General features: G+C 55.4%; 51 protein-coding genes and 2 tRNA genes (2 of these 53 running past the window's edge). 14 read left to right on the top strand and 39 right to left on the bottom strand.

What is annotated here, in order from left to right; all coding sequences use genetic code 11:
- From dxs to IE156_RS09020, 5 genes are all read right to left on the bottom strand, one after another.
- Positions 1–1,464 carry the 5' portion of a 1-deoxy-D-xylulose-5-phosphate synthase gene (gene dxs / locus IE156_RS09040; RefSeq protein ID WP_189392168.1) on the bottom strand. The gene continues 402 nt to the left of window position 1, outside the view, so only the first 1,464 of its 1,866 coding nucleotides appear in the window; it begins with the start codon at positions 1,462–1,464; its stop codon lies off the left edge, out of view.
- 115 nt (positions 1,465–1,579) lie between these two features.
- Positions 1,580–2,488 (bottom strand): polyprenyl synthetase family protein, encoded by a 909-nt coding sequence (locus IE156_RS09035; RefSeq protein WP_189392167.1) that lies wholly within the window; start codon positions 2,486–2,488, stop codon positions 1,580–1,582.
- Between the two features lies 1 nt (position 2,489).
- Positions 2,490–2,756, bottom strand: a complete 267-nt coding sequence (gene xseB / locus IE156_RS09030; RefSeq protein ID WP_189392166.1) for an exodeoxyribonuclease VII small subunit — start codon at positions 2,754–2,756, stop codon at positions 2,490–2,492.
- A gap of 170 nt (positions 2,757–2,926) precedes the next feature.
- A complete protein-coding gene (locus IE156_RS09025) occupies positions 2,927–3,817 on the bottom strand; it encodes a sulfurtransferase (protein ID WP_189392165.1) in 891 nt (296 codons plus the stop codon).
- A complete protein-coding gene (locus IE156_RS09020; RefSeq protein WP_229841144.1) occupies positions 3,771–4,679 on the bottom strand; it encodes a DMT family transporter in 909 nt (302 codons plus the stop codon). Before IE156_RS09020 ends, IE156_RS09025 begins: the two co-directional genes overlap by 47 nt.
- A 245-nt stretch (positions 4,680–4,924) precedes the next feature.
- Here IE156_RS09020 and htpX point away from each other — a divergent pair, with 245 nt between their 5' ends.
- Positions 4,925–5,806, top strand: a complete 882-nt coding sequence (htpX, locus tag IE156_RS09015; protein ID WP_189392164.1) for a protease HtpX — start codon at positions 4,925–4,927, stop codon at positions 5,804–5,806.
- A gap of 99 nt (positions 5,807–5,905) precedes the next feature.
- On the opposite strand, the gene IE156_RS18395 is transcribed toward htpX, so the two are convergent.
- The 6 genes from IE156_RS18395 to aceE all read right to left on the bottom strand — a co-directional run bounded on the left by IE156_RS18395 (position 5,906) and on the right by aceE (position 10,117).
- Positions 5,906–6,073: a hypothetical protein gene (locus IE156_RS18395; protein ID WP_229841142.1), complete on the bottom strand. Its 168-nt coding sequence runs from the start codon at positions 6,071–6,073 to the stop codon at positions 5,906–5,908.
- A 5-nt stretch (positions 6,074–6,078) separates the two neighbouring features.
- Positions 6,079–6,285 (bottom strand): hypothetical protein, encoded by a 207-nt coding sequence (locus IE156_RS18390; protein WP_229841141.1) that lies wholly within the window; start codon positions 6,283–6,285, stop codon positions 6,079–6,081.
- A gap of 27 nt (positions 6,286–6,312) precedes the next feature.
- Positions 6,313–6,771 (bottom strand): GNAT family N-acetyltransferase, encoded by a 459-nt coding sequence (locus tag IE156_RS09005; RefSeq protein WP_189392163.1) that lies wholly within the window; start codon positions 6,769–6,771, stop codon positions 6,313–6,315.
- 60 nt (positions 6,772–6,831) lie between these two features.
- Positions 6,832–7,056, bottom strand: coding sequence for a hypothetical protein (locus tag IE156_RS09000; protein ID WP_189392162.1), 225 nt, complete (start codon positions 7,054–7,056; stop codon positions 6,832–6,834).
- 34 nt (positions 7,057–7,090) lie between these two features.
- Positions 7,091–7,255: a hypothetical protein gene (locus tag IE156_RS08995; protein ID WP_189392161.1), complete on the bottom strand. Its 165-nt coding sequence runs from the start codon at positions 7,253–7,255 to the stop codon at positions 7,091–7,093.
- A 189-nt stretch (positions 7,256–7,444) separates the two neighbouring features.
- Positions 7,445–10,117: a pyruvate dehydrogenase (acetyl-transferring), homodimeric type gene (gene aceE / locus IE156_RS08990; protein WP_189392160.1), complete on the bottom strand. Its 2,673-nt coding sequence runs from the start codon at positions 10,115–10,117 to the stop codon at positions 7,445–7,447.
- A 173-nt stretch (positions 10,118–10,290) separates the two neighbouring features.
- Between aceE and IE156_RS08985 the strand changes: the two genes are divergently transcribed.
- A complete protein-coding gene (locus IE156_RS08985) occupies positions 10,291–10,740 on the top strand; it encodes a MarR family winged helix-turn-helix transcriptional regulator (RefSeq protein ID WP_189392159.1) in 450 nt (149 codons plus the stop codon).
- A 60-nt stretch (positions 10,741–10,800) separates the two neighbouring features.
- The gene (locus tag IE156_RS08980) at positions 10,801–12,465 is read left to right on the top strand and encodes a Na/Pi cotransporter family protein (protein ID WP_189392158.1); all 1,665 of its coding nucleotides are present in this window, start codon (positions 10,801–10,803) and stop codon (positions 12,463–12,465) included.
- Positions 12,466–12,578: 113 nt separating this feature from the next.
- Here IE156_RS08980 and polA read toward each other — a convergent pair whose 3' ends face one another.
- On the bottom strand, positions 12,579–15,296 hold the full coding sequence (gene polA / locus IE156_RS08975; RefSeq protein ID WP_189392157.1) for a DNA polymerase I: 2,718 nt from the start codon (positions 15,294–15,296) through the stop codon (positions 12,579–12,581).
- Between polA and IE156_RS08970 the strand changes: the two genes are divergently transcribed.
- The 4 genes from IE156_RS08970 to hisM all read left to right on the top strand — a co-directional run bounded on the left by IE156_RS08970 (position 15,295) and on the right by hisM (position 18,264).
- Positions 15,295–15,963, top strand: a complete 669-nt coding sequence (locus tag IE156_RS08970) for an LOG family protein (RefSeq protein ID WP_189392156.1) — start codon at positions 15,295–15,297, stop codon at positions 15,961–15,963. The genes polA and IE156_RS08970 overlap by 2 nt on opposite strands.
- A 102-nt stretch (positions 15,964–16,065) precedes the next feature.
- Positions 16,066–16,857, top strand: coding sequence for an ABC transporter substrate-binding protein (locus IE156_RS08965; protein WP_189392155.1), 792 nt, complete (start codon positions 16,066–16,068; stop codon positions 16,855–16,857).
- A gap of 16 nt (positions 16,858–16,873) precedes the next feature.
- Complete coding sequence (locus IE156_RS08960; RefSeq protein ID WP_189392154.1) at positions 16,874–17,563, top strand: ABC transporter permease; 690 nt, start codon at positions 16,874–16,876, stop codon at positions 17,561–17,563.
- Complete coding sequence (hisM, locus tag IE156_RS08955; protein WP_189392153.1) at positions 17,563–18,264, top strand: histidine ABC transporter permease HisM; 702 nt, start codon at positions 17,563–17,565, stop codon at positions 18,262–18,264. The genes IE156_RS08960 and hisM overlap by 1 nt, the downstream gene beginning before the upstream one ends.
- 73 nt (positions 18,265–18,337) lie before the next feature.
- Here the strand turns inward: hisM and IE156_RS08950 are convergent, their stop codons facing one another.
- The 10 genes from IE156_RS08950 to scpB form a co-directional block, all read right to left on the bottom strand.
- Positions 18,338–18,796, bottom strand: a complete 459-nt coding sequence (locus IE156_RS08950; protein ID WP_189392152.1) for a DUF1641 domain-containing protein — start codon at positions 18,794–18,796, stop codon at positions 18,338–18,340.
- Between the two features lie 14 nt (positions 18,797–18,810).
- Positions 18,811–20,001, bottom strand: a complete 1,191-nt coding sequence (locus IE156_RS08945; protein ID WP_189392151.1) for an NAD(P)/FAD-dependent oxidoreductase — start codon at positions 19,999–20,001, stop codon at positions 18,811–18,813.
- Between the two features lie 361 nt (positions 20,002–20,362).
- Positions 20,363–22,180, bottom strand: a complete 1,818-nt coding sequence (gene typA, locus IE156_RS08940) for a translational GTPase TypA (protein WP_189392150.1) — start codon at positions 22,178–22,180, stop codon at positions 20,363–20,365.
- A gap of 3 nt (positions 22,181–22,183) precedes the next feature.
- Positions 22,184–22,936: a tRNA pseudouridine(55) synthase TruB gene (gene truB, locus IE156_RS08935; RefSeq protein WP_189392149.1), complete on the bottom strand. Its 753-nt coding sequence runs from the start codon at positions 22,934–22,936 to the stop codon at positions 22,184–22,186.
- Between the two features lie 33 nt (positions 22,937–22,969).
- Positions 22,970–23,383 carry a 30S ribosome-binding factor RbfA gene (gene rbfA / locus IE156_RS08930; protein ID WP_189392148.1) on the bottom strand — a complete coding sequence of 138 codons (414 nt, stop codon included), beginning with the start codon at positions 23,381–23,383 and terminating at the stop codon, positions 22,970–22,972.
- A gap of 3 nt (positions 23,384–23,386) precedes the next feature.
- Positions 23,387–26,416, bottom strand: coding sequence for a translation initiation factor IF-2 (infB, locus tag IE156_RS08925; protein WP_189392147.1), 3,030 nt, complete (start codon positions 26,414–26,416; stop codon positions 23,387–23,389).
- Between the two features lie 67 nt (positions 26,417–26,483).
- Complete coding sequence (nusA, locus tag IE156_RS08920; protein ID WP_189392146.1) at positions 26,484–27,968, bottom strand: transcription termination factor NusA; 1,485 nt, start codon at positions 27,966–27,968, stop codon at positions 26,484–26,486.
- A complete protein-coding gene (rimP, locus tag IE156_RS08915) occupies positions 27,965–28,456 on the bottom strand; it encodes a ribosome maturation factor RimP (protein WP_189392145.1) in 492 nt (163 codons plus the stop codon). The genes nusA and rimP overlap by 4 nt, the downstream gene beginning before the upstream one ends.
- A gap of 324 nt (positions 28,457–28,780) precedes the next feature.
- On the bottom strand, positions 28,781–30,637 hold the full coding sequence (rluB, locus tag IE156_RS08910; protein ID WP_189392144.1) for a 23S rRNA pseudouridine(2605) synthase RluB: 1,857 nt from the start codon (positions 30,635–30,637) through the stop codon (positions 28,781–28,783).
- A gap of 2 nt (positions 30,638–30,639) precedes the next feature.
- A complete protein-coding gene (gene scpB, locus IE156_RS08905) occupies positions 30,640–31,590 on the bottom strand; it encodes an SMC-Scp complex subunit ScpB (RefSeq protein WP_189392143.1) in 951 nt (316 codons plus the stop codon).
- Positions 31,591–31,662: 72 nt separating this feature from the next.
- Here scpB and IE156_RS08900 point away from each other — a divergent pair.
- Positions 31,663–31,739 (top strand) — tRNA-Met (locus IE156_RS08900).
- Between the two features lie 834 nt (positions 31,740–32,573).
- Positions 32,574–32,650: transfer RNA gene (locus IE156_RS08895), tRNA-Met, on the top strand.
- A 257-nt stretch (positions 32,651–32,907) separates the two neighbouring features.
- On the opposite strand, the gene IE156_RS08890 is transcribed toward IE156_RS08895, so the two are convergent.
- Positions 32,908–33,870 carry a hypothetical protein gene (locus tag IE156_RS08890; RefSeq protein ID WP_189392142.1) on the bottom strand — a complete coding sequence of 321 codons (963 nt, stop codon included), beginning with the start codon at positions 33,868–33,870 and terminating at the stop codon, positions 32,908–32,910.
- Positions 33,871–34,009: 139 nt separating this feature from the next.
- On the opposite strand from IE156_RS08890, the gene IE156_RS08885 reads away from it, so the two are divergent.
- A complete protein-coding gene (locus IE156_RS08885; RefSeq protein ID WP_189392141.1) occupies positions 34,010–35,152 on the top strand; it encodes a GNAT family N-acetyltransferase in 1,143 nt (380 codons plus the stop codon).
- Between the two features lie 4 nt (positions 35,153–35,156).
- Here the strand turns inward: IE156_RS08885 and phaR are convergent, their stop codons facing one another.
- The 5 genes from phaR to IE156_RS08860 form a co-directional block, all read right to left on the bottom strand.
- The gene (gene phaR / locus IE156_RS08880) at positions 35,157–35,699 is read right to left on the bottom strand and encodes a polyhydroxyalkanoate synthesis repressor PhaR (protein WP_189392140.1); all 543 of its coding nucleotides are present in this window, start codon (positions 35,697–35,699) and stop codon (positions 35,157–35,159) included.
- A 59-nt stretch (positions 35,700–35,758) separates the two neighbouring features.
- The gene (gene phbB, locus IE156_RS08875) at positions 35,759–36,496 is read right to left on the bottom strand and encodes an acetoacetyl-CoA reductase (protein WP_189392139.1); all 738 of its coding nucleotides are present in this window, start codon (positions 36,494–36,496) and stop codon (positions 35,759–35,761) included.
- 126 nt (positions 36,497–36,622) lie between these two features.
- Complete coding sequence (locus IE156_RS08870; protein WP_189392138.1) at positions 36,623–38,254, bottom strand: PHA/PHB synthase family protein; 1,632 nt, start codon at positions 38,252–38,254, stop codon at positions 36,623–36,625.
- Between the two features lie 142 nt (positions 38,255–38,396).
- Positions 38,397–39,164 carry a peptidoglycan editing factor PgeF gene (pgeF, locus tag IE156_RS08865; protein WP_189392137.1) on the bottom strand — a complete coding sequence of 256 codons (768 nt, stop codon included), beginning with the start codon at positions 39,162–39,164 and terminating at the stop codon, positions 38,397–38,399.
- Positions 39,146–40,111 (bottom strand): RluA family pseudouridine synthase, encoded by a 966-nt coding sequence (locus IE156_RS08860; protein ID WP_189392136.1) that lies wholly within the window; start codon positions 40,109–40,111, stop codon positions 39,146–39,148. The genes pgeF and IE156_RS08860 overlap by 19 nt, the downstream gene beginning before the upstream one ends.
- Before the next feature lie 95 nt (positions 40,112–40,206).
- Here IE156_RS08860 and IE156_RS08855 point away from each other — a divergent pair, with 95 nt between their 5' ends.
- A complete protein-coding gene (locus IE156_RS08855) occupies positions 40,207–41,004 on the top strand; it encodes an outer membrane protein assembly factor BamD (RefSeq protein ID WP_189392266.1) in 798 nt (265 codons plus the stop codon).
- 281 nt (positions 41,005–41,285) lie between these two features.
- Here the strand turns inward: IE156_RS08855 and IE156_RS08850 are convergent, their stop codons facing one another.
- The 8 genes from IE156_RS08850 to yoaA all read right to left on the bottom strand — a co-directional run bounded on the left by IE156_RS08850 (position 41,286) and on the right by yoaA (position 50,638).
- Positions 41,286–41,966, bottom strand: a complete 681-nt coding sequence (locus IE156_RS08850; RefSeq protein ID WP_189392135.1) for a TetR/AcrR family transcriptional regulator — start codon at positions 41,964–41,966, stop codon at positions 41,286–41,288.
- A 50-nt stretch (positions 41,967–42,016) separates the two neighbouring features.
- Positions 42,017–43,312: a TRAP transporter large permease gene (locus tag IE156_RS08845; protein WP_189392134.1), complete on the bottom strand. Its 1,296-nt coding sequence runs from the start codon at positions 43,310–43,312 to the stop codon at positions 42,017–42,019.
- 2 nt (positions 43,313–43,314) lie between these two features.
- Positions 43,315–43,821 (bottom strand): TRAP transporter small permease, encoded by a 507-nt coding sequence (locus tag IE156_RS08840; RefSeq protein WP_189392133.1) that lies wholly within the window; start codon positions 43,819–43,821, stop codon positions 43,315–43,317.
- Positions 43,822–43,841: 20 nt separating this feature from the next.
- Positions 43,842–44,834: a TRAP transporter substrate-binding protein DctP gene (gene dctP, locus IE156_RS08835; protein WP_189392132.1), complete on the bottom strand. Its 993-nt coding sequence runs from the start codon at positions 44,832–44,834 to the stop codon at positions 43,842–43,844.
- A gap of 48 nt (positions 44,835–44,882) precedes the next feature.
- Complete coding sequence (locus IE156_RS08830) at positions 44,883–46,208, bottom strand: NAD(P)/FAD-dependent oxidoreductase (RefSeq protein ID WP_189392131.1); 1,326 nt, start codon at positions 46,206–46,208, stop codon at positions 44,883–44,885.
- Positions 46,205–46,570 carry a EutQ-related cupin domain-containing protein gene (locus IE156_RS08825; RefSeq protein WP_229841139.1) on the bottom strand — a complete coding sequence of 122 codons (366 nt, stop codon included), beginning with the start codon at positions 46,568–46,570 and terminating at the stop codon, positions 46,205–46,207. The genes IE156_RS08830 and IE156_RS08825 overlap by 4 nt, the downstream gene beginning before the upstream one ends.
- A gap of 264 nt (positions 46,571–46,834) precedes the next feature.
- The gene (locus IE156_RS08820) at positions 46,835–48,316 is read right to left on the bottom strand and encodes a SulP family inorganic anion transporter (protein ID WP_189392264.1); all 1,482 of its coding nucleotides are present in this window, start codon (positions 48,314–48,316) and stop codon (positions 46,835–46,837) included.
- A gap of 276 nt (positions 48,317–48,592) precedes the next feature.
- Positions 48,593–50,638, bottom strand: coding sequence for a DNA repair helicase YoaA (gene yoaA, locus IE156_RS08815; RefSeq protein ID WP_189392130.1), 2,046 nt, complete (start codon positions 50,636–50,638; stop codon positions 48,593–48,595).
- Between the two features lie 160 nt (positions 50,639–50,798).
- On the opposite strand from yoaA, the gene IE156_RS08810 reads away from it, so the two are divergent.
- From IE156_RS08810 to IE156_RS08800, 3 genes are all read left to right on the top strand, one after another.
- Positions 50,799–53,147 carry a Tex family protein gene (locus IE156_RS08810; RefSeq protein ID WP_189392129.1) on the top strand — a complete coding sequence of 783 codons (2,349 nt, stop codon included), beginning with the start codon at positions 50,799–50,801 and terminating at the stop codon, positions 53,145–53,147.
- Between the two features lie 3 nt (positions 53,148–53,150).
- Complete coding sequence (locus IE156_RS08805) at positions 53,151–53,663, top strand: hypothetical protein (protein WP_189392128.1); 513 nt, start codon at positions 53,151–53,153, stop codon at positions 53,661–53,663.
- 242 nt (positions 53,664–53,905) lie between these two features.
- Positions 53,906–54,538, top strand: coding sequence for a CatB-related O-acetyltransferase (locus IE156_RS08800; RefSeq protein WP_189392127.1), 633 nt, complete (start codon positions 53,906–53,908; stop codon positions 54,536–54,538).
- Between the two features lie 357 nt (positions 54,539–54,895).
- Here IE156_RS08800 and IE156_RS08795 read toward each other — a convergent pair whose 3' ends face one another.
- The 3 genes from IE156_RS08795 to lpdA all read right to left on the bottom strand — a co-directional run.
- Positions 54,896–56,218, bottom strand: a complete 1,323-nt coding sequence (locus IE156_RS08795; protein WP_189392126.1) for a tryptophan--tRNA ligase — start codon at positions 56,216–56,218, stop codon at positions 54,896–54,898.
- A gap of 75 nt (positions 56,219–56,293) precedes the next feature.
- Positions 56,294–57,385 (bottom strand): cell division protein ZapE, encoded by a 1,092-nt coding sequence (zapE, locus tag IE156_RS08790; protein ID WP_189392125.1) that lies wholly within the window; start codon positions 57,383–57,385, stop codon positions 56,294–56,296.
- A gap of 221 nt (positions 57,386–57,606) precedes the next feature.
- A protein-coding gene (gene lpdA / locus IE156_RS08785) for a dihydrolipoyl dehydrogenase (RefSeq protein WP_189392124.1) crosses the window boundary here: on the bottom strand, positions 57,607–57,671 show its end. 1,363 nt of this gene lie beyond the right edge of the window; 65 of the gene's 1,428 nt are visible here — the last part of the coding sequence; its start codon lies beyond the right edge, outside the window; the stop codon is at positions 57,607–57,609.

Below are 57,671 nucleotides of genomic sequence, written 5' to 3'. Positions count from 1 at the left end.
TACCGTATTTAGTGCCTGATCAACCGCCGCGCCCACCCCAGCTCCACGCGGGTAGCGTACCGAGCTGGGTCCTGGGTGCTGATAGCAACAGGTCAGCAGCAAATGGGTTTCGTTTTCGTCCGACGGCGTGGCCACCACCATATTGGGAATGCAGCGCAAAAAGGCAATATCGTAATTACCAGCGTGAGTTGCCCCATCCGCACCCACCACACCCGCGCGATCCAGCGCAAAGGTGACATCCAGATTTTGCAGGGCTACATCGTGAATCAACTGATCGTAGCCGCGCTGCAAGAAGGTGGAATATATGGCGACGACGGGCTTTTGCCCTTCACAGGCCAAGCCACCGGCAAATGTCACCGCGTGCTGTTCAGCAATACCCACATCAAAGTAACGACGGGGAAACTGCTGCTCGAACTCCACCATGCCGCTACCTTCACGCATGGCGGGGGTAATACCGTACAAGCGTTGGTCCTGCTTCGCCATGTCGCATAGCCATTGGCCAAAGATCTGCGTAAAGGTAGGACGCGGCTTGGTCGTGGGAGTCACTAAACCCACAGACGGATCGAACTTGCCAGGGCCGTGATAGAGCACCGGATCAGCTTCAGCCAACTTGTAACCCTGCCCTTTACGGGTAACCACATGCAGGAACTGCAAACCACCCAACTCGCGCAGATTGCTCAAGGTAGAGACCAGGGCATCCAGGTCGTGGCCGTCGATCGGGCCCACGTAATTAAAGCCCAGCTCCTCGAATAAGGTGGCTGGAGTCAGAATCCCCTTGGCATGGCCCTCAAACTTGCGTGCCAAATCCAGAACGGGGGGCACATGCTGCAAAACAGCCCGGCCCACATTCTTGGCGGTGGCATAAAAACGGCCTGACATCAGACGAGCCAGATAATGATTCAGCGCGCCCACCGGGGGGGAGATCGACATATCGTTATCGTTCAGCACCACCAGCACATTCACATCGGGGGTAACACCGGCATTGTTCAGCGCCTCAAAGGCCATCCCGGCGGTCATGGCACCGTCGCCAATGACCGCAATATGCTGACGTTCGATGCCTGCATTGCGCGAGGCCACGGCCATGCCCAATACGGCAGAAATCGATGTCGAGGAATGAGCGGTGCCGAAATCGTCGTATTCGGATTCGGAACGCTTGGGGAAACCGGAAATTCCATCCTGCTGGCGCAAGCCACCCATCCGGTCGCGACGGCCAGTCAGGATTTTATGCGGATAGGACTGATGGCCCACATCCCACACGATACGGTCGTGGGGGGTCTCGAACACATAGTGCAAGGCCGTGGTCAGCTCAACCGTGCCCAGATTGGACGACAAGTGCCCACCGGTTTTGGATACGGATTGCAGAACAAACTCGCGCAGTTGTCGTGCCAGCTCGGGAAGATCGCGTTGATCAAGCTGGCGCAAGTCGGCGGGAGACTGGATCTGCTCTAGGGAAACAGTTGTCATACTAAAAGACGTCTATCCGGGCAAATAAGTGAAACGACTGTCAAAAAACAATCGCCAATCGGCTATTGTAAAACGCTTCGCGGCCAGTGCCAAAATTGCACTGGCCTAGCGTTGCTTAATGATTGCGGCCGACGATGTAGTCCGCCAACTGCGTCAAGCGTGCTGCCGCAGGCCCCAAGGGGCGCAAGGCCAGCTGAGCCTGCTCATTCAGAGCCCCCAACAACTCGCGCGAACCCTCCATCCCGAGGATGGACACATAGGTCGGTTTATTGTCGGCTGCGTCTTTACCAGCAGTCTTGCCCAACGTGGCAGTGTCCGCGGTCACGTCCAAAATATCGTCCACGACCTGGAAAGCCAGACCAACAGCCTGGGCATACTCTTCCAGACCATTGCGTACAGTGGACGAGGCTCCAGCCACGATACCACCCAGCAACACGCTGGCCTCCAGCATGGCTCCAGTTTTCATGCTGTGCATCTCTTGCAACTGATCACGATCCAGCGCAATGCCCACGCTTTCGCAATCAATTGCCTGACCACCTGCCATTCCTGCACTACCGGCTGCCTGAGCCAGCTGCGTGATGGCCTGCACAATCAGCGCAGGCGCAATCGGCATGTGTGCCAAGAGTTCAAACGCCAATGGCTGCAAAGCATCGCCCGCCAACATGGCGCAGGCTTCATCAAACTGAACATGGGTGGTTGGGCGACCACGACGCAATTTGTCGTCGTCCATGCAGGGCAGGTCGTCGTGAACCAGCGAGTAGGCGTGGATCAACTCCACCGCAGCGGCTGCTAGTTCCAGCGCTTTCAATTGCGCTGCGGCCATCGGCTTGCCTTGCAAGGCCGCTTCACCAGCGGCATATACCAAGGCCGCGCGTACTCGCTTGCCACCGCCCAACACGGAATAGCGCATGGCTTCGTGCAAGCGGGCTGGCTCCTGGCTGGCGGGGGGCAATAACTGATCCAATGCGGTCTCAGTCTGCTCAACCCGTGCCTGAAGCCACTCAGAAAAACTGGTAGAACTCATCTTAACTCTCTCCCTCTGCCTCATCCCCCGACAAGGGGCGCAACAGATTGCCTTGCAATACGCTGACTTGTTCTTGCGCAAGATCTAGTTTGCGCTGGCATAACTGGGCTAATTCGACGCCCTGCTCATAGGCCTGTAAAGCCTGCTCCAGCGGCAATGCCCCGCTTTCCATGCGGGCGACCAGCGCTTCCAGTTGCGCCAGTGCGGACTCGAAATCCTGCTGGTCGGGCGCCTGGGCGCTTTGATTATCTTCGCGAGATTTAACCATAACTATTCCTGATCAATAAGGGCAGTCCGGACTACCTGACGCCCGATTGGAAGTGGCATTGTACGGGAGCCTGCGCCAGACCGTAGCGTACAAACAGGATGGAGAGTCAGTACCGATAAAAAAGCCGCCCTGGGGCGGCTTGTTCAGCACCACAAGAACAGACTGCGCAGCTAGCTGCGTGCAACCGGCCTGCTGGCATCACTGACCCACTCGCTCCAAGATCCGGGATAGATGCTGGAGCCGGACAAACCGGCTAGCTCCATGGCAAAAAGATTGTGACAAGCTGTAATACCGGAGCCACATTGATGCACCACTTGCTCAGCCGGCGTCTTGCCCAGCACGCTAATAAACTCCTGACGCAATTGTTCGGCAGATTTAAAGCGCCCCTGCTCGCCCAGATTATTCAGATGCGAGCGATTCAGTGCGTCGGGGATATGACCGGCAACCGGGTCCATAGGTTCCACATCGCCGCGGTAGCGTTCTGCCGCACGGGCATCCAAAACGGTAAACACCGGAGTGGTCAGGTTTTTCAATATCTGCTCGGTTTTCACGGTAGGCATGGCAGGCTGCGCAGGCACGCTCAGGTCAGTTGTGGCTTGAACCGCTTGTGCTGGCCCGCTATCTTCTGGGCCTTCAAGACCCTGCCAGGCCTGCCAGCCACCATCCAGAATGGCAACCTGCGGGTGACCCAGCCAGCGCAGCATCCACCACATATGGCTGGCGAACAGAGAAGCTTGGGCGTCGTAAACCACGACCTGCATGCCGTCACGCAAACCCTGTTTCTGCAGCAGTTGGGCCAGATCCTGACGGCTGGGCAAAGGATGGCGGCCATTCAGACCGGTCTTGGGCGCGGCCAGATCGGCCTCGTGGTCCAGAAACACGGCACCAGGAATATGGCCCTGCTCGTAGGCACGGCGCCCTGCCTGATGGTCTGCCAAATCGTGGCGCACATCCAGAATCAGCCAATCCGCATTACCCAGATTGGCTTTGACTTGTTCTGCGCTAACTAGAAATTCAAACACGTTCTGCCTCCTTGACGGGAGCCTGCTGTGCCGCCGCATTCTTGCCTCGCAAGATACGATCCTCGCTATAAGTACGCCAGGCCGACAACAAACCGGACCCAATAATCAATGCCATGCCTGCCCAGGCCAGCCAGTCAGGTACATCGCCCCAGAAAGCAATACCAATCAGGGCGGCGAAAATAATGGTCGTGTATTGCAAGGCTGCGGTCAACAGGGCCGAGCCCAATCCAAAGGCCCGTGTCATGGTCAGTTGGCCAAACAAGCCGGACAGCCCCACACCCAGCAGAGCCAGCCAGGCGCGCCAGCTAAGCTCGCGCCAGCCTTCCCAGAACAAACCCAGCAAGCTGGAACACACGACAAAACAGGAAAACAACAGAACCGTGCGCCACTCAGGTTCACCCGAGCGTCCCAATGCACGTACCTGCATCATGGCCACCGCACTTAAAGCCCCGGCGCTTAAACCCAGCATGGCCGCCCACCATTGGTCTGGCGTAATACTGGGCTGCAACACGCCGATTACCCCCAGAAAGCCCAACAGAACAGCGATCAGGCGTACGGGGTCACGCTGCGTGCCACCCCAGGCCAGCATCCAGAACGCAATAAATAAGGGAGCCGTATAGTTCAGACTGACGGCAGTCGATAAAGGCAGATTGGCCAGGGCTACAAAGCCCAGCCACATGGAGCTGACGCCAGAGACGTTACGTCGAATATGTAGCTTCCAGCTTTGGGGAGCCAGCCTTAGTCCCCGACTTTTGGCCCAGAACACCAAAAGTAATACCGAGGGGACGCCACGGAACAAAACGATTTGCGCCATCGACGCCCCCGAGTCGGCGGACACTTTGACACAGGCCCCCATAATGGCAAACATGGCGCAGGCTACCAGCATCCATAATGACTGCATGTGATCTAACCAAATTCTGTATAAGGGAAAGCTATTACTATACTCCCCCACCTTGTAAAAATGGCCTGCCAACCCCATATCCAGACCACTTACACAACAGCATTTACACACAGCAGGAAACTAACCTTCCCGCAAGCTGACTAAAAGCTGAATTTTTTATTTACGCGCCTGGAATCAAGGCTAAAATTTGCGCAGATCGTGGCCACACGATCACGATTTTTTCTGTCATACCGGAATCTGCATTCATGAAACGAATTGTCCTTTTCTTAATAACCAACTTGGCCGTCATGCTGGTGCTGAGCGCCTCCATGAATATTTTGGGTGTGGGACGTTACCTGAACGCACAAGGTCTGGACCTGACCCAATTGCTTATTTTCTCGGCGCTGGTTGGTTTTACGGGTGCCATCATCTCCTTGCTGATGAGCAAGTGGATGGCCAAACGTAGCGTGAACGCGCGCGTTATTGACCCTAATGCTCCTGGCAATGCAGAGGAGGCCTGGTTGGTGGATACGGTTCACCAATTGGCTGACCGCGCCGGTATTGGCCGCCCTGAAGTGGCCATTTACGATGGCGAACCAAATGCCTTTGCAACGGGAGCCTTCAAAAACGACGCCCTGGTAGCCGTGTCTACGGGTTTGCTGCGCGGCATGAGCGAAGAAGAGGTCATGGCGGTACTGGGCCACGAAGTCGCCCACATTGCCAATGGCGATATGGTTACCCTGACCCTGATCCAGGGCGTGGTGAACACCTTTGTGATCTTCCTGGCCCGTCTGGCCGGTTACTTTGTGGACCGAGTTCTGCTGCGTAATGAGCGTGATGTGGGCATGGGCTACTACGCCTCGGTCTTTATTTTTGAACTGGTCTTTGGCGTGCTGGCCTCCATCATCGTGGCCTGGTTCTCGCGCCAACGTGAATACCGTGCCGATGCAGGCTCTGCCCAGTTGCTGGGTTCGCGCCAACCCATGATCCATGCGCTGGCCCGTCTGGGCGGCATGGCTCCCGGCGAGTTGCCCAAGAACTTCGAAGCCTCCGGTATTTCGGGTGGCCGCGCCATTAGCGCCATCTTCGCTTCTCACCCACCCATCGCTGCCCGCATTCAGGCTTTGCAAAGCGCCCAGTCGGTCTAAACCCGACAGGCTGCGTAAACAAGCAGCAAGCCTTAAAATAAAACACCCCAACAGCCATTGTGCTATGGGGTGTTTTTTTATGGATAAGAGACCGCCAGCTCAGCGCACAGGCTGCCGAACAATCATCCGACGTCGAGCGGAAGCTGCCTTGCTCCAGTCATCCAGATAGATCTCGTGGTAGACCCCCAGGGGTTCCAAGCCTTCTTTGGGCAAGTACTGGGTGTAGAGCTGATGCAACAAGGCAGACAGATCGGCATTGGACCCCACGTGCATTACCTGCACACACTTGCCTTCCTCGCCGTAGACAGGATCTTGATCGCCGCCCCCACACTTAAGGGTTTTGGCAGACCTTTGCCATCCAGAATGGCAAAAGGCAAAGTCGGTACATCCAGCACCCGGAAATGATGCTGCAAGGGAGCATAGAGCGCCGTTAAGGCGGCCTTGTCCTGGCTTAAATCAATCATGTTCTGGTAAGACATAGTGAGTTTTTTAAAAGGGCTCCAGCTTCAGCTTGCAAAGTGATATTCCAGGATATCGTCACCAAACTCGTCCCGCTGGCCGCTATCAGTCCAACCCAAGTGGCGATAAAAACCATATGAGCGCACCTGCGGATCGCTATTGCAAGCCAGGAACAAACGGCTGAAACCCCGGTTGCGCAAGTCTTGCACCATCTGATCCAGCAAACGACGGCCCAGCCCCAGGCTTTCATAGTCGGGCAAGAGTGCCAGCACCATGATCTCGCCGCTTTCACTATCGCCAAAGCAATAGCCCGCCATCTGCCCGTCCACCAGAGCGATATAACCAGGGCAGCTATCATCTTCAATACCCGCGCCCCAGCTTTCAGCCGTGATACCCAACTCGGCCAAGTCCTGCTCCGAAAAAGCATTCTCGCGGGTCAGGCCACGAATACGCAGACATTCACGGGCATCATCAGCGACTGCCGCACGCAAGACTATCTTGCTCATTCCATACTCCAAAAAATAGCGACCGGCTGTTTGGCACATGCTTATCGCTTATCAACATTATTAAGGGTTCCTCAGACCTGCCTGAATCAACCACTGCGCCATATCCGCCACGACTTGCGGCATAGCCGAGCGGCCATCAGGCTGGTTCATGCCGTGATCCAGGTTCAAGATTTGCTGCCACCAGTCGCTGCCATGATCACTCATGCAGGTATCCACACCGCTACGCGCCTGTTGCAAAAGCCCACCCAGGCCCTCCAGCATGGCCTGCTTATCCGCGGCAGGCATCTCTTCGAGCGCCGCACTCTAGAGCACATCATCCTCAAACCAGCGTCCACCGCCATTGAAGCTGATCGCTGCCTTCAGGCGAGCTTGCGCCATCGCCACGAGCCAGCTCATAAGCTGGGTGATGAGCCTGAGCCAGACCGCCCATGCCCAACAAGACACAAAAGCCCGTCAGGCGGGCCAGAGAGCTTACATAATTCATGCCAGCACTGTGGCACAGAATGATGAAGATTTGATGGAGAAAGGAAGCTGGCAGCCCTATCAAAAAAGGGTGCCAGCCTGCAGATGAGCGGGCTGAACGGGGGGAGACATCAGGCCATCCGTCATCAGCAGGCTGGCGTCCCGCCACCGAGCGCCACTTGCGCTAAAGTGGCGCTAGGCTTGGCAAGACTCAAGGCTTCATGGGGTTAGTCTTTTCAGGATTGATTTGGTAGCGCTGCAAGGCGTCACTAAGCAGAGAACGCGGCACAGAACCCTCGTCAGCCAGAAGCTTTAAAGCTGACACTACGATAAAGTGCCGGTCAACCTCGAAGAACTCCCGCAAAGAAGCACGGGTGTCGGAACGCCCAAAACCATCGGTTCCCAAAGCCAGCAAACGACGCTCTGGCAGGAAGGATCGGATTTGCTCGCCCACAATCTTCATATAGTCCGTTGCCACCACCAGCGGACCAGCATGCCCTGCCAGACAAGACTGCACATAAGGGATACGAGGCTCGCTTTCGGGATGCAAAGTGTTCCAGCGTTCGGTATCCAGTCCATCCCGACGCAACTCGTTCAAGCTGGGGGCGCTCCACACGTCGCTGGCCACCCCAAAATCGTCTTGCAGCAATTGGGCGGCCGCCATCACTTCCATCAAGATCGAGCCACTGCCCATCAACTGCACACGTGGGGTCTTAGCTTTTTGTTCCGGCCCGGCCTGCAACAGATACAGCCCTTTAATAATCCCCTGCTCTACGCCTTCCGGCATCTCGGGATGCGGGTAGTTTTCGTTGAGCACGGTTATGTAATAGAACACATCCTCCTGATCCTGATACATGCAGCGAATACCATCTTGCATGATGACAGCCAGCTCATAAGAGAAAGTCGGATCATAGGACCGGCAACTAGGCACCACGCTGGAGAGCACATGACTATGGCCGTCATCGTGCTGCAACCCTTCCCCCATCAAGGTCGTGCGGCCAGAAGTCGCACCAAACAGAAAGCCCCTTGTGCGCGCATCAGCCGCCGCCCAGATAAAGTCCCCTACCCGCTGAAAACCAAACATGGAGTAGAAGATAAAGAGCGGAATCGTAGGAATGCCATGATTGCTGTACGAGGTTCCGGCCGCAATCCAGGACGAGATCGCTCCCGACTCATTCAGCCCTTCCTGCAAAATCTGCCCATCCTTGGCCTCTTTGTAATAGCTCAGTTGGCCCGCATCTTGTGGCGTGTATAGCTGCCCTAAATAAGAGTGAATACCAATCTGACGGAACAAACCTTCCATCCCGAAGGTGCGCGACTCATCCGGCACAATGGGCACAATCAATTTGCCCAGCACCGGATCTTTCAGCAAGGTGCTCAAGATACGCACAAACGCCATGGTGGTAGACAGACCACGTTCACCCGTCCCTTTAAGCTGTGCAGAAAAAGCATCCAGCGTCGGAACAGTCAGGGCAGGGACTGAAGTTCGGCGTGACGGCACAAACCCGCCCAGGGCCGCGCGTCGTTGTTGCAGATACATCGCTTCCGGGCTCCCCGGCTCGGGACGCAGATACGGCAACTCTTCCAATTGCTCGTCCGAGACCGGCAACTGGAAACGATCCCGAAACGCACGCACGGCATCGGCGCTCATTTTCTTGAGCTGGTGATTAATGTTCTGCCCTTCACCGGCCTCGCCCATACCGAAGCCTTTGACGGTTTTCACCAGAATGGCCGTCGGCCCGCTCTGATTGCTGGCAGCTTGTGCGTACGCGGCATACACCTTGTCGGGATCATGACCACCACGGGACAAGGCCCAGATATCGTCATCCGACAAATCAGCCACCAGCTCCAACAGCTCAGGATACTTGCCAAAGAAGTGCTCACGCACATAGGCGCCGTTCTGCGACTTGAAGGTCTGGTAATCACCATCGACACATTCCATCATGCGTTTACGCAGCAGGCCCGTTGTATCTTTGGCCAGCAAGGCATCCCAGCCTGCACCCCAAATCACCTTGATAACCTTCCAGCCTGCCGCCCGGAACGTGGACTCCAGTTCCTGAATCACTTTACTATTGCCGCGCACGGGTCCATCCAGGCGCTGCAAATTGCAGTTGACCACGAAGATCAGGTTATCCAGCTTTTCACGCCCCCCCACTGCAATGGCAGACAAGGATTCGGCCTGATCCATTTCGCCATCGCCCAGGAAGGCCCAGACTTTGCGGCCATCCATAGGCTTCAGACCCCGGAAGTCCAGGTAACGCATATAGCGAGCCTGATAAGCCGCCATCAAGGGCCCAAGCCCCATGGACACCGTGGGGAATTGCCAGAAGTCGGGCATTAAACGTGGGTGAGGGTACGACGGCAGACCACGACGACCCGCCTCTCGCCGGAAGTTGTCCATCTGCTCATCATCCAGACGCCCCTCTGCATAGGCTCGCCCATAAATACCAGGCGCGGAGTGTCCTTGTATATAGACCAGATCGCCGTCAAAGCTGTCTGTGCGACCGCGAAAGAAGTGATCAAAGCCCACGTCATACAGCACCGCCGCCGACTGATACGTTGCAATATGTCCGCCCACATTAGAGTGACGACCAGCACGCAACACCATGACCATGGCATTCCAGCGCACATAGGCGTTGAGCTTGCGCTCCAGCTCTTTGTTGCCGGGATAGGCGGCTTGCTGCTGCACAGCAATGGTGTTGACGTAAGGCGTGGTGACGCGGGTATGCAGATCACCATGGCGCAAGGCATCGAAACCCAATAACTGATCAATCAAATAATGAGCACGCGGACGGCCCTCGGCCGCCGTAACGGACTCCAGGGCATCCAGCCACTCGGTAGTTTCTTGCGGATCTACATCCACAAGGTGCAAAGCATGATTCATAACCATCTCCAGGTGGTACGAGCGGAGCCGCCAAGCAGCGTCCCTACGGCCACAAATACATAGGAAGGTAAGGCCCCACCTTCCCATACGATTGCAATTGCAACTATCTAATGACGCCATCTTATCCAGCTATAATTGCATTTGCAACTAAAAAATAATTGGGGGAATACGCGATGAGTCGACCAGAAGCTGATTTGTGGTTTTCCTTTGTGCGGGCACACCGCAGCATCCTGAAAGAAATAGAACGCCGGCTGGCCGCCGAGAAATTGCCACCCTACGCCTGGTATGACGTGCTCTGGGGATTGGAGACGGGACCGGAGGGCACGCGCCGCATGCATGAGCTGGCCGACCGGCTGGCGATTGAACGCTACAACCTGACGCGGCTGGTCGACAGGCTGGAAGCGCAGGGGCTGGTGCAACGCAGCCGTTCCTCTGAAGATGGTCGGGCAGCGTTTGCCAGCATTAGCGATCAAGGCCGTGATCTGCGCAAACAAATGTGGCAGGTATACCAAAGCACCGTGCAGGAACTGTTTCTGTCCGCCTTTTCCGAACAGGAGCAAAGTCAGTTTGCACAAAGACTGGATCAGGCCGCCCGCCAGGCGCGCCAATCCTCCAAGCCTTAAATGTGTCCAGCTGATACATCAGACTCACGCTTGTAAGATGCGCTGGGCTATTATTTACCTATGAAAGAAATCTTCGCACTTCTCGATTTCGGGGGTTATATCGCTTTGCTCTTGTGGGGTATCCACATGGTGCAAAGCGGTGTGCAACGCGCCTTTGGGGCAGAACTGGGTATTTGGATGGGCCATGCCCTGGGCCGCCCCAGACGCGCCTTTGTGGCGGGCGCGGCTATTACCGCCGCAATCCAAAGCAGTACCGCCACCGGGCTGATGATCACCAGTTTTGCAGCCACCGGCATGGTGGCCCTGGTTCCAGCCCTAGCCGCCATGCTGGGTGCCAATGTTGGCACAACACTGATTGTGCAATTGCTGTCTTTCAAAATGACGGCCCTGGCTCCTGCCCTGATTCTGCTGGGTGTCTGGCTGTTCCGTTCCCAAGAGCCGGGACGCCGTCGTGATCTGGGCCGGGTCTTTATTGGTCTGGGCCTCTTGCTGCTGTCTTTGCACGAATTGGTGGGATTGTTCTCGCCCATTCAAGACGCGCCCTTACTGCAAACCATTTTGGAAGCCCTGGCGGGCAGCCCCATGACAGGGATGCTGCTAGCCGCTTTACTGACCTGGGCTGCTCACTCCAGCGTAGCTATTGTGGTGCTGATCATTTCCCTGGCCAGCCACCAACATATGGACCCGCAATTAACCTATGCACTTGTACTGGGCGCTAACGTAGGTACAGCTATCAACCCTATTCTGGAAGGCGCCGGCGGCACCAAAGATCCAGCCAACAAACGTTTGCCCATTGGTAATTTGGGTACCCGTGTGTTCGGCTGTTTGGTCGGCATGATCGTCTTGCCCTGGATTCCAAGTTTGATGAGCTGGTTCACCGATGATCCGGCACGGGCGGTAGCTAACTTCCACACCTTCTTCAATCTGGCTGTGGCAGCGCTGTTCCTGCCCTTGCTCAAGCCCTATTCGCGCTTGTTAAGCCGTTATTTACCCCGACGGACCGACCCGGATGACCCAGGTCTGCCTTTGTATCTGGACCAATCTGCACTGGAAGTACCGGCCGTAGCTCTGGGTAATGCCGCACGTGAAGCCTTGCGCCTGTCCGATATGCTGCAGGAAATTCTGGATACTGCGCGCCAGAACATGCTGAACAGCAATGCACAAAGCATTAACCACGCACGCTATATCAGCAACGCCGTCAATCGTCTGGAACCTTTGATCACCACTTATCTGGCTCGTCTGGATCAGGAGAATCTGAGCAAAAAAGACACGCGACGCCTGAACGACATTCTGACTTTCTCCACCAACATCTCGCACGCTGCCACCATTAGCGTGAACGGCTTGCTAAGCCATACGGCCAAGCTGCGTAAACAGGGCTGGACACTGCAAACTGAAGAGCAGGCGGAAATTGGCAAGGTAATGGACCGGCTGATTCGCAACCAGCGTCAGGCAGCGGCCTTATTTGTAGCCGAGGACGTCAAAACGGCCCGTTTCCTGGCCTTTGAAAAAGACTTCTTCCGCGAACTGGAAGTGGCTGCGGCCGATCGCCATATTCGCAAAATCAAGGCGGGCCAGTTGGACTCCGCGGAACAAGGGTCGTTGTATCTGGAGATTTTGCGCGATGTGCGCACTATTAACTCGTATCTGGTCAGCGCAGCAGCCTATCCGATTCTGGCCAAGCACGACGAGCTGCTGCCCAACCGGGTGCGTTCCAACGAGGACTGAGAGGCCCACTAAAAAAGGGGCTTGAGAGTCCCTTCGCTAAGCTGATCCTGTCCCTATGCTCGAAAAAAAAGGCGACCGAATGGTCGCCTTTTCCTTGAGCTTTACGGGAGCCTTTAGTGAGCTTGTTCCCAGTTATCACCCACGCCAACCTCGGCGACCAGCGGCACATCCAGCTTGGCCACATCGCACATCAAACCGGGCAGGTTTTCACGCAAGACATCCAGCTCGTCCTCAGGTACATCAAATACCAGTTCATCGTGTACCTGCATCACCATCTGCGTGCGCAGGCCCTTTTCTTCTAACCAGCGTTGCACCGCCACCATCGCCATCTTGATCAGGTCGGCAGAAGTACCTTGCATAGGCGCATTAATCGCGGCACGTTCAGCACCGGCCATACGCGGCCCTTTCGCGCCCTTCAGTTCGGGCAGCCACAGACGGCGGCCAAACACCGTTTCGACATAGCCTTGCTCGTGCGCCTGGGCCTTGATACGAGTCATATAGCTGGCCACGCCAGGATAGCGAGCGAAGTAACGATCAATATAGGCACGGGCCGCATCACGAGTAATGCCAAGATTGCTGGCTAAACCAAATTCGCCCATACCGTAAATCAGGCCAAAGTTAATCGCCTTGGCAGCCCGGCGCTGGTCAGAACTGACGTCCTTGGCTTCAGTCCCGAAGATTTCAGCTGCAGTGGCTGTGTGCACGTCCCCGCCCTGCTCAAAGACCTGCTGCAAATTGGTATCGCCCGACACATGAGCCATCACCCGCAATTCAATCTGCGAATAGTCAGCAGACACGATCTTGCCCAGTTCAGACACAAAAGCAGCACGAACACGACGGCCTTCAGCCGTACGTACCGGAATATTCTGCAAGTTGGGATCAGAGGAGGCCAAACGACCGGTAATGACGGCAGCCTGCGCATAACGGGTATGCACGCGACCACTATCCGGATTCACCATTTTGGGCAGCTTGTCCGTGTAGGTAGACTTCAATTTGGCCAAGCCACGGTATTCCAGCAAAACCTGTGGCAAGGGGTAATCCTGTGCCAGACGGGTCAAGACATCTTCATCGGTAGACGGTGCACCGCTGGCGGTTTTACGCACAACAGGAATGCCCAGCTTACCGAACAGAATTTCGCCCACTTGCTTGGGGGAATTCATATTGAAGGGCTGGCCAGCCAATTCGTAGGCTTTGTTTTCCAGCTCCAGCATTTTCTGCCCCAGCTCGTGACTTTGGCGTGCCAGCGTAGGCACATCAATCTTGACGCCATTACGCTCCACAATGCTCAGGACATCCGAGGCCTGAATTTCCAGCAGATAAATGCGTTCCAGCCCTTCTTCCTGGGCGACCTGAGGGCGCAAGCACTGATGCAAGCGCAAGGTGTAGTCGGCATCTTCGCAGGCATATTGGGACGCAACCGGGATATCCACCTCGTCAAAACAAATCTGCTTGGCGCCCTTGCCACAAATATCTTCGTACGATGCCCCTTTCAGGCCCAGCCATTGCAAGGCCAGCTCTTCCATGCTGACACGCTTGTGCGACTGCAAGACATAGGCTTGCAACATGGTGTCTTCGCGTATGCCACGCAAACTGACCTTCTCGTTCAGCAAGACATGAGTGTCGTATTTTGCATTGTGCAAAACCTTGGCGGCATCCTTGTTTTCCAGCCAGGGACGCAAGGTTTCCAGCACCCAGCTCTTATCCAGCTGTTCCACATCCAGCGAGCCTCGGTGCGCAACCGGTACGTAAAAAGCCTGACCGGGTTTGACCGATACAGACAAACCCACCAGACGCGCCGTCAAGGGGTCCAAAGAAGTAGTTTCGGTATCCAGGGCCACCAGCTCTGCTTTTTCCAGTACAGCCAGCAAGGACTTGAGCTGCTCTTGCGTCGTGACAGTTTGGTAATCCAGCTCAGCGGGAGCGGCAGGCGTTTCAGGCTGCACACGGGCATCCTGGGCAGGTACACGGTCCGGATCATTGGTCAGCTCGCGCAACCAGTTGCGGAAACCATAGGTTTCGTAGATATCCTGCAATACGGCCTGGTCACGCGGTTCTGGCGTCAAAGAGGCAAAATCGCCCGTGAAACCCGGTACGTCGCAATCCAGCTTTACGGTGACCAGCTTGCGGGTCATTTCAAAATTGGAGCTGAAGTCGCGCAGATTCTGACCGGCCACGCCCTTGATTTTGTCGGCATGCTGCAACAGTTCATCCAGACTGCCGTACTCGCCCAGCCACTTGGCCGCTGTCTTGGGGCCCACCTTGGGCACGCCAGGGATATTGTCCGAGGTGTCGCCAATCAACATCAAATAATCAATGATCTGGTCTGGGCGTACGCCGTACTTGGTCGTGACGCCCTCTATATCCAGCTGCTCGTTGCTCATGGTGTTGACCAGTTGAACATGCTCATTGACCAGTTGGGCCAGATCCTTGTCCCCGGTAGACACAACCGTGTCGATGCCATTTTCTGCCGCCAGACGAGCCAAGGTGCCGATGATGTCATCGGCCTCGACACCAGGCTGGCAAATCAGATGCCAGCCCATGGCCCGGACCGCTTTATGAATAGGCTCTATTTGCACAGCCATATCCTCGGGCATGGAAGGCCGGTTAGCCTTGTATTGATCGTACAAATCGTCCCGGAAGGTGGGGCCTTTGGCATCAAAAACGCATACCATATAGTCCGCCTGATAATCCTGTAGCAAGCGGCGCAGCATATTGATGACCCCGTACAAGGCGCCTGTAGGCTGGCCTTGCGCGTTTCGCAGATCGGGCATCGCATGGTACGCTCGGTACAGATAGCTGGAACCATCAACGAGCAACAAGGTTTTTTTCATGTCTAACAATAAAATCGTCCGTTTACCGGCCTCTGAGCAGATTCCTACCATCATGAAGGAGCTGCAAACTGCGGTCGATACATTAAAAGAAATGGGTGCTGGCGTTAGCGTTTTTGGCAGCGCACGCATCAAACCTGGCCATCCTTATTACGAACTGGCCCAGGAACTGGGCCGTCGTCTGGCCGAAGCAGGCGTCACCCTGATTGCTGGCGGTGGCCCTGGCCTGATGGAAGCAGCCAATAAAGGCGCCTATGAAGCTGGCGGGCAAAGTGTTGGCCTGAATATACGCTTGCCCCACGAAACCACCAACAACCCTTATCAGACTCAAAGCCTGCAGTTTGAATACTTCTACTCGCGCAAGGCGACCTTTTTCATGCACAGCTGGGCTTACATTGCCCTGCCTGGCGGCTTCGGTACCCTGGACGAGCTGTTTGAAGTGATGACATTGGTCCAAACTGGCAAAGTCCCACCTGCACCCATTGTACTGATCGGCACTTCCTTTTGGTCCGGCCTGATTGACTGGATTGGTGAGCAATTGATGGAGCTGGGCCTGATTGGCCCCAAAGACCTGAATTTGCTGGTCCTGACCGACGATCTGGACGAGGTCATGGGCTACATCAACCAGTGCTGCGTCTTGCCTAGGGCGGAACCCGCATTGCCCCAGTAAGGCGTACGGGTTAAATTTGCAGTCTTTCTTCGGCCCTCCATCAGCAGGGCCGAATTTGTATTGAATGCCACAAGCTAGTCGATATTTGCCGGAGTTACCCACATGAACAAGCTACTTGCCCGCCTCCTGATGGTGGCTTTTTGTAGTGTCTTAGCACCTACTGCCCACGCGGCCGGCCCCGCCGAGATCCGCTTTGCCACTGAAGCAGGCTACCCGCCGTTTGAGTATCTGGACCCCAGCGGCGAGCTGCAAGGTTTTGACATCGATATCGGCAACGAGATCTGTAAGCGCCTGGAAACCAAGTGCGTCTGGATCGACCAGTCTTTTGACAGCTTGATTCCCGGTCTGCAGGCCCGCAAGTTCGACCTGGCCAACTCCACCATGACCGCCACTGAGGCACGCGCCAAGGTCATCGACTTTACCGAGCCCCTGTACATCGTGCCGGTTCGCCTGGCAGCCCGTAAAGGCAGTGGCCTGGAGCCGACCGTAGAATCCCTGAAAGGCAAACGTGTAGGTGTACAGCAAGGCACCACCATGGAAACCTATGCCCGCCAGAACTGGGCCAATAATGGCGTCACCATTGTGGCTTACCCCAGCTACACCGACGCCTTCAATGACTTGGCCGGTGGCCGTGTTGACGCGACCTTCCAGGAAGCCCAGAACGCCATCGAAGGCTTTTTGAGCAAACCTGCCGGTGCCGACTTTGAATTGACCGGCAGCACCGTGGACGACAGCCCCATACTGAACGAGCCCATCGCCATGGGTCTGCGCAAAGGCAATAAGAAACTCAAGAAAACCATTGATGAGGTTCTGCGCGAAATGAAAGCCGATGGCACCATGCAGACCTTTGCCGACAAGTACTTCCAAAAAGAAAACATTCGCATCGCGCCCTGACCTGGATATCTGAACCATGTTGCTTTACGGTTATGGGCCGCAGTTGCTGGCAGGTACCTGGGAAACCATCAAACTGGCGGTGCTCTCACTGCTGGTTTCCCTGGTGCTGGGCCTGGTGGCTGCCCTGATGAAACTGTCCCACACCTCGCTGCTACGCTGGGTGGGCGGTTTGTACACCACCTTGATCCGGGGCGTCCCGGATCTGGTCTTATTGATGTTGTTCTTTTTCAGCCTGCAGATCTGGCTGAACGAACTGACGGACTGGCTGGAATGGGACATGATCGAGATCGATCCCTTCGGTGCCGGTGTTGTCACGCTGGGTTTTATTTATGGCGCCTACTTTGCCGAGACCTTCCGCGGCGCCTTGATGGCCATTCCTAAAGGCCAGATGGAAGCGGGCAAAGCCTGTGGCTGGAGCGCCTGGCAAGTGCTGCACCGCATCCAGATTCCACAAATGATGCGCTATGCCCTGCCGGGACTGGGCAATAACTGGCAAATCCTGCTCAAATCCACCGCGCTGGTGTCCCTGATCGGCCTGAGCGATGTGGTCAAGATTGCGCAGAATGCCGGTAACGCGACTTTCAACTCCTTTTTGTTTGTGGGCATCACTGCCCTGATCTATCTGGGTCTGACCGCTGTCAGCAATATCGGGCTGGGCTATCTGGAACGACGCTATAACATCGGCGTGAAAGGAGCGCAGTTCTAATGGATGTATTGAACGAATTCTGGCGCGCCTACCTGTACCAAAGCAATGGTCAGCTATCTGGCTTGGCCATGACCCTGTGGCTTTTGGTGATCTCAGTCCTTATCGGCTTTTTTCTGTCTATTTTCATGGCCATTGGCCGTGTCTCGGGCAAAGCCTGGCTGTCACGCCCTATCGGTGCCTTTACTTATTTTTTCCGTGGCACGCCCTTGTACGTGCAGATCCTGCTGATCTACACCGCCATGTACAAGCTGGCCATCATCAAATCGGTTCCTGCCCTGGAAGCCTTTTTCATGAGTGGCTTCAATTGCATGATTCTTGCGCTGACCTTGAACACGGTGGGCTATACCACCGAGATTTTTGCTGGAGCCATCCGCTCCATGCCACCCGGCGAAGTCGAATCGGCCCGAGCCTACGGCATGTCCGGCTGGACCTTGTACCGGCGTGTGATTCTGCCGCAAGCCTTGCGTCGTGTATTACCTGCCTACAGCAACGAAGTCGTGCTGATGCTGCACGCTACTTCGCTAGCCTTTACCGCCACCGTCCCTGACCTGCTCAAGATCGCGCGTGACGCCAATGCCGCTACCTATCAAACCTTTACCTCCTATGGGATTGCTGCACTGATTTATCTGTGTGTGTCTTTCGTTCTGGTGGGGGCGTTTCGGATTGTGGAAAAGCGCCAAATGGCTTTTCTTAATCACTAAGTACTGAAATGCGTGGGTTCTGAGCACGAAAAAGGGCACCTTTTCTAAGGTGCCCTTTTTCTTTGACAGAGCGTCAATCCTCCATGTGATCCAGGTCCTGATAGCGCATCTGGCGGCCCATCACACCCGCCATCAATAAAAAGAAGGTCAAACCGCGACGCACTTCCGGTTCTTTGGCCAGGCGTATCAAGCCCATCAAAGTCGGTGTGCTCTCCGTCGCCCGCAGTTGGTCCGATGCCATACGGGCGGCATTTCCAACGGACCAGGCGGCTCCTACGCCCTCCTCAAAGCCCTTCATGAGCTTTTCGACCATGTAGTCGTCCGTCATATCCACCAGATCGGCGACCAGGGAAGCAACATCCACCACCCGATTCAAACGCCCACCGGCCAGCAGGGGTTCCAGTTTAGCAATCAACTCGTCCAGCCCCTTGACGCCGGGATCTTCGCCCAGCAGGCTTTCCAGGGTTGATGGTTTTTTCTGAGTCGCACCCGCGTCTTCCGGGTTCAAGGATTTATCCGATACCGAATTCATCTGTCTCTCCTGACTTAGACCAAACCACGGGCCACAGCCCAATAAATACCCCGATTAAAGCCTTTGCGCAGCAAGCCCCCAAGTTTGGTTGGTGGCGTAGGATGCACTTCTTCCGTGTAGTTGTACCAAAGCGGCATCCCCCCCTCCAGCCCCATTTGGGCGACCGCCACCACTCGGCCATCGTATTCGTCGCTGGTACGCCCAAAACGCAGCTCGGAGGCTAGGTTATTGACCACGACCGGCGACTGGTTGTGGCACGAGCCACCCGCCTTACTGATAGGCAGATCCACCGTATCACCCAGCACGTACACATTATCCAGACCCAGCACCTTCAGCGTCTGGTGATCGGTCGGTACCCAGCCTTCGTCATCCGCCGCTTGCGAAATGCCCGAGTTCCGCACGGCGGCTACGGCAGTAATGGGTGGCGTAGCCATCAGAAGGTCATAAGGCTCCTCTCCCCCTTCAGCGGAGTAGGCAATCTTGCGCTCGGGGTCTACCCGGCTCAAGGTAAAGCCACGTTGGTGTTTGATGTCCCGTCCTTCAAAAATAGGCGGCAGGACATGGCAGACCTCGTTCTGCATAAACAGGCAGTTGCGCAGCAGTTGCGAGGTCGTGGGATAGGTGTAGGAAATCTCTACCTTGTCGCGTACACCGCGACGGCGCAGATACTCGTCCAGCATCAGGGTGGTTTCAACCGGAGCGATCCCGCATTGGTGGGGCACGTTATGGGTTTTAGGGAAGGTCACGGTGATCAGAACGCGGCCCTTTTCCAGCTTGCTCAGGCGATCAGCCAGTTGGCGAGCGGGAGCGTGCTGGTAGAAATGGTCGCCGCCCTCTTTCAGACCTTCAATCTTTTCCGGGGATGGCACGCAACCCGTAGACAGCACCAGGTAGTCGTAATCAATTTTCTTGCCGCTGGCGCAATGCAAGCGGCTGGCCGCGAAGTCAAAGCCACTAACCTCTTCCAGCTGAAAATCAATTTCGGGACGTAAAAGAGAAATCTGCGGCCGACGTAATTCATCTCGAAAGAAAGCATCAAAAGCCACGTACATAAAAGCGGGCTTGTAATAATGCCAGGGAGAATTAGACAACATGGTAATACGAACTTTGCCAGATCGAATCTCTGGATAAAGCTTGCCGACCAACTGATTGGCGGTCATCGTACCTCCAATCCCACCACCTACAATCACAATATGCTGCACCATCAGTGTTCTCCTTAAAGGGAAAACTGCGCATAGCAAGCTGAATTAATAAAAATACATTAAAAACAGCAGGATACGCAGTCAGAACTGAGACTTTGCAAAGCGAGCTTGGTAATGCGTCCAACCAGTCTGTATCAAAGCAGCATTAAGCAGAAATTAAAACAGCAGTCTCTTTATTGATAAGCTGCTTAATCAATTTTATTTATCCCTCACCCTTTTCTGATTTTAAAAATTAAGCCGGGGCACTTATAAATGCGCCCCAGCTTTCTACTAGCTTTTCAAATCTGGCCTGACCCTGACAATATAAGATAAAAAAAACGCCTGCATCAAGCAGGCGTTTTCTCGTATCGCTAAACCCGACAGATTAACTGTCGCGTTGGCTGCGACGGCGCTCGTGCTCTTTCAGGTAGCGCTTACGCAGGCGAATGGACTTAGGCGTCACTTCGACCAGCTCGTCGTCATCCAGGAAGTCCACCGCATATTCCAGGCTCATGCGGATTGGTGGAACCAGATCAATGTGCTCGTCCTTACCAGAAGCACGCACGTTGGTCAGTTTCTTTTCCTTAATGGGGTTAACCACCAGGTCGTTGTCGCGGCTGTGGATACCGATGATCATGCCTTCGTACAGGGCATCACCAGGGGACACAAACATACGACCACGATCTTGCAGTTTCCACAGCGCGTAGGCCACGGCATCACCGTCGTCCTGGCTGATCAACACGCCGTTACGACGCTCGCCAACCGTGCCTTCACGCATAGGACGGAACTCGTCAAAGGTGTGGCTCATCAAGCCAGTACCGCGTGTCAGTGTCATGAACTCACCCTGGAAGCCGATCAGGCCACGTGCGGGAATACGGTACTCCAGACGTGTACGACCACGACCATCGGCAACCATATCCTGCAAGTCACCACGACGGCGACCCAGCTCTTCCATGACGCCACCTTGGTGACCGTCTTCGACGTCTACGGTCAGTTGCTCGTAGGGCTCCATCTTGACGCCGTTTTCTTCACGAATCAGCACGCGTGGGCGCGATACGGCCATTTCGTAGCCTTCACGACGCATGCTCTCGATCAGAATGGTCAGATGCAACTCACCTCGACCACACACTTCAAACACGGTGTCATCGTCAGTTTCGTTAACACGCAGCGCCACGTTGGATTTCAGTTCGCGGTCCAGACGATCGCGCAACTGACGGCTGGTCACAAACTTGCCTTCACGACCGGCCAAAGGCGAGGTGTTCACCATGAAGTTCATGGTCAGTGTAGGCTCGTCAATGCGCAGCAATGGCAAGGCTTCAGGTGTAGACGGATCGGTCACCGTGCAACCAATGCCCAGTTCTTCGATACCGTTGATCAGCACGATGTCGCCGGCTTCAGCTTCTTCAACCGATACGCGCTCCAGACCCTTGAACTTCAGGACCTGGTTGATACGGCCTTTGATGATTTCGCCATCAGGACCGAATTTGACGATCACGTCCTGGGCAGCGCGCACGCGGCCACGGTTCACACGGCCTACACCAATCTTGCCCACGTAGGAGCTGTAGTCCAAAGAACAAATCTGCAACTGCAAAGGTGCGTTGACGTCGTCTTCACGCTGAGGCACATGCTCCAGAATGGCGTCAAACAAAGGACGCATATCGCCTTCACGCACGTCTTCGGTCAAACCGGCGTAGCCAGACAGACCCGATGCGTAAATGATAGGGAAGTCCAGCTGTTCGTCAGTAGCGCCCAGTTTGTCGAACAAATCGAATGTAGCGTTGATCGCGAAGTCAGGACGGGCGCCGGGACGGTCAACTTTATTGACCACCACAATCGGACGCAGACCCAGTTCCAGGGCTTTACGAGTCACAAAGCGGGTTTGGGGCATAGGGCCTTCAACCGCATCCACCAGCAACAGCACGCCGTCAACCATGGACAGCACGCGCTCGACCTCACCACCGAAGTCTGCGTGACCGGGGGTGTCGATAATGTTGACGTGGGTGCCTTCGTATTCGACGGCACAGTTCTTCGCCAGAATGGTAATACCGCGCTCTTTCTCGATATCGCCCGAGTCCATGACACGTTCGGAGATATGTTCGTTGTCACGGAACGTACCTGCCTGTCTCAACAATTGATCGACCAAGGTGGTCTTACCATGGTCAACGTGGGCAATAATGGCCACATTGCGCAATGCGCGTCTCATAACTCATCCTTCTGATTGAAGTTTTTTGGGCAAAATCTCGGTAGGCAAGCTCTCGATGGCCAGCAAGGCCGACATCGGGTCTTCCATCGCCTGCAACCCATCCAGGGTGTAGGCATCGTCGATATGAAAAGGTCCTAATTCTGTCCGGCGCAAGGCCGTCAGATGGGCAAAACACCCCAGAGCACGTCCAATGTCTTGCGCCAGGGTCCGGATATAGGTTCCCTTGCTGCAACGTACAAATAAACGCGCCGCATGCGGCGTAAAGTCTTGCACATGCAAATCGTGAATCACAAGATGTCGTGCTTCACGTTCCAGCTCTATACCCTGACGGGCATATTCATACAGGGGCTTGCCGTCGCGTTTGAGCGCGGAATACATGGGCGGCACCTGGGTAATCGGTCCTCGGAAGGCCGGTAATACGGCCTCCAGCGCCTCGAGAGTCACGCCGGCAAATTCTGCCGGAGCCTGGGACACCACATTACCGGTCAAATCACCTGAATCGGTTTCCTGACCAAAAAGTACGGTGGCTTCATAGGCTTTGTCCGCTTCCAACATCGTGGCGGAAATCTTGGTTGCCCGACCAAAACAGCAAACCAGCAGACCCGTAGCAAACGGGTCCAGGGTTCCAGTATGGCCAGCTTTGCGGGCGTCCAGTGTGCGGCGGGCACGCTGCAAGGCGTGGTTGCTGGACATTCCGTCGGACTTGTCCAGTAGTAGCACACCATCAATCAACTGCCCGCGTTTTCGCGTAGCCATTGTGTGTCAATCCGTGAAGAAACAACAGCCGCGTCAGGGCTGTTCGTCTGGCTCGTCCGATGTGGACGCAGAACCAGTCAATTCGCTATCGGCCTGGTTGGCGCTGTCGATGAGCTTGGAAAGCTCCATGCCGCGTTCCAACTGTCGGTCGTGATGAAAATGCAGAGTGGGAACCGTGTGGATGTGCAGCAGCTTGAACAGCAGCGAATACAACCAGCCGGCCTTTTCATTCAAAGCCGCCTGAGCGACTTCGGGCTCGGCGCCCAGCACCGAGTAATACACTTTGGCGTGTGCGTAGTCTGGTGACAATTCCACGCCAGTCAAGGTAATCAGACCAGCGCGAGTCATGTCGATCTCGCGCTGGATCAGGACCGCCAGATCCTTTTGGATCTGGTCGGCTAGGCGCAGGTTGCGCCCTGGGTTTGGTTTGGACTTGTGTCGTGCCATAAATTACAGTGTCCGAGCGATCTCTTTGATCTCGAAGATCTCAAGCTGGTCGCCCACTTGGATGTCGTTATTACCGCGCAATGTGATACCGCAATCAAAGCCGGAACGCACTTCCTTGGCATCGTCCTTGAAGCGGCGCAGGGATTCCAGGTAGCCACTCCAATGTACGACGTTGTTACGCAGCAAGCGAACTTGCGAGTCGCGGCGGACCACACCTTCGGTGACCATACAACCGGCGATGTTACCAATGCGCGACACGTTGTAGACTTCGCGAATTTCAACCATACCGATGATTTCTTCGCGCTGCTCAGGAGCCAACATGCCGGACAGAGCTGCTTTGACCTCGTCAACTGCATCATAAATGATGTTGTAGTAACGCAAGTCGATACCGTTAGCTTCGGCCAATTTCTTGGCACTTTGCTCGGCACGCACGTTAAAGCCAATAACAACCGCGTTGGACGCGATAGCCAGGTTGACGTCGCTCTCGGAGATGCCACCCACTGCGGCGTGTACAACCACCACGCGCACTTCGTCGGTAGACAGCTTGACCAGCGACTGCACCAACGCCTCTTGCGAACCCTGTACGTCGGTCTTGATGATAAGCGACAGTGTTTGTGTGCCCTCACCCAGGTTGTCGAACATGGATTCCAGTTTGGCGGCTTGTTGACGCGACAGTTTCACATCGCGGAACTTGCCTTGACGGAACAGGGCGATCTCACGGGCCTTACGCTCGTCAGCCATCACCACCATTTCGTCACCCGCTGCTGGCACTTCCGTCAGACCCTGGATTTCAACAGGAATCGATGGGCCAGCGGAGCTGAGCGACTTGCCGGTTTCGTTCAACATGGCACGGACGCGACCGAAGGAAGCACCAACCAGCACGCTATCGCCACGGTTCAAGGTGCCGCTTTGAACCAGGATAGTTGCCACAGGGCCACGGCCTTTATCCAGGCGGGCTTCAATAACAGTGCCCTTGGCAGGTGCGTCAACCGGTGCTTTCAGCTCCAGCATTTCGGCTTGCAGCAGGACGTTTTCCAGCAGTTCGTCAATGCCCTGACCGGTTTTGGCCGACACAGGAATAAAGGGCACATCGCCACCGTATTCTTCAGGAACGACTTGCTCGGCAACCAGTTCTTGCTTGACGCGCTCTGGATTGGCTTCAGGCTTATCAATCTTGTTGATTGCAACCACCAGAGGCACACCAGCAGCGCGGGCATGGTGAATCGCTTCACGAGTCTGTGGCATCACGCCGTCATCAGCAGCCACGACCAGAATAACGATGTCGGTTGCCTTGGTACCGCGAGCACGCATGGCCGTAAAGGCTTCGTGACCGGGGGTATCCAGGAAAGTGGCCATGCCACGATCTGTTTTAACGTTGTATGCACCGATGTGCTGTGTAATACCACCGGCTTCGCCCGAAGCGATCTTGGCGCGACGGATGTAGTCCAGCAACGAAGTCTTACCATGGTCAACGTGACCCATCACGGTAACCACTGGAGCACGTGGCTTCAGTTCGGCATCGTTTTGAGCGTCGGTATCAACCAGGAAGGCTTCAGGATCGTCCAGCTTGGCGGCAATCGCTTTGTGGCCCAGCTCTTCGACCAGAATCATGGCCGTTTCCTGGTCCAGAACCTGGTTGATGGTGACCATCTGGCCAAGCTTCATCAAATGCTTGATAACCTCGGCTGCCTTGACGGCCATCCGGTGAGCCAGATCGCTGACCGAAATGGTTTCAGGCACGTGCACTTCACGGGCAATGAATTCTGCCACTTGCGGTTCGCGACGATCAGCCTGAGCGTTACGACCACCACGGCCACCCTTGCCACGACCGGCTTTGGAATTGGATTTCCAGCCTTCACGACCACCACCGGCGCCAGCAGAAGCCACATCAGCCTTGGAAGGCTGCTTCTTGCGGCTAGCATCGCTGGTCCAGCCAGGTGTGCTATCGGTCTTGACCGGTTTGCCTGGAACCTTATCGGTTTTCGCGCCCTTGACGTCTTTCTTCTGAGCGCCCTTGGCACCCGCTTTACCGTCAGCCTCGGGCTCAGGAGCACGCAAGACTTTACGAGGACGGTTCAACATATCGCGCAAGGCGGCGGCTTCTGCTTCCGCTGCTTTACGAGCGCGGTCACGATCCTGGTCTTGCTCCAAATCGGCAGCAACAGGCGGAATGACCGGGCCGCGCACGGCACGGCGCTGACCTGTAGCGGCCATATCCCGAGGTTTTCCAGTCGAGGTGGGCGCTTTAGTCCCTTGAGGGTGCTGATTTTTATTCACAGAGTTAGCTTGACGGGCGTCGTTCACAGATTTAGTAGGTTCCACAGGTTTTTCTTGAGCCTGAGGAGAGGGGGCCGAATCGGCCTGGTCCTGGGCAGGAGCAGCAACAGCTTCGGTGGACTCCGATGCAGCAGGTGCTTCTTGCTGAGGCTGTGGCTCGGGTTGGGATGGGCTTTCCTGAGCAGCCACAACGGGCTCCACAGGAGCAGCAGGTTCAGGCGCGGGCTCAGCAACAGGAGTCGGTTCGGGTGCAGCGGTCACGTCGGATTCAGGCTCAGGTTTGGATTCGACGGGGACTTCAACCTTCACAGGAGCGTCAGGAGTTGCTGCAACAGGTGCTACGGGCTCGCTTGCAGGCGCAACAGGCGCCTGTTCAGCAGCCGTTGCTTCCTGACTGGCCGCCAGGGCCTGAGCATTTTCCTGTGCCAATGCCGCATTGGCTTCTGCCACCAGCTCGGACGGATCACGCTTTACAAACACACGTTTTTTGCGTGTTTCCACCTGAATTGTGCGGGAACGACCCGACCCGTCATCCTGACGAATCTCCGATGTTTGACGGCGAGTCAGGGTGATTTTATTACCTTCCTGACTGCCGTGCGAGCGGCGCAACGATTCAAGCAGCTTCGCCTTATCCGAATCAGTGATGGCGTCATCAACTGATTTGAGCTCAATACCTGCGCTACGCAACTGTTCCATCAGAACATTCGCAGGCATTTTCAGTTCTTGAGCGAACTGGGCGACAGTGTTACTCGACATTCGACTCTCTCTTGCTTTACTACAACTATTCTTAATGAATACAACGCGCTGGACCTAGCTAGACATATTAGGCCTCGTCGTCAAACCAGTGGGCACGGGCACGCATGATCAGGTCGCTGGCTTCTTCTTGTGCCAGGCCGGTCATCTCGGACAGTTCGTCCGTTGCCAGTTCCGCTAGTTCATCCAGCGTTGTAATCTCGTTTTCGGCCAACACGGCGATCAGCTCAGGCGTAATGCCTTCGATTCCAGCCAGTTCTTTGACCGCAGTCTGTACCAATTCTTCCTTGGCAATAGCCTCGCTCAGCAGTGCATTACGGGCGCGGGCACGCAGCTCGTTGACGGTTTCTTCGTCAAAGGCTTCGATGTCCTGCAATTCCTGCATAGGCACATAAGCGATTTCTTCCAGACCGGTAAATCCTTCGTCGATCAGAATATCGGCCACGGCTTCGTCCACATCCAGACGGGACATGAAGGTAGCGCGCAATTCTTCGCGCTCTTCGTCCTGACGGTTGCGGCTTTCTTCCGGTGTCATGATGTTGATCTGCCAGCCGGTCAACTCCGATGCCAGACGCACGTTCTGACCACGCGAACCAATCGCCTTGGGCAGGTTTTCTTCGTCTACCACCACGTCCATGGCGTGCTTGTCTTCGTCCACCAAAATGGACTCAACGTGCGCAGGAGCCAAGGCACCGATGACGAATTCGGCGGGGTCATCCGCCCACAACACGATATCGACCTGTTCGCCGCCCAGCTCGTTACGCACTGCAGTAACGCGCGAACCACGCATACCCACGCAAGTACCGATAGGATCGATACGCTTGTCGTAAGCGATAACGGCGATCTTGGCGCGCACACCCGCATCACGGGCAGCTGCCTTGATTTCCAGCAGACCCTGTTCGATTTCAGGTACTTCGTTCTCGAACAGTTCTTTAATAAAGTCAGGAGCAGTACGCGACAAGATGACCTGTTGGCCACGAGCGGCGTAATCCACTTTCTGTACCCAGGCACGCACGCGGTCACCCACGCGAATGTTTTCCTTGGGGATCATTTCCGAACGAGGCAAACGGGCTTCGATCTTGCCCATTTCAATAATGGCGTCGCCCTTGTCCATGCGTTTGACCGTACCCGAAACAATGGTTTCCCCACGTTCCAGGAAGTCGTTCAGGACTTGCTCGCGCTCGGCATCACGAATTTTCTGCAGAATGGCCTGTTTGGCCGCCTGGGCACCGATACGGCCGAACTCGATAGGCTCGAGCGGCTCTTCGATGTAATCGTCCACTTGCAGCTCGGGATCGATTTCCTGGGCGTCCGACAACATTTCCTGCTTATCGGGCTCTTGCAGGCCGGCCTCGTCGGGCACAACCAGCCAGCGACGAAAACCTTCATGGTCGCCAGTTTCCCTGTCGATTTCCACACGGATATCGACGTCTTCTTTGAAGCGCTTTTTCATGGCCGAGGCCAGGGCGCTCTCGAGCGCGGTGAACACGACATCACGCGCTACAGATTTTTCACGCGCCAGCGCATCGACCAGCAATAGAATTTCGCGACTCATCGCTTCTTACCCTTGAAATCAAGAACGGGATCCAATTTGGCACGATCCACCTGGTCATAGGTGAATTCGACCTGCGTCAGCTTGCCCGATGCTTCGTCCAGTTCCAGCCTAAAAACGGTATCCAGAGGAACGCTAGCCGGCAGCACTCCTTCAGGAGCGTGGAGCGTACCCACAAACATTTTCCGATTGTCGACTGCCTCATGCAGGCGCACCTGCACCTGATTGCCCGCAAAACGCACGTAATCGCCAATGCGCATCAAGGGGCGATCTACCCCCGGCGAGGTCACTTCCATACGGCTGTAGTCCACGTTTTCCACTTCGAAAACGCGCGATAATTGTTTAGACACCCATTCACAGTGTTCGATACGCACCCCTTCCGGGTGGTCGATGACGATGCGTAACAAGCCTAGCGGCGCACGCTCCACGTCCACCAGTTCGTACTCGGTACCCGCCAGGGTCTCTTGTGCCAAAGCTAGAATGTCTGCCATAAAATCCAAAAAAAATGGGCTGTACGCCAGCCCATGGTCACCATGCTCACTTGAGGGTCAAGCGTGCCCTGGTCTTGCGCATTGCCAACGTTCAAAGCGGTGTAGTTGCAGGCGCAACCGAACCGGATGATCCAAGCGGCCTTTATTGTAAAAGACCGCAGTATTCGCTGGCGCGCAGCATCAAAAAAGACCCAGCGGACACCAACGTCTCTGAGCCAAGTTCTATATTCTACCAGAAAACCGGAAAATACGTGCATTCACACGGCTTTACAGGCCCAAACCGCAGGGTTCAGGCCACAAACTTAAAGTCCGTGCGACTTGGCTTTAACGGCGCCCACGCCCCAGGTGGGACTCATGGGCTGCAGAGCCTGCAGGTTGCCAGTCATCGTCACGACGACTGGTGCGGCGCACCACGGTGGTTTTCTTGACTTGCGCCCTGGGAGCTTGTCCAGCACCACTACGGTCGGCACCGCTTCGGCGCGCGGATGGACCACGCCCTTCCTGAACACCCCGGCCCTGAGCCCCACGAGGCTGATCACCCCGAACCTGATCGCCTCGCGCAGGACGACGGCCGTTATGAACACGCGCCCCTTCTTGTGCCCGGCCTTCTTGTACCCGGCCTTCCTGAGAGCGGCCTTCCGCAAAACGCCCCTCCGAAGAACGACCCCGCTGCTGACCACGGTTTTCCTGACCAGCACGCGGCGCACCACGTCCGTGGGCACTTCGCTCACGACCACCATGCTCACGGTTACCGTGCTCGCGACGGCCCCCATCCGGATGACCATTCGCCAGGCCACCGCTAATAAACAAAGCACCGCTGACCGACTCGTTAACCCGCACATTATTTGAAGAGCGTCCACGACCACTGGCTACTCGACCACCACGCCCCATGCGAGCACCGCTCAGGCCATTGTGCTCCAAGGTACCAAAACCGGGCGGCAAAGCGCTGTCGTGCGACAAAGGCTGACGCTCGCGACGTTGATTCGATCCTTCGTCATCCGATTCTTTGACTAAGCCCAGGCGCAGCATAAAAGCCATGACCAAATCGCCGTCCAGCTCTTCCCAACGACCGCGACGCAGGCTCTTGGGCAGGCCGACATCACCAAAACGGGTACGAATCAGACGACTGACCGTAACGCCCATGGCCTCGAACATGCGACGCACTTCGCGGTTACGGCCTTCATGAATAGTGACGCGATACCAGCGGTTGCTGCCTTCGCCACCCAAAAACTCGATTGCGCCAAACTTGGCAATACCGTCTTCCAGCTGTACGCCATCACGCAAAGACTGCATTTGCTCTTCGCTCAGCTCACCCAGCACACGAACTGCGTATTCACGCTCAGCACCATAACGAGGGTGCATCATGCGATTGGCAATATCACCCGAGGTGGTGAAAATCAGCAAACCTTCGGTATTCAAATCCAGACGGCCAACGGATAGCCATTTGCCCACTTTCAGGACAGGCAGACGACCAAAAACCGTAGCACGGCCTTCTGGATCATCATGCGTCACAATTTCGCCAGCCGGCTTGTGATACAGAATCACACGCGGAGGACGCTTGGCGTTGGCGCGGTTGACCAACTGACCATTGATACGCACTTTGTCTTCGGCGTTAACGCGTTGACCAATATGAGCAGGCTCACCATTAACAGACACTCGGCCCGCTACGATCAACTCTTCCATATCGCGGCGCGAGCCAATACCGGCCTCTGCCAACACTTTGTGCAATTTAGGCTGCACCAACTCGCTGCCCATGTATTTACCTAGGCGCTGCGACAGGCGGCCTTGCTTATCCAGATGGCTGAACGCAATATCGTCATCCCCTTCCAGAACCACAATCGGCGCATCATCAGCAGGATTACTGGGGCGAGGAGTATGAGCGGAGCGCTTGTGAGCACCACCTTGCGCGCTCGGACGACGACCAGCAGGAGCAGAAGAAGACGCGGGCTTGCGGCGATTGTTTTGAGGGCGCGCAGGTCTAGCCTTGGCTTCGCCCGGCGCTGCAGACTGAGCCTGCTCGCCTTGCTGGCGGGGTGCGGACTCTTGCACCGCATCGCCACGGCGACGTCGAAACGGGGTGCGCAGTTTACGACCCTGGCCTTTAGCGCGTGGGTTTTTAGAATCCGCCGCGCCTGAGGCGTCCGGCATAGGGGCTGTGTTCGTCTCGTGCGAATCAGTCATTTTTAATCATTTACTCCAGAGTTTTTTATTTCTTTCGGTCCCTGATCTTCTGCGAGGCCAGCCGCAGCCTGGGCCTCATCCAAAGGGTCCGGTGTCGTATTCACTTCAGCTTGTTCGGTTTGTTGCAATTCCGCCACGGGAACTGCCTCAAGAAAATCATCCTGACTGCTTTGTTCGGGCTCTAGCTCGGGTTCAGCGTCTTGCTCAAACCCTGACTCAAGCCCTGCAATGGAGGCCTGCTCCGGCTCCACGCTTACTACCAAAGCAGCACCCTGCTCTGCTTCTTGTTCTATTTGTGGCTCAGCATTCAACTGAGCGTCTGACTGCGCATCTTGCTCAACGCCTTGCTTTACCTCGTCTGCTTGCTCGGTACCTTGCCCCTGCTCTTTAAGCAAAACGGTTTGCTCATCGGACAAGGAGGCCAACATATCCAGGGAATCCAAGGTTTCCACCGAAGGCAACTCGTCCAGCGAGCGCAAGCCCAGATCGTTCAGAAACTGACGCGTCGTCCCCAACAAGGCAGGACGCCCTGGCGCATCGCGGTACCCCAGCACTTCGATCCAGCCCCTATCTTCCAGGGTGCGCACAATTTGAGTCGATACGCTGACACCACGTATGTCCTCAATATCTCCACGGGTAACGGGCTGCCGCCAAGCAATAATTGCCAAGGTTTCCAGCACGGCCCGCGAATACTTGGGCGCGCGCTCCAGACTGAGGCGGGATAAAAATACCTGCATGGCCGGGCGGCTTTGAAAACGCCAGCCCGACGCAACCTGAACCAACTCCAGGCCACGCTCTTTCCAATCCAATTGCAAAATAGCCAGATAGCGGCGCAGATCATCCGCGCTCAGCGGCGGAGAGACGAACATCTTGCGCAACTCGGCGCTGTTCATGGGCTGCTGTGCACACAGCAAAGCCGTCTCCAAGACTCGGATTATTTCACTTTCAGTCACTGCTGGGAAGCCTCATTAACTCTCAACACTTGCATCAATCAAAAATTCCATGCTATTATTTAATTCTTCCGGCGCGGGGTGGAGCAGCATGGTAGCTCGTCGGGCTCATAACCCGAAGGTCGTAGGTTCAAATCCTGCCCCCGCAACCAGTACCCGGAACTGCTTAGCAGAATCAAAACAGCCAGCCAATGCGTGCTGGCTTTTTTGTTGCCCGCCGCTTTGGTTTTCAATAAAGCTCGCGGCGCGACAGGCAAACTTGCAGGCCTTAAGCACCAGGGCGGCAAACAAAGCACACACAAGGCTCATAAAAGCAGCCACCGCCGAAACCACAGCAAACACCACCGCTGTCATCAGCGCAAACACCCCACCACACAACAGGCGCAAAACGCGCACGACAACACCGCCTTGGCTCAAGCCAGAACAGGCAGCACTAAAAACAATTAAAAAATTTGTGTAAGCACACATGCTGATGATGAGTATGTCCGCAAGCCCTATTGGGCTGGATTTGAATTGGCGCTCGGAATTCAAGAACGCGAAAACAGCACAGCAACATTTGGGGCAATAACTGATCGGGGCAATACAGGTCTACATTGTCAAATGCCAACATCAAGGCATCAAAAGACCACAGCATGGGCCATCGATTGCCTAAACCTGAAGCAAAGCCAGAAACAGAGAAATTCTTTTTTGCCGGGACATCCCGCCTAGTAGGGGAGCCGACTGCTATCACAGCTAGATGCCAGCCATTAAGGGCTGGTCGCTATACAGGGAGCCGCTTGCGCGTTTGAGCTTTTAGAAATGCCAGTCCGGCTGAACCTGTAAGCACAGTCCTTATTACACCATTGCGACCAACAAGACGCAAGAAAATTGAAAGACCGTTTTATCCCGCTATAGACCACCCACCAAAACAAGAACACGAATATTAATGAAATAAACCCGCCACACTATGTACATAATCGAAAAACGTGTTATAGTTACTTTTCTGACGCGGGGTGGAGCAGCATGGTAGCTCGTCGGGCTCATAACCCGAAGGTCGTAGGTTCAAATCCTGCCCCCGCAACCAAATTTAAAAAACCGTCGCTTATGCGGCGGTTTTTTTTCGTCCTGCTTCAGCTACTCGTCTTATCGACCCTGCTGCTCGCGATACATTGGGCGCTAATACGCTAGAAGAACGCCCCCACACTGCATCGACCAAACCGTGGTATCAGGCGTGCTAAGTACGGGGCAGTTCGGTGTCTATACTGAACAGCCCCGCCTTATTAATAGCCAAAGTCCAAACAGCACCACCAGATCAGAAAGGCCTACAGCGCCTGGGGCGGGCTAATGCGATGCGACTGCCTTACGAAGGCTGAGCAAACGCAAGCCATCACGCAGCTGATCGCGCAGCCAGATATAGGTAGAGGGAACTTGCCCTGTCGCGTACCGGGCTTGCAGGCTCAGGCCAGACATCAATTTACGCGCTTGATCCACAGACATTCCAGACTCCAGGAGTGCCGCCGACCACGGCGGATCCATCTTGATATCCAGCGCCAAACGCCCATCAGGTGCAGGTAGTTGAGCAATAAATGCCAGCAAGGCATCGCGACTGCCTCTATCCGCGACCGAGTCAGGCATAAGCTGCACCGCAGTGCGCGCTGCCAGCAAGGCCTTCTCAATACCGGGGCGCGGGTCCTCGTACATACTCATATTCATGACCAATGCGGGCATGACCATAGATTGGAACAGGTTTTGATTATCCAGGTACAGACTCAGGCTTTTAAGCTGCGCCTGCTCAAGCTCGTCCACGCCCAATCCACGCCCTGCTGCTGATTCAATTTCAAACTGCGCCTGAATACGAAGTTCACGCAGGCTCTGGCTACGCAGCCGGGCCTGCTCCAGATACAACTGTGCCGAGGCCGAATCCCACTTGTACTTAAGGGAAAAATCCATCGGCTTGGCTTGCAGACGCATCACGTAATCCTGCCCTGGCAGCAGACCTGTCAGAACATAAATACCGCTTACCGTCAGCTCCATAGACTGAGGGATTTCTTGCTGATCAGAAAATGCTGCTAAGCCCTCATCACGCAAAACCAGTTCGTCAAAGGCCAACAGCATCGACGAAGCACCTGTCGACCATTGTGCGTTTTGAACTCGACAAGCCCCATCCTGATCTTGCATCTGCAGTTCAGCTCCCGATTGCGACTGCAAAGCGACATAATTACGCAAATACTCACAAGCAGGACCCGCTTGTGCCGAACCCGCCAACACCATCGCAGCACCCAGCGCCAAAGCAATTTTCTTCATGAATTCCTCTTCTTGGGCAAGCGCTGGCAACAATGCCAAACAAGCCTTCCCTTTGCATGAAACGCTGGCTAGTATACAAAGCCGCCAGGGCCTCTGCCCTGCCCCTGTTTCAAGATAGGCTTTCGACGTCCCCATTACCATGGTCAGCACTGAACCGATCCAATTCTCACTCTGCACACAACTGAATCAGCTGGACGCTGCACTCTGGGACGCGCTATCTGGCCATCACCTGTTGCTCAGCCATGCTTTTTTGACATCGTTGGACGAAACCGCTTGTGCCACCCCGAACACAGGCTGGTCACCACATTATCTATTAATGCATCGTGGACCAACGCTGTGTGGCGCCGTACCGCTGTATCTGAAGCACCATTCTCGGGGGGAGTACGTGTTTGACCAAGGCTGGGCCCAGGCCTATCAGCGTCACGGCCTGGACTATTACCCCAAGCTTTTGTCTGCTATCCCTTTTACGCCTGTCAGCGGCCCGCGTCTTCTGGCTCGCACCCAAGAAGATCGAGTTCTGCTGGCCCAGCAACTCATTGAACTGACGCGGAACAATCAGCTATCGTCTGTGCATGTACTATTCCCGAATGCAGACGACAGGCAAGCTCTGGAGCAGGCAGGCTTCATGATTCGCCATGATGTGCAATTTCATTGGCAGAACCAGGACTACGCCAGCTACGAGGACTTTCTAGCTTCCCTGACCCAACAAAAACGCAAAAAATTGCGGCAGGACAGCCGCAAGGTCTACGAGCAGGGCCTGTCCTTTGAACACAAACAGGGAAAGGACATTAGCGAACAGGATCTGGATTATTTTTACCTGTGCTACGCCAACACCTATCAGGAGCGTGGACAACACCCTTATCTGAATCGGGATTTCTTTGCACGCCTGCACGCTCAATTGCCAAAATCTCTGGTGCTGATTCTGGCGCGGCAACATGGGCAAGACGTAGCCTGTGCCCTTTCGCTACGGGATGGGCACACGCTTTATGGACGTTACTGGGGCTGTACTAACTACGTGCCTGGCCTGCATTTCGAGACCTGCTACAACCAAGCGATTCAGTTCTGCATTGCGCAGCAACTGCGTTTTTTTGAAGGTGGCGCTCAAGGGGAACACAAGCTTTCGCGTGGCTTGTTGCCGACCCCCACCTGCTCCGCACACTGGATTGCCGACCCGCGCTTTGCTCATGCAATTGAAGAGTTCCTGCATGAAGAAGCGGGCCATGTGGCCCGCTACCAAGAAACGCTAAGCAGCCATACCCCGTTTAAAACGCTGGCAGGCTAAAAAATCAGTCCTTCTTGTCTTTACCAGGTGGCACAAAGGGAAAGACCGAGAACATTTGCCGGGTTTGATCCTGCATCTGGTCCTGCATTTGCACGAACAGGTTTTTACTCTGATCGATATAGCTGTTCATAACAGTCTGCATAACTGGCGCCTGTACGCTCATGAACTGCGCCCAGGCCTCGGGGCCAAACTGGGCTCCGTACACGCCTTTGGACTGTTCGGTCATGCGCTCCTGGATTTCCATGAAAGCCTGGATATTCTTTTCCAAATACGAGCCCATTACCCCCTGCATGGCATTGCCATAGAAGCGGATGATCTGCATCAGCACCGGGGTCGAGAACATGGGAATCCCCCCACTTTCTTCCTCAAGAATGATCTGCAAAAGAATAGTGCGCGTCAGGTCCTCGCCGCTTTTAGCATCGACGACCGCGAACTCCTCTCCTGACAGCACCAGCTGCTTGACATCAACCATGGTGATGTAAGCGCTGGCCTGCGTGTCGTACAAGCGACGATTGGGGTATTTCTTGATGAGTCGAGGGGATCCCATGCTGGTGCTTACTTCCTAATCAAAAAATCACAAACAAACAAAATGCACAGTCATAAGCCTTAGCTCATGTGCAGGCCGCCGTTCAAGGAGAAATCTGCGCCAGTGGCAAAACCGGAATCCGCCGACGCCAACCAGGCCACCATAGAGCCAATTTCATCTGGCGTACCCAAACGGCCCACCGGGATGGTGGCTACGATCTTCTCCAGAACATCGGGGCGAATCGCACGCACCATGTCCGTACCAATATAACCGGGGGAAATAGTATTAACCGTCACCCCTTTATTGGCAACCTCTTGGGCCAAGGCCATGGTGAAGCCATGAATGCCGGCTTTGGCGGTGGAGTAGTTGGTTTGACCAAACTGCCCTTTTTGCCCATTTACCGAGCTGATGTTGACGATGCGGCCCCACTGACGTTCCACCATGCCATCAATAACCTGCTTGGTCACGTTAAACAGGCTATTCAAGTTGGTATCGATAACCGTACGCCAATCTTCCTGGCTCATCTTACGGAACGTACCATCACGTGTAATCCCCGCATTGTTGACCAGCACATCGACCTGACCAAAATCGGCAAAGACCTTTTTAAAGGTTTCAACAGTCGAATCCCAATCGGCTACATTGCCTACCGAGGCATGAAATGTATAGCCCAGCTCAGCCTGCTCGCCCAACCACTTTTGGAAATCACGGTTGGGGCCACAACCGGCAATAACGGTAAAACCGTCCTTGGCCAGACGCTGACAAATAACTGTCCCTATCCCTCCCATACCACCAGTTACGTAAGCTATTTTGCTGCTCATAGACATCTCCTGAAAGGGGTGACAAAGCTTGAAATCCCGACGCCGGCCTGGGCCAGATACACGACCGACGTCGAGATAATGAAAGCAGGCTAAGTGACCTGCTTCCGAAACCTGAAAATTGAAGTATTAACTGGCGCGCACTTTTACATAGCTGCCGGGTGCCTCTTCCAACACCGGATACTGGGCATGGCCCAAGCGGCGTTTGGCTCGGCGACGCGAACCGGACAAGGGCGCCAGCCACGCAATCCAATCCGACCACCAGCTACCGGGAACAGACTGCGCCCGTTCCATGTATTGCTGAGCATCCAGTGTCGACACCGGCTCACCATCCTGCAGCACCCAATAATTACGGCGCTGCTTGGCCGGTGGATTGATCACGCCGGCAATATGCCCAGACGCCCCCAGCACAAACCGATGCTGGGCCGCGGGCAACGCCTGCAAGGAGGCGTAGGCCGACTGCCAGGGCACGATATGGTCTTCTTTGGAGCCATACAGATACACAGGCAAATCAAGCTGCCTTAGATCCGCACGGTGAGCGCCTACCGGTACCCCGCCGTCCTGAATCAGGCGATTTTCCAGATACGTATTACGCAAGTACCAGGTAAAGAACGGACCGGGCAAATGAGTGCCGTCGGAATTCCAATACAGCAAGTCAAACGCAGCCGGTTTTTTACCCTGCAAATAATTGCTGTTGACGTAATTCCAGACCAGCTCTGCTGGCCGTAGAAAGGAAAATGTACTGGCCAGTTCGCGGGCATTGAGCAAACCACCCTGCCCCAACTGCCACTCGCGATACGCAACCTGCGCCTCGTCGATGAACACATTGAGCATCCCCACGTCGGTGAAGTCCAACATGGTGGTCAGCAAGGTCATAGAAGCGGCTGGGTCCTGACCCTTATTGCGCGCCAGAGCCAAGGCACTGGCCAGCAAGGTGCCGCCAATACAAAAGCCCAGCGTATTGATTTTTTCCTGGCCGGACAGCTCCTGGCTGACGCGAACCGCCTCCAGCACGCCCTGCTCCAGATAATCCTGCCAGCCCAGAGCCTGAATATGCTTGGCATCGTCAGGCTGAGGATTGCGCCAGGACATCAGATACACCGTCAGCCCCTGATCCAGGGCATGGCGCACAAAAGAGTTCTCGGGTTGCAAGTCCAGAATGTAGAACTTGTTAATGCAGGGGGGCACGATCAACAATGGCACCGCATGCACCATCGTGGTGGTGGGTGCGTATTGGATCAGCTGAAAAATATCGTTCTGGAACACAACAGCACCCGAGGTGGTGCCCACGTTGTGTCCCAGCTGAAACTGGCTTTCATCCGTTTGCGTCAGCCGCCCCTTTTGCCAATCGTCCATAAAATTGGACATGCCTTCCAGCACGGATTGGCCGCCCGTATCCATCATGGTCTGCAAGGCCTGGGGGTTGAGCATCAGATAATTGCTGGGCGACATCGCTTCAGCCCACTGCATCATGGAGAAACCCAGACGCTCGCGCTGCGCCGTTTCCAGCTCCATCAGGCCCAGCATTTCGTTCATGGCCTGAACGCTAAGCTGCCAGATATGGGCATTGAACAAGGCGGTGGGATTGCTCTGCCAGGCAGCATCGGCAAAACGGCGATCCTGTGGGGGAGGCAAGGCGCCGCGTTGGGCCTGGTCCCACAGGTCTTGCCACTGCTGCATGTAACGAGCCTGAAGTTCAGCACAGCGGGTGGCATCAATCGGTTTGCCAAAACCTTGAAAAGCACGGTTGTTACTCGACATCTGCCACCTGTAAACGAATTGCAAATACGCTTAGAGCATGACGTTCGTAACAAAACCAGTCAATTGGGGTAATTAATTAGGCTGACACGCCAATAGACAATATTAAGGATTTCTTATCGTACTTAAGGCGATCAAAAAACCGTTAAACCGGATTCAAGCGGGCAATGGTGGCCTGTCGCCCCGTCAAGGGCGAGCGACGATAGGAATAAAACAGGTCGTCCTGTTTAAACGTACACAAGCCACTTAAGTGCACGGTCATTTTTCCGGGACACAATTGTTCCAAGCGCTGACGGGCAATGCCGGGCAAATCCGCCTGCCATTTTCCAGGGCGCTGTCCGGGAATAAAAAAACTCGCTAATTCAGGCCCTTTAGAAACATAGGCGTCAAAAACTTCCTGCCCTACTTCAAAATAGTCCTGGCTGATCGCAGGCCCAATCCAGGCTTGCCAGGACTGCGCCTGGGGGCAACGTGTCGCCATCGCTTGCCAGGTGCGCTCCAGAACACCCGCTTGCAGCCCACGCCAACCGGCATGGGCCACACCCAGAATCTGGGCTTGTCCATCCCAGATCACAACCGGCAGGCAGTCGGCCGTCAGAATAGCCAGCGTACGATCCCGGCGAGTGGTGATCGCGGCATCAAATTCTCGCGGCGCAGGGGGCAGGATCTCCTGGTCTGCATCCAGCAAATCCGTACCGTGCACCTGTGCCAGCCAGACAGGGTCTGATCCTAGAAACGTCGCTAGCCGCTGACGGTTATCCTGAACCCGCGCCGGATCATCACCCGTATTCAGCCCCAGATTCAGGCTGGTCCGCTCGTCCTGGCTAACGCCGCCTGCACGAGTCGTACAAAAATAAAGCAGCCCCGCTTGTTCGGGGCCGCTAATGGTAGGGATCAGCTTTGAGTGTGCCATTCGATCGTCTCTACAACAGACTGGTAATCAGACGGTGGCGCGGCCGAGAAGCGACGACGCTCGCCCGTATCGGGGTCCTCGAACTCCAAGACATGAGCATGCAGCATTTGACGCTGGGCTCCTGCCAGTACCCGGCCCCCATATAAGGTGTCGGCCAGCAGCGGGTGCTTGATCGAGCTTAAATGGACGCGAATCTGGTGCGTGCGCCCCGTCTCCAGGCGACAAGCCACTTCGGTAATGGACTCTTCACCCACGTAACCCTGACGCAACATCTGATAATGGGTCAGTGCTGGTTTGGGGGCCACAGACTGCCCGGCACTCATACGCACCGGCACACGCAGATCACGCCCGATAGGAGCATCTACCGAGCCCTGTCCCGGCAAGACACCATGGACCAAGGCCAGATACTGACGTCCCATGCTACGCTCTTGCAGTTGTCGGACAAAGTGGGTTTGTGCAACTTCCGTGCGGGCGATAACCAGCAGGCCGGAGGTGTCTTTGTCCAGCCGGTGTACAACACCGGCACGAGGCACTTGGCGCAAAGTGGGGAAGCGAAACAGCAAACCATTCAGCAAGGTGCCGCGCCAGTTACCCGCACCGGGGTGCGTGACCAGACCCACGGGCTTGTTGACGACCAGCCAGGAATCGCTTTGGGCCACAATCTCAAAGTCCACGTCATCGGGCTCGAAAGCCATGTCTTCGGGGGCTTGTTGCTCCCAGACCAGCACCGTATCACCGGGGTAAACCGTGTGCTTGACCTTGACGGCCTGGCCGTTGACCAGAACATGCCCGCTCTCGACCCAGGACTGTAGACGGCTGCGCGAATGCTGCGGCAGCAAACGCGCTAAGGTCTTGTCCAGACGGTCAGGAGACGCAGTGATGGGAAGGATAAAACGCAGTGCGTCGGAAGAAACAACACTATCTTTTTCAGTATCTGTGTCAGGCATGGCGACAAATCATATAATTGAGCAGCAATGCTAACACCAAGGACGCTTTTGTGACTCGCCTGAACCTGAACTTGCCACGTATTCGTGGTACCAAGCTGGCCCAAGTAGCCGCATTAATGCTGGCCGCCACTTTGCTTGCTGGCTGCGGCACTACCAAAAAAGAAGTTGATCCAACCTCAGGTTGGACAGCCGAACGCTTGTATAAAGACGCCCGCGAAGAAATGTCCGCTGGCAACTGGAAAGATGCGCGTGCCCGTCTGGAAGCCGTCGAGTCCCGCTATCCCTTTGGCACCTTCGCACAGCAATCGCTGATCGACCAAGCCTACATCAACTGGAAAGACGAAGAGCCTGCCAAAGCCCTGGCCGCTATTGATCGTTTTCAGAAACAATACCCCAGCCACCCCGGTACCGACTATATGTTGTACCTGAAAGGGCTGATTTCCTTTACGCCTCCTAGCGCGGCCCTGTCCAACATTACCCAACAGGACCCCAGCGAGCGTGACCCCAAAGGCCTGCGCGAATCCTACGAAGCCTTTAACGATCTGCTGCAACGCTACCCCAATAGCCGTTACGCTCCCGATGCGGCCAAGCGTCTGACCTGGCTGGTCAGCACCATTGCCCAGAACGAGGTCCACGTGGCCGAGTACTACTACAAGCGTGGTGCTTATGTGGCAGCGGTTAACCGTGCACAGACCGTGATTACCGACTTCAAGGGTGTACCTATTGCCGAGCGTGCTCTGTACTTGATGTATCTGTCTTACGACAAAATGGGTCAAACCGAGCTGCGCGACACCACCAAACGCGTGATGGATCAAAACTTCCCTGATTCGGTTTACTTCAAGGAAGGTCTGGATACCAAGGTGAACTACTGGAACCCGATTAACTGGTTCTAAACCTTGACGCAGACGTCCCTGCACACATAGGGACTGCTTGTGTCATAGCGTAGTCCCAAAAAAGGGCCGAATTCCATACAGGATTCGGCCCTTTTAATTTTGCTGGCATCTACGAAATGATCCTTGCCTGTTCGTTCTGCCCTGCCCTGCAGAGTGGGCTTGTATGCAAGCCTAGCTCACACCACTCCTCTCTTTAGGCTAGCTTGCGGGTAAATAAGACTCCAGCCGCCTTGTGCCGTCTAAGCAGATCCCACTGCCATAAACCCCAGGGCATCTTAGTATCACCCCGCTTTCTCGGCATTGTCCTTTTGCACGCTATACATACGCTCTGCAAATGCCTTGGCCTTGGCCGGGTCCAAAGGCTGACCACCCAGAATCCTCATGGTGTCATCCAGATACACCATCCGATCTTGCAGCTCTTCCTGTAAACCGATCAGGTAATAGCCGATCTGACAAAAATAGGTTGTCCGGGCTCGCGTTTGAGCCTCTATCTTTTCAACACCCATGCGTTGAAAGAAACTGGACAGGGCGTTCATACAAGCTTTATCAGCACGAGCTACAGCCAAACGCACCCGTTCGGAGCGTCGGGACCAATCACGCATGGCCATATCAAGGCCGGGTTCAAACCGTGAGACATCCAGCCAGGTGGAAAATAAGGACAACATGCCATCTTGCAAATTGTCCACGTTCTCCAAGGCCAGCATGGTGGAGCGCATATTCTTTTGCTCCCAGAAACCGACCAGCCCATCCAGCAGATCGTCCCTGTCCTTGAAGTGCCAATAAAAACTGCCTCGCGTCACAGCCATGACCTGGGCCAGGCGGGTAATGCGCACCGCCTCCACCCCTTCCTGCATAAACAGGCGGATGGCGGCTTCCAGCCAATCCGCCCGCGTCAAATGCACGTTTGGTTCGGACAGTGCCCCAGCTCGGGCCACGCTTTCAATCAGTTCCTTATCGCTCATATCACCTGCTTGTAGAGTCGCTTTAGTCGCCAAAGTATACCGGCGCTCCTCTATAACAGGCCCAGCATTCGTGGAAACGCCAAAGACACAGCGGGCACGAAGGTGGTGATTAATTGAATCGGGATAGCCACAAAGACAATCATGGCAATGGCAGGACCAAAGGAGCGATGGACCGCCACTTTACTGATGCGGCAAGACATATACAGCACAGGTGCCATCGGTGGGCTGTTAGAACCCACAATGACTGCACAAGCCACGATGGCGGCAAACTGAACCGGGCTCACATCGGCCACGCCAACCAGAGGCAGAAGCAAAGGAGCGACCACAACCGTCAGCGATACGTCATCAATAATCATGCCCACCAGAATCAGGAAGACATTAACCATCAAAAGAATGCCGATGGGGCTGTCAACCAGACCAGTCACAAAAGCCGTCAAATCCTGTGGCACTCCCTGGGCGACCAAAATGCGGCCTATCAGGAAGGAAAACAGCAGAATCAAAATAACGGTGCCGGTGGTCTCTGCCGTACGTACGAAGCTGTCGCACAATTTGCGCACAGTCAGTTCACGGTATACAAAACAACCAATGCCAATCACCAGCACGACCGCCACGGCCGCGGCCTCAGTAGGTGTGAACACGCCCCCATAAATCCCGCCCAGAATCAAGGCAGGAATACACAGAGCTGGCACGGCATAGAGCAAGGTCTTGAGCGAAGAACGGCGGGTTTGCTCATCTACGGCTTGAGCAGGCAGCTCCTTGAACCAGCGCCCTGCCACCACGTAATTGAACAACGTCAGGCCGATCATCAAAAGCAGGCCTGGTCCAATGGTGGCCGCAAAACAAGCCACGACTGATTGCTGCGTCACCACCGCAAACAAGATCATGGTGATGGATGGCGGAATCAGAATGCCCAGCAAAGAGGAAATCCCCAGCAAGGCTGCCGAGTACTCACGCGGGTAGCCACGCTGCTCCATGGGATCGACCAGAATCGTTCCAATAGACGCCACAGCTGCCGACGCGGTACCTGAAATCGCTCCGAACACCCCCGAGGCCAAGACCATGCTGGCCCCCATGCCACCTCGACGATTCTTGACCAACAGCTCGGCAAAGCCCACCAAACGGTGAGCAATGCCACCTGCCTGCATCAAGTAGCCCGCCATGATGAACAAAGGCAAGGCCAGCAACACCAGGGAGTTCAAAGAACGAAAACCCTGCAGCATCAAGGTATTCAAGTTGACGTCATACACCAGCGTCAACATCAGCAGCGTACCGGCAAACGACCAGGCGACCGGCACCCCAACACCCAAGAGGAGTAAAAGCAGGAGAACAGAAAATCCAGCATGCATAATCAATGGCCTCCACGGCGCAAGGCCATCAAAGACTGATAAACATCGCGCAAGGCATACAACAGGCTACCCGCCGCATTCAAGCCAATGGCCGCCTGAGGAACCCAAACGGGAATCCCCAGTTCTGGCATAGTGGTCGAGAAACGGGAGCCCCACATGAACATACGCAAGGTCCAGTAGGCGAAGGCCAGCACAATCACCAGTACCAACACCGAGACACAAAAACGGTGGATGGCACGGGCTCGCGGCGTCTGCAAACGATGCGCCAGATAATCCACCACCAAATGCTGACGCGACTGGCTGGCAATCAAGGCCCCCGTCATGTACAGCCAAATAGCCGCCACCATGACGATGGTATGCACACCTGTCGCAGGCCAGTTCAGGTAATAACGGGCCGCCACTACATAGGCCAGACCCGCCGCCACCACAATGCTGGACACAATGGCCAGGCATTCCAGCGCGATCAAGGCAGGTCCGCGTCTAATCGAGATGTCCTCACTCACATTCATACTCCCTTGATCCAAGGTGCTCACTGGAGAGCCGAGGCATTTTTCTCGATATGGGCCATGATGCTGTCACCGACTTCAGAGCGCATCGATGGCCAGACCTTGCCGCGAACATGCGTGCCCAGCGCGGCCAGTTGGTCCTTGTCGAGCTCGATATAGTGTTTGCCCAAGGCTTTCCACTTCTCAACAATGGCGTCATCCGCTACTTGAGCCTTGGCAAACTGCTCTTGCATGATGCTGATGGCCGAGGCCTGAACCACTTCCTGCTGCTCGGGCTTCAAGGCGTTCCAGGCTTCCAGATTCATGGAAAGCACGCCAGTAATGAACTGCTGCTTGCTGCGCACGTAGTAATCCAGCGTGTCGCGGAAGTACTCGTAGTCGTAATAAATGACGTTGGCTGCGTCACCATCAACCACGCCGGTTTGAATAGAGGTAAAGACTTCGCCCCAATCAATGGCTGCAGTCTGATAGCCCATGGCCTGCACCGACTGCTGCATCATGGAGATCGGCGGGACACGCACCTTGATGTTTTTGGCGCCCTCCACCGTCATGGCGTGTTTGCCTTTCGTCGCCACCCCATTAAAGCCCTCAGGCCAGGCCCCAAAAAACTTCAGACCATTTTCCTTGTACACACCGTCCAGCGTTTCGTTAAGCCAGCCACCGGCTTGGTAGGCTGCCAGCGCTTGTTCCCAAGTGGTGAACATATAGGGCGTGTAGATCACCGCAATACGCTTGTCGTAGGACGTCATGGGCCAGTTCAGCATCAACTGCACATCACCAGCGACGTGTTGGTCAAACACCTCTTCCTGACCACCCAGCTGGTTCTGATAAAACACCCGTGGCGACAAGGCACCTTGCGTGCCCTCTTTAATCAGAGCAGCCCATTTCTCGATAGCGTCGCCACTAGGCGAGCCCTGCGCCCCCGAGTCTGTAGCGATACGCATGGTTTGTGCGGACACCGTGGCCGCGCTCAGGCTGAACATCACCGTCAGCAAAGTCTTGCTCAAAAGCGTCATAACTCCTCCTGGGTATTTCTTTTAAATTTATTGTTCAAACTTCAGATATCAGGCTTCCGCCCTGTGCCGCCACAATTCCCAAGCCAAACGAGCCCGGACACCAACATCTAGAAACGGACGCGGTGGCAAGGCATCGGGCTGCCCCAAAGCCTGCATGTCTGCAATCAAAGGATTGTCCACACCGCAAGCCATGTCGGCCACCAACATGCCGGAGATCGTGCCTTTAGTCAGGCCCACGCCGTTCTGACACACAGCCGAATAAATATTAGGAGCAAGCTGCCCAAAGCCCGGCGAGCCATTACGAGACAGGCAGATAAAGCCAGTCCAAGTGTGCTCCATTTCCACGTTTTTCAAGTTCGGGAAACGCTCGTCAAACAAGGTTTTGTGCTCAAGACGGACACGACGACGGCTTTCATCATCGCTGCGCAGATTAGGGGCGTAAGTCATGTGCTGACGGATCAAAATACGCTGATCATTGGTGCGCCGCATGGTGATACCCACAAAAGCATTGGCAGGCGTCAAACCCCAGCTGGCTACACCACCCAGCTCACGTTGCTCGCTTTCCGTCAGACAGCGGGTCAAGCTGGCATGGGCCGCCATTGGCATCAACTTACCGCTGTAAAAACCGAATTGCTCCGCAAACACGTTTACGGCCAGGATCATCTTGCCCGCATGCACTTTGCCACCGGGTGTTTCCAGCGTGACACCATCACCTTGCTGTAAAGACAACACCGGCGTTTTTTCATAGACAGTGACATTGGCAGGCATATTGTCAGCCAAACCGCGCGACAGACCCGCCGGGTTCAGCAAGACCGTGCCGGGGGTGTAAATGCCTGCGCGGAAATGCTTGAACCCCAACTTGTCGTGCAAAGCCTTGCTATCGAGCCATTCATGTGGCTCTTTCAAGGACTCCAGCACCTGAAGCGTGGGCTTCAAAGTCGTGCGTACACCTTCCTCGGAAACGGCGGCATGGAATTTCCCGATGGGGCTCCAGTCACACTCAATGCCGTAACGCTCGACCTGGGTTCTCAGATAAGCAATCGCTGTACGCGCCAGACGTACATGCGAGCGGGCAGCATCCAGCTCGCCCATGGAACTACCCACGTTATGAGGGCTATCAATCGCAAAGCCCGAGTTCCGGCCTTGAGCGCCCTCGCCCACCTGATCAGCCTCCAGCACCACGATGCTGTCTTCGGGACGGTTTTCTGCCAGACGACGGGCGGCCGCTAAACCGGCTAGACCGCCGCCCACGATCACCCAATCCGCCTGTATGTCATTAGTCAACGCAGGCTTGGGAGTACGGGGGCTTAACAGCTGACTCCACCCATTGGTCTTGTCGTTCTCGGGCAGCCGCGTGATTTTCCTGATGCTCATGCCGCCGTCCGTGCGCTGGCCCAGTTGCTGGGATGCAGACAGTAATGGATCAGGGCGGACTCAGCTTCATAAATCAAAGGAGTACCAGCAGGCAGCCAAATGCAGTCCAGCGGTCCTGCCTGCAACACACCTTGCGGGGTATGGATCTTGATACTGCCCTCCATCACCGTGACCACCTCGTCATACAACACGGTCCATTCAATCCGCGCATTGCTCAGACGGGCATAACCGGCACTTAGCGGCGTACCATCCTGCTCGCCCACAATCTCCGCCAGCTGTGCCATCTCCGGCTTTTCTTCTCGGGGCTGGAACGCCAAATCACCAAAACGCATCACCCGCGGCAAAGTCTTTTCTGTCGTCATTAGGATCACCAAACACAAGTGGTTTTAGAACATACATATCTGTATGTTGTGATGGTAATGAGCTTGATTTGGAGCGTCAATGACTTGAAGGATGGGGATTACCCTGCGTTGGGCTAAGGTTTTGGTTTAAACCTGAATTATTATTTTTAAGAAACTAAGGCTGCTAGGAGACTGAAATCGTGGGCTTAAGTCGTCTCAGCCAACAGCGAACCTCTGCCAATTCATGAAAGGAAAAGCCGGAGCATCCAGCCCCGGCCCTTCTACTTAATGAGGGCTCACAGGATTCGTGCCGTCGCTATTAGGGTAACGAGCAAACTGTTCCACCATCATCGTGCTACTGGCGTCCAGGCCCAGTACGTCAACATAAGCACCACCCCGTCGCAGCTTCAGCACAACCCGATCCAGCGCCGCAACCGAGCTTAAGTCCCAAAATCGCGTCTGGCTCACATCAATGCAGATACGAGCCACTCGCTCCTGGTAGTCGAATTTCGCAACAAAGCTCTCCGCAGAGGCAAAAAACACTTGCCCGAAAACGACGTAGGTGCGGGTCTGCTTATCTTGGCTAAGGCTTGAACTAACATGCAAAATACGCCGCACCTTGTGTGCGAAGAACACCCCGGAGAACAAAACACCTGTCAGCACACCCTTGGCCAAATCGTGTGTAGCCACCGTGACCACCACCGTTGCCAGCATGACAACGCTGGATGTTTTGGGGTGAATCACCAGGTCTTTGATCGAACGCCAATTAAATGTGCTGATAGAAACCATCACCATCACAGCGACCAGGGCAGCCATAGGTATCTGCTTCACCCATTCTCCCAGGAAGACAACCAGTATTAACAGCACAACACCCGCCGTTAAGGTCGACAGTCGGCCCCGGCCACCTGATTTCACATTGATCACTGACTGACCAATCATGGCGCAACCTGCCATCCCGCCCACAAAACCCGTGGCGATATTGGCCATACCTTGACCAACACACTCTCTGTCTTTGTTGCTCGTGGTGTCGGTCATATCGTCCACGATAGTGGCCGTCATCAAGGACTCCAACAGGCCCACGACACATAAGGTGGCAGAGTAAGGAAAAATAATTTGCACGGTCTCCCACGTCCAGGGAACCTGCGGAATCAAAAAACTGGGCAGACTGTCAGGCAAAGCCCCCATATCACCGACGGTACGGATATCCAGCTCAAAAACCATATAAACAATACTTAAGACAACAATCGCCACCAACGGCGAAGGCACCGCCCTGGTGATATAAGGCAACCCATAAATGATGACCAGCCCCGCTGCAGTCATGGCATAGACAGGCCAAGTGACATTCGTTAACTCGGGCAATTGGGCCATAAAAATCAAGATTGCCAAGGCGTTGACAAAGCCAGTGATGACCGACCGGGAGACAAACTGCATAAGCTGCCCAAGGCGTAAAAAGCCAGCCAGCATTTGCAGCCCTCCTGCAAGAATGGTCGCCGCCAAGAGATAGTCGAGCCCATGCTCCTTCACCAGCGTCACCATCACTAAGGCCATCGCCCCGGTGGCTGCCGAAATCATGCCGGGTCGCCCACCTACAAAGGCAATAAGCGTCGCGATAGAGAAAGAGGCATACAGACCAACTTTGGGATCAACACCGGCAATAATGGAAAACGCGATCGCTTCAGGGATGAGTGCCAAGGCCACCACCAGGCCAGCCAGCAAATCACCCCGAACATTGGAGAACCACTCCGTTCTCATTTTTTCAATAAACATAAACACCGCCCTTAGCGAAGAAGGGATAGACGCGCTCACAGCATCCTGCTCGATAATCCAAGGCAAGACATGCAAGGCAAATAGGAGTAAGCCCATAGCTGCAAACAGCTATAGGCCAATCAAAATGGGGGGGTGCAAGAAAAGAGCGCTCTTGCAGCGCTAGTGCCCCTTAGGGCGGTGTGACGGAGTGGAAATGTCCGCGAGGCATGGCTGAGCCCCGGTAATCAACCGGTTCCAATGTGAGGTAAGCAAGGGTAGCCATAGCCGTGATTGTACTCACAGCCCATCTCCTATCGAACCATCCGTAACTTCCTCGCTTTGCCGCTTGGCCTTCTGCTCCCGCAGAAACGCCAGCGCACGGGCAGGATCACGAGTACGGGCAAAGGGTGGCAAGCCACGCCACAGCAATTTTCCGTAGGGTTTTTCGACAATGCGAGTATCGCCTACCAGCAGCACACCCCAATCACGTTCAGTACGAATCAGGCGGCCTGCCCCTTGTTTTAGAGCAATCGCGGCTTCTGGCAGCTGGTATTCCATAAAGGCATTACCGCCTCTATCCTTGCACTCTTTAATCCGGGCTTCCAGCACCGGATCATCAGGCGGAGCAAAGGGCAGCTTGTCGATAGCGACTAACGTCAAGGCGTCACCGGGGAGGTCAATCCCTTCCCAGAAACTGGCGCTACCTACCAGCACCGCATTGCCACGCGCACGGAATTCGTCCAGCAGGACTTGGCGCGAACGCTCCCCCTGTCGCAGCACATTGCGCTCTATATCTTCCTGATCGAATCGATCCCGGAGCATATCCGCAATACGCTCTACCGCGCGCAGGGTCGTACAGAGCACCAACACACCGCCCTGCCCTGCCTTGATCAACGGCATCAGCGCATCGACGAAGGCCTGGTTGAAATTGGGGTGACTAGGCAAGGGCAAGGTGCTGGGCACATAGAACAGCGCCTGATTAGGGTAATCAAAGGGCGAGGCCCAGGATTCGGTACGGGCGTCGAACAAGCCCAGCTGTCGCTTGAAGTGATTGAAATCACCATGTACAGACAGCGTGGCCGAGGTCAGTACCCAGGACTGCTCTTTACCTCTGTAGCGCGAGAAAATCTTAGCTACCGACAAAGGCGCACTATGCAGACGCAAATAGTGCTGACCACTTTCCACCCAACGCACGAACTCGTCGGGCTGGTCTTCATCTTTTTCACTTTCTGGCAGATAAGCGTGACGGCCCTGGCGATCCGGCTGACTCCACTGGAATAAACGCGCACGTAGCTCCAGTGCGCTTTTATGCGCAGCCGCCAGATCAGGGTGGCGTTCAGCCACCATGGCCAGCATCTTGATGACTTTATCGAAGGTTTCCAGCAGTAGCTCCAGCGCCTCGTCAAACCGTTCCGGTTCGGGCAACGCCTGGAAAGTGGCACGACCACCTTGGGCAGCCAGCGTTGCGGTGCGCAGGTGCAGATCACGAGCCGCTTGTTCCAGCTTGCGGGAGACCTGGCTCCAATCTACGGTTTCGCGGGCTTGGGCCAGACCTGCCGCTTCGATCTGCCGACACAAGTCGGTCAATTGATACAAGGACACGCTACTACCCAGGAAACGGGTTGCCACATCAGGCAATTGATGCGCTTCGTCAAAGACCACCAGATCCACACTGGGCAACAAGTCCGTCACGCCCTCTTCACGCAAGGCCAGATCCGCCATGAACAAAGCATGGTTCACCACCACCACATCCGCATCCTGGGCATGGCGGCGTGCTTTCATCACAAAGCAGTCGCGCACAAAGGGACAATCCTGACCCAGGCAATTATCTCGAGTGGAAGTGACTCGGTGCCAAATATCCGCATCTTCGGGGACTTCAGCCAGTTCGCCCTTATCGCCACTACGGCTGCGCTCGGTAAACAGCTGGATGGCACGCAGGTAAGCAATTTCCGCACGGGACTTCAAGGCCCGGTCGTCCTGCCCCAAGCGCTCCAGATGGTAATGACAGACGTAGTTGCTACGCCCCTTGAGTAAAGCCACATCCACCGGCAGTGCCAGCGCTTTACGCAAATGGGGAATGTCCCGACGGAAAAGTTGATCCTGTAAGGTGCGTGTCCCGGTCGAGACCAGTGCTTTACCGCCTTGCATGAACACGGGCACCAGATAGGCCCAGGTCTTGCCCGTTCCTGTGCCCGCCTCGGCAATCAGAACACCGGACTCGGCGACGGTTTCGCTGATGGCTTGGGCCAGCTCCAGCTGGGCCTGCCGCGGACGATAGTGCGGGACAGACTCTGCCAGGGGGCCTTGGGGGGAAAATATATCGGAATAATCCTGCAACAACATGGGGCAAAACCGCTAAGGGAGAGGTGACGAATGACAGAACTGTCTACAATCACAGTGGAATACATACAAGATGATACCTGCCAATCCTGGGTCGCTGCCGGTCTTTATGGCAAAATGCGGCGCTTGCAGACCCTTTTACAACGATGGACCCATAACTGAAATGACTGTGGAAACCCTCGCCCAGCAACAGGATCACCAGCAGATTCTGGCGCTACTGGCCTCTGAACTGAACATCCGCATCCAACAAGCCGCCTCTACGGTTGAGCTCTTGGACAACGGGGCCACGGTCCCTTTTATTGCCCGTTACCGCAAGGAAGCCACCGGCGGGCTGGACGATAATGTCCTACGTGATCTGGAAGTGCGCCTGATCTATTTGCGCGATATGCAATCGCGCCGTCATGCCATTCTGGAATCGATCCGCCAGCAAGAAAAACTGACGCCCGAGCTGGAACAAGCCATTCTGGCTGCCGACACCAAACAGCGTCTGGAAGACTTGTACGCACCCTACAAGCCCAAACGTCGTACCCGTGCCCAAATCGCCCGCGAAGCCGGCCTGGAGCCGCTGGCTGACGCTATCCTGGCCCAGGCCAATGCAGACCCTCTGGCGCTTGCCGAAGGCTATCTGAACGCCGATGCCAAGATCGACACCGGCAAAGCTGCCCTGGATGGTGCCCGCGACATTCTGGCTGAGCGCTTTGCCGAGCAAGCGGACCTGCTGGAAGCCATGCGTGACCACCTGTGGAAGTCTGCACACCTGTACTCCAAGGTTGCCGAAGGCAAAGAACAGGATGGCGACAAATTCCGCGACTGGTTCGATTTCAACGAGCCGCTGCGTCAACTGCCCTCCCACCGCGTGCTGGCTTTGCTGCGCGGTCGCCAACAAGGTGCGCTGGACCTGCGTCTGGGCCTGAACCCAGAGCAAGATCAACTGCTGCCGCATCCTTGTGTGCTGAAAGTGGCGGAGCTGACGGACATTGGCGCCGACTTCTCCGCTGATGCCAGCCCGCGCGATCACTGGCTGGCCGAAGTCTGCCGCTGGACCTGGCGGGTGAAACTGCTGACAGCCTTTGAGTCCGAGCTCATCGGCCGTTTGCGCGAAGAAGCCGAACAAGAATCTACCCGTGTATTTGCCGCCAACCTGCGCGATCTGCTGCTGGCCGCCCCCGCTGGCAACAAAGCTGTGCTGGGTCTGGACCCCGGTATCCGTACCGGCGTGAAAGCCGCCGTCATCGACGCTACTGGCAAAGTCCTGGATACGGCTACGGTCTACCCCTTCGAGCCACGCCGTGACCGTGAGGGCTCGATTCGCACTCTGGCCGGTCTGGCCACTCGTCACCAGGTTGAGCTGGTGGCGATTGGTAACGGCACAGCGTCGCGCGAAACCGAAAAACTGGTTGCTGACCTGCAATCGGCCTTCCCGCAATTGCCGCTGACCCGTGTGGTGGTGTCCGAGGCAGGCGCTTCGGTGTACTCCGCTTCCGAGATGGCTGCCCAGGAATTCCCTGATATGGACGTCAGCCTGCGGGGTGCGGTATCCATTGCCCGTCGCCTGCAAGATCCCTTGGCCGAACTGGTCAAGATCGACCCCAAGTCCATTGGTGTCGGTCAATATCAGCACGATGTGAATCAACGCGAACTGGCCCGCAGTCTGGACGCAGTGGTCGAGGATTGCGTGAATGCGGTCGGCGTGGACGTTAATACCGCATCGGCTCCCTTGCTGGCCCGTGTTTCTGGACTGAACAACACCTTGGCCAAAAACATTGTGAGCTGGCGGGACGAAAACGGCGCCTTCCACAGCCGCAAGCAATTGCGCGATGTGCCCCGCTTCGGTGAAAAAGCCTTTGAACAAGCCGCTGGCTTTTTGCGCATCCCCGGCGCCGCCAACCCCTTGGATGCCTCCTCAGTTCACCCTGAGGCCTACCCCGTTGCCGCCCGTATTCTGGAGCGTTTGCAAACTGAAGCCAGTGAAGTCATGGGAAAATCGGGCGCACTGAAAGGTTTGTCGCCCTCGGACTTTACCGACGAACGCTTTGGTTTACCGACCGTGCGTGATATTTTTAACGAAATTGAAAAGCCCGGCCGCGATCCGCGCCCTGAGTTCACCACAGCCAAATTCCAGGAAGGCATCGACTCCCTGAAAGATTTGACGCCCGGCATGATTCTGGAAGGCGTGGTCACCAACGTAGCCAACTTTGGTGCCTTTGTAGACATAGGCGTACACCAGGACGGTTTGGTTCATATCTCGGCCCTGTCTGAAACCTTTGTGAAAGACCCGCGTGATGTTGTTCGCGTAGGCCAGACCGTTAAAGTTAAAGTCCAGGAAGTAGATGTTGCCCGCAAGCGTATTGGTTTGACCATGCGCCTAAACGACGACAGTGCCCCGGTGCGAGGCTCCAGCAGCGCAAATAACGCTCCCCAGCGCCGCTCCGGGAACAATCGCCCTAACCGGCAAGCTGATCCGGCACCGACTGGTGCAATGGCAGCCGCCTTTAGCAAACTTCGGAGATAAGCCATGACGGAGACCGAGCGCTTTTCCAGCCTGACGCGTCTGCTCAATCTGCTGACCGGATTTGATCAGAAGGAACAGGATATTGAGGCCATCAGCCAGTCCGTGCTGAGCGCCAGCGCCAGCCCGGCGGCCATGGGGGAAGCTTATGGCAAGCATGCCCAGAACCTGATGGACCATGACCCCGATGGCGCACTGATCCTGGCCATCAGCTACGAGCTGGACGACTATCTGGCCTTGGCCGATACCGTGGATGAATTGTGGGAAGAAATCCTGGCCGCATTTGAAAGCCAGGACCTGCCCGCCTTTCCCTACGAGGACATGCCCTTTCAGGACGTGGACGGCTTTTTCCAGTGGGCCAATGAGCAATTGAAGCAGTTCCATCCTTCATATTGCCTGCTAGAGTTTGCCCAGAGCTACGACGAAGAGTTCCAGCTGATTGTCATCAAGCGTGAAAATCTGGACGAGATTTTGAGTCTGTGCGAACAGCTAGGTATTCCAGCCCAAACGGCGGAATAAAGCCTTAGCTCAAAGTCTGACAGCAAACATCAGGCCCTGCATGAGCATTCATGCAGGGCCTGATGTTTTATAGCTTTTTTAAGGGCAACAGCCTGTCAAAGCGCATTAGACTAACGCACTCACTAGCGTCAATCGAACAGGTTCCGCAACATTGCTCTGCTGGCCTGAACGCGAACACACTACTTTGCCCGCTCACGCGTAAAGCCCACTCTGGCACGGCAAAGCCAAGAAGGAGAAACAGGGTGCAAAAGCACTGGTCGCAGGTCGAACTCCTGCATGAAACCGTATCCAACCCCAATATCCATGTGCGTGGCACACACAGCTATTACAGCGACGCCTGGAGTGGGAGTTTTGAACAAAGCGTGGTGCGTTACCTGTACGGGGACGAGTACAGCCGCAATGCCTGGACCTCGCAGTGGCCTGTAGACCAGCTGCATATTGGCGACTACGTCTGCATCGGGGCCGAGGCCGTCATTCTAATGGGCGGCAATCACACTCACCGCATGGACTGGTTCAGCCTGTACCCCTTCGTAGACAAGATTACGGACGCCTATGTGGGCAAAGGCGATACCCATATCCACGACGGGGCCTGGATTGGCATGCGCGCCATGATCATGCCCGGCGTGGTCGTTGGTGAAGGTGCTGTGATTGCCTCTGGCGCGATGGTCACCAAGAATGTTGCGCCGTATACCATTGTTGCGGGGAATCCGGCTGTGCCGGTGCGCAAGCGCTTTGATGAAGAGACCATCGAGCGTCTGCTGGCCCTGAAGCTCTACGAATGGAGTGAAGAAAAATTCACAGCTTTGCGAGAAGCTATCTGCGCTGAGGATATTGTGGCACTGGAACAGGCCAGCAAGGATTGGGACCAGACATAAGCGGTTTAAAAGCGAAAGCCTCGCAAAATCCGAAGTCTTCTACTCACTAAGCCTCAGCTTAAAAGCAAACGCCGTCCGGACCAGGGCTTCAGCAAAGAACCAAGTACAAGGCGCATAGCTCTCAACGCGACAGACACTAACAAGCCCGGCGAACTTCCAAGCCGGGGATGTCACCCGCTTACTCAAGGCAGTCATAGAAACAGCCCCAAAAACCTGATGATGCTCTGGTTTTTTGGGGCTGTTTTTCTCAAACTATCTGTCGCTTAGATCATCGTAGCAGCAGCGCGAAGGACCTTGCTGTATCTACTGCGAAATCAATCTCAAACGATAGATCAATCCCGCTGCAGATTACCCAGCTTAGTCACGCATCGAATTCAAAGCGGCTTCGATCGCATCACGCAAATCTGCCGATACGCGGGCTACTTCTTCACCGGCACAATGAATTTGCAGCTCTTGGCCGTCTTGCTTGACCACGTCTGCAAACGCCGCGGTCTGCAAAGCCTTGATCGCCACACCCGCCTGTTTGGGGTCCGCATAGGAGTTGGACAGGAACAGCTCTTGCCCGGCGGCATCTTGCAGACGGAAACGGAAGCTACCGTCTTCGTCGCGGAAGTTCACAAAGCGGGCTTTACGGGCCTTGGCTTCTGTCTTGCTGGCTGCGCTACTCAACGGATCGCGCAAGCCAACAGCGGCCTTCAGTTCGTGGATAAACGGCGTTGCGTAGGCACGGGCTTTGCGGGCCCCTACTTGCAGCAGGTCTTCAATATCTTGTGGACGAGCCATCAGGTTCTCGTAACGCTCGCGCATGGGGGCAATCATGGTTTCCAGAACCTGATGCAAAGCCTCTTTGGCCTCGCCCCACGCCATGCCCTCGATCAGTTGCTGACGGAAAGCCTGGGTCTGTTCTGGCGTCGCAAAGGCCTTGTACAAGGCGGTCAGGTGAGAGTCGTCCGGGTTCTTGGACTCGCCTGGGCCTTTGGAGTCCGTCACGATGCGGGCGATGGCAGACTTCAGGGCCTTAGCGCCACCTTCAAACAAGGGAATGGTGTTGTCATAGCTCTTGGACATCTTGCGACCGTCCAGGCCCGGCAACAAAGCCAGGTCTTCTTCCACCTGTACTTCAGGCAGCACAAACAGCTCTTTGCCACGACCGTACAAATGGTTGAAGCTCTTGGCAATATCACGCGCCATTTCCAAGTGCTGTACCTGATCACGGCCCACGGGAACTTTGTGTGCGTTGAACATCAAAATGTCAGCTGCCATCAGCACCGGGTAGCTGAACAAGCCCATAGTGACACCATCATCTGGCTCAATGCCAGCAGCTTCGTTTTTATCCACGGAAGCTTTATAAGCGTGGGCTCGGTTCATCAGACCTTTGCCCGTCACACAACCCAGCATCCAGGACAGCTCTGGAATTTCTGGAATATCGGATTGACGATAGAACGTTACTTTTTCCACATCCAGGCCGCAGGCTATCCAGGTCGCCGCAATCGCACGGCGCGAAATGGCTACGCGCTCCGGGTCGTCACATTTGATCAGGGCGTGGTAGTCGGCCATGAAGAAAAATGCGTCGACATCAGCTTGCTGGCTTGCACGGATAGCAGGACGAATCGCCCCGGCATAGTTGCCCAAGTGTGGAATCCCGGTCGTGGTAACGCCGGTCAGTACTCGTGTCGTCATGATAAAAAATACGCTTATAAAACTACGTGTCAGGGTCAGGGATCAGGCGCATTGGCCACCGGCCGCGCCCAATGCCTACAAAATAACTGCCTGGCGCCGTTCTGACTCCAGGTACTCGCGCGACTGCATTTCCATCAAACGCGAGACAGTACGGTGGAACTCGTTGGCCATCGGGCCATCTACATACAGCTCTTCCTCGGGCACCGCTGCGGACATAATGAATTTCACTTTGTGATCGTAAAAAACGTCGACCAGCCAGGTGAAACGCCGCGCGGCAGAGGCATCGCGTGCCGTCATACGAGGCACATCGGACAAGATTACGGTCTGAAACCGGCTCGCCAGTTCCAGATAATCGTTTTGCGAACGAGCGCTAACGCATAGGGTCTCAAAGTCAAACCAGACGGCAGAACCTGACAAGGCTACTGCCTTCACTTCACGGTTCTCAATCGTCAAGACGGGCTCCAGCGGAGCGGTATCCGACAAGGCCGAGAACATGGACTGCAACTCTGCCGAGGTTTCAGGACCCAATGGCGTCAAATAGGTTTTCACCTGTTCCAGCGCACGGCGGCGGTAGTCTACGCCCGTATCCACGTTCATGATGTCCATGTTCTTCTGGATCAGCGCAATGGCAGGCAGAATTCGATCGCGGTGCAAGCCTTCCGGGTACAGAGTGGATGGCTCGTAATTGGAGGTCATAACAAAAGACGTGCCGCGCTCAAACAAGCCCAATAGCAGCTTGTACAGAATCATGGCATCGGCCACATCCGAGACGTGGAACTCGTCAAAACAGATCAGGCGATAACGCTTGGCGATACGCTTGGCAACTTCATCCAAGGGGTCAGCCATGCCTTTGACCTGATTCAGCTCTTTGTGCACGCCGCGCATGAACTCATGGAAGTGAATCCGGGTTTTGCGCTTGAGCGGTACCGTCAGGTAAAACGCGTCCATCAGGAAGCTCTTGCCACGCCCTACGCCACCCCACAGGTAGACACCACGCGGCACCTCTGGGCGGGAAAACATACGACGCAAGGTGCTGGAGCGCATTTTGCGAAACTCCAGCCACTCGTCGTAATAGCGTTGCAATCGGTCAATGGCTTGTTCCTGCGCTTGGTCAGCGCGGTAGCCTTTTTCCGCTAAAGCCTGATGGTAATACTCGCGAACATTCATATCACTGAAAATAAAAGAACCTGTCCAAGACAGGTAGTGGTCTGTCAGAAAGCGCCATAGTCATAGCCAAGCGTCCTTCCGATACAGAATCTGGGCATACTGCATGGTCAATTATCCCATGCATGGCAAGCCCTAGGGACTGGTCTTGATCAAGCCAATCATTTGACGAAAAAAAGGGCGAGCCCGTGCCCGCCCTTTTCCAACAACACGCTGAAAGTCTATCAGAAGTTCAGAGCGCGTTTGTCCACCGCCAAAGCGGCTTCTTTCAGTGCTTCGGACAGTGTTG

It is taken from the genome of Alcaligenes pakistanensis, from assembly GCF_014652815.1.
GTDB classification, from domain to species: Bacteria; Pseudomonadota; Gammaproteobacteria; order Burkholderiales; family Burkholderiaceae_B; genus Alcaligenes; species Alcaligenes pakistanensis.
The sequence above is the reverse complement of the archived record's forward strand: the minus strand, read 5'-3'. Positions and strand labels throughout refer to the sequence as shown.

Coding starts and splice junctions, on each gene's coding strand:
- IE156_RS08950 (WP_189392152.1), bottom strand. CDS start 18,796: ATGAATTCGGTATCGGATAAATCCTTGAACCCGGAAGACGCGGGTGCG.
- aceE (WP_189392160.1), bottom strand. CDS start 10,117: ATGAATCATGCTTTGCACCTTGTGGATGTAGATCCGCAAGAAACTACC.
- IE156_RS08965 (WP_189392155.1), top strand. CDS start 16,066: ATGAACAAGCTACTTGCCCGCCTCCTGATGGTGGCTTTTTGTAGTGTC.
- zapE (WP_189392125.1), bottom strand. CDS start 57,385: ATGAATGTTCGCGAGTATTACCATCAGGCTTTAGCGGAAAAAGGCTAC.
- IE156_RS08820 (WP_189392264.1), bottom strand. CDS start 48,316: ATGTTTATTGAAAAAATGAGAACGGAGTGGTTCTCCAATGTTCGGGGT.
- phbB (WP_189392139.1), bottom strand. CDS start 36,496: ATGAGCAGCAAAATAGCTTACGTAACTGGTGGTATGGGAGGGATAGGG.
- IE156_RS08860 (WP_189392136.1), bottom strand. CDS start 40,111: ATGCCTGACACAGATACTGAAAAAGATAGTGTTGTTTCTTCCGACGCA.
- IE156_RS09005 (WP_189392163.1), bottom strand. CDS start 6,771: ATGAGCAAGATAGTCTTGCGTGCGGCAGTCGCTGATGATGCCCGTGAA.
- IE156_RS08845 (WP_189392134.1), bottom strand. CDS start 43,312: ATGCATGCTGGATTTTCTGTTCTCCTGCTTTTACTCCTCTTGGGTGTT.
- xseB (WP_189392166.1), bottom strand. CDS start 2,756: ATGGTTAAATCTCGCGAAGATAATCAAAGCGCCCAGGCGCCCGACCAG.
- IE156_RS08870 (WP_189392138.1), bottom strand. CDS start 38,254: ATGTCGAGTAACAACCGTGCTTTTCAAGGTTTTGGCAAACCGATTGAT.
- rluB (WP_189392144.1), bottom strand. CDS start 30,637: ATGACTGATTCGCACGAGACGAACACAGCCCCTATGCCGGACGCCTCA.
- IE156_RS18390 (WP_229841141.1), bottom strand. CDS start 6,285: ATGTCTTACCAGAACATGATTGATTTAAGCCAGGACAAGGCCGCCTTA.
- IE156_RS08985 (WP_189392159.1), top strand. CDS start 10,291: ATGAGTCGACCAGAAGCTGATTTGTGGTTTTCCTTTGTGCGGGCACAC.
- IE156_RS08980 (WP_189392158.1), top strand. CDS start 10,801: ATGAAAGAAATCTTCGCACTTCTCGATTTCGGGGGTTATATCGCTTTG.
- phaR (WP_189392140.1), bottom strand. CDS start 35,699: ATGGGATCCCCTCGACTCATCAAGAAATACCCCAATCGTCGCTTGTAC.
- IE156_RS09020 (WP_229841144.1), bottom strand. CDS start 4,679: ATGCAGTCATTATGGATGCTGGTAGCCTGCGCCATGTTTGCCATTATG.
- polA (WP_189392157.1), bottom strand. CDS start 15,296: ATGAAAAAAACCTTGTTGCTCGTTGATGGTTCCAGCTATCTGTACCGA.
- IE156_RS08885 (WP_189392141.1), top strand. CDS start 34,010: ATGGTCAGCACTGAACCGATCCAATTCTCACTCTGCACACAACTGAAT.
- yoaA (WP_189392130.1), bottom strand. CDS start 50,638: ATGTTGTTGCAGGATTATTCCGATATATTTTCCCCCCAAGGCCCCCTG.
- IE156_RS08850 (WP_189392135.1), bottom strand. CDS start 41,966: ATGAGCGATAAGGAACTGATTGAAAGCGTGGCCCGAGCTGGGGCACTG.
- IE156_RS08830 (WP_189392131.1), bottom strand. CDS start 46,208: ATGAGCATCAGGAAAATCACGCGGCTGCCCGAGAACGACAAGACCAAT.
- infB (WP_189392147.1), bottom strand. CDS start 26,416: ATGTCGAGTAACACTGTCGCCCAGTTCGCTCAAGAACTGAAAATGCCT.
- IE156_RS08810 (WP_189392129.1), top strand. CDS start 50,799: ATGACTGTGGAAACCCTCGCCCAGCAACAGGATCACCAGCAGATTCTG.
- pgeF (WP_189392137.1), bottom strand. CDS start 39,164: ATGGCACACTCAAAGCTGATCCCTACCATTAGCGGCCCCGAACAAGCG.
- dctP (WP_189392132.1), bottom strand. CDS start 44,834: ATGACGCTTTTGAGCAAGACTTTGCTGACGGTGATGTTCAGCCTGAGC.
- IE156_RS08970 (WP_189392156.1), top strand. CDS start 15,295: ATGTCTAACAATAAAATCGTCCGTTTACCGGCCTCTGAGCAGATTCCT.
- IE156_RS08805 (WP_189392128.1), top strand. CDS start 53,151: ATGACGGAGACCGAGCGCTTTTCCAGCCTGACGCGTCTGCTCAATCTG.
- typA (WP_189392150.1), bottom strand. CDS start 22,180: ATGAGACGCGCATTGCGCAATGTGGCCATTATTGCCCACGTTGACCAT.
- IE156_RS08945 (WP_189392151.1), bottom strand. CDS start 20,001: ATGGTGCAGCATATTGTGATTGTAGGTGGTGGGATTGGAGGTACGATG.
- IE156_RS08995 (WP_189392161.1), bottom strand. CDS start 7,255: ATGAATTATGTAAGCTCTCTGGCCCGCCTGACGGGCTTTTGTGTCTTG.
- hisM (WP_189392153.1), top strand. CDS start 17,563: ATGGATGTATTGAACGAATTCTGGCGCGCCTACCTGTACCAAAGCAAT.
- rimP (WP_189392145.1), bottom strand. CDS start 28,456: ATGGCAGACATTCTAGCTTTGGCACAAGAGACCCTGGCGGGTACCGAG.
- htpX (WP_189392164.1), top strand. CDS start 4,925: ATGAAACGAATTGTCCTTTTCTTAATAACCAACTTGGCCGTCATGCTG.
- IE156_RS08840 (WP_189392133.1), bottom strand. CDS start 43,821: ATGAATGTGAGTGAGGACATCTCGATTAGACGCGGACCTGCCTTGATC.
- IE156_RS09035 (WP_189392167.1), bottom strand. CDS start 2,488: ATGAGTTCTACCAGTTTTTCTGAGTGGCTTCAGGCACGGGTTGAGCAG.
- IE156_RS08960 (WP_189392154.1), top strand. CDS start 16,874: ATGTTGCTTTACGGTTATGGGCCGCAGTTGCTGGCAGGTACCTGGGAA.
- nusA (WP_189392146.1), bottom strand. CDS start 27,968: ATGAGTCGCGAAATTCTATTGCTGGTCGATGCGCTGGCGCGTGAAAAA.
- IE156_RS08825 (WP_229841139.1), bottom strand. CDS start 46,570: ATGACGACAGAAAAGACTTTGCCGCGGGTGATGCGTTTTGGTGATTTG.
- IE156_RS09025 (WP_189392165.1), bottom strand. CDS start 3,817: ATGCGGCGGCACAGCAGGCTCCCGTCAAGGAGGCAGAACGTGTTTGAA.
- IE156_RS08795 (WP_189392126.1), bottom strand. CDS start 56,218: ATGACGACACGAGTACTGACCGGCGTTACCACGACCGGGATTCCACAC.
- IE156_RS08890 (WP_189392142.1), bottom strand. CDS start 33,870: ATGAAGAAAATTGCTTTGGCGCTGGGTGCTGCGATGGTGTTGGCGGGT.
- truB (WP_189392149.1), bottom strand. CDS start 22,936: ATGGCTACGCGAAAACGCGGGCAGTTGATTGATGGTGTGCTACTACTG.
- IE156_RS09000 (WP_189392162.1), bottom strand. CDS start 7,056: ATGCCTGCCGCGGATAAGCAGGCCATGCTGGAGGGCCTGGGTGGGCTT.
- rbfA (WP_189392148.1), bottom strand. CDS start 23,383: ATGGCACGACACAAGTCCAAACCAAACCCAGGGCGCAACCTGCGCCTA.